The 55,644-nt window shown below is 68.7% G+C and carries 58 protein-coding genes (1 of these 58 cut by a window edge); 36 read left to right on the top strand and 22 right to left on the bottom strand.

Annotation, left to right across the window (positions count from 1 at the left end; translation table 11 throughout):
- Positions 1-18: 18 nt before the first annotated feature.
- From LEL84_RS18170 to LEL84_RS18155, 4 genes are all read right to left on the bottom strand, one after another.
- Positions 19-540 (bottom strand): DUF6764 family protein, encoded by a 522-nt coding sequence (locus LEL84_RS18170; protein WP_058251300.1) that lies wholly within the window; start codon positions 538-540, stop codon positions 19-21.
- A 109-nt stretch (positions 541-649) separates the two neighbouring features.
- The gene (locus LEL84_RS18165) at positions 650-1,090 is read right to left on the bottom strand and encodes an SRPBCC family protein (RefSeq protein ID WP_226512379.1); all 441 of its coding nucleotides are present in this window, start codon (positions 1,088-1,090) and stop codon (positions 650-652) included.
- Between the two features lie 114 nt (positions 1,091-1,204).
- A complete protein-coding gene (locus LEL84_RS18160; RefSeq protein WP_058251302.1) occupies positions 1,205-1,882 on the bottom strand; it encodes a DUF4166 domain-containing protein in 678 nt (225 codons plus the stop codon).
- Positions 1,883-2,020: 138 nt separating this feature from the next.
- On the bottom strand, positions 2,021-2,629 hold the full coding sequence (locus tag LEL84_RS18155; RefSeq protein ID WP_058251303.1) for a TetR/AcrR family transcriptional regulator: 609 nt from the start codon (positions 2,627-2,629) through the stop codon (positions 2,021-2,023).
- Between the two features lie 123 nt (positions 2,630-2,752).
- Here LEL84_RS18155 and LEL84_RS18150 point away from each other — a divergent pair, with 123 nt between their 5' ends.
- Positions 2,753-3,235: a PaaI family thioesterase gene (locus tag LEL84_RS18150; RefSeq protein WP_058251304.1), complete on the top strand. Its 483-nt coding sequence runs from the start codon at positions 2,753-2,755 to the stop codon at positions 3,233-3,235.
- Between the two features lie 5 nt (positions 3,236-3,240).
- Here the strand turns inward: LEL84_RS18150 and LEL84_RS18145 are convergent, their stop codons facing one another.
- From LEL84_RS18145 to LEL84_RS18115, 7 genes are all read right to left on the bottom strand, one after another.
- Positions 3,241-5,439, bottom strand: coding sequence for a glycoside hydrolase family 3 C-terminal domain-containing protein (locus LEL84_RS18145; protein ID WP_226512378.1), 2,199 nt, complete (start codon positions 5,437-5,439; stop codon positions 3,241-3,243).
- Positions 5,440-5,469: 30 nt separating this feature from the next.
- Complete coding sequence (locus LEL84_RS18140; RefSeq protein WP_226512377.1) at positions 5,470-5,991, bottom strand: hypothetical protein; 522 nt, start codon at positions 5,989-5,991, stop codon at positions 5,470-5,472.
- A 151-nt stretch (positions 5,992-6,142) separates the two neighbouring features.
- On the bottom strand, positions 6,143-6,946 hold the full coding sequence (locus LEL84_RS18135; protein ID WP_226512376.1) for a tyrosine-protein phosphatase: 804 nt from the start codon (positions 6,944-6,946) through the stop codon (positions 6,143-6,145).
- Between the two features lie 28 nt (positions 6,947-6,974).
- Positions 6,975-8,000 (bottom strand): alpha/beta hydrolase, encoded by a 1,026-nt coding sequence (locus tag LEL84_RS18130; RefSeq protein ID WP_226512375.1) that lies wholly within the window; start codon positions 7,998-8,000, stop codon positions 6,975-6,977.
- 362 nt (positions 8,001-8,362) lie between these two features.
- Entirely contained in the window at positions 8,363-9,289 is a 927-nt protein-coding gene (locus tag LEL84_RS18125; RefSeq protein ID WP_226512374.1) for an MSMEG_6728 family protein, read from the bottom strand.
- 518 nt (positions 9,290-9,807) lie between these two features.
- On the bottom strand, positions 9,808-10,467 hold the full coding sequence (locus LEL84_RS18120) for a DsbA family protein (protein WP_159370020.1): 660 nt from the start codon (positions 10,465-10,467) through the stop codon (positions 9,808-9,810).
- A 44-nt stretch (positions 10,468-10,511) separates the two neighbouring features.
- Positions 10,512-10,910 (bottom strand): winged helix-turn-helix transcriptional regulator, encoded by a 399-nt coding sequence (locus tag LEL84_RS18115; protein WP_159370019.1) that lies wholly within the window; start codon positions 10,908-10,910, stop codon positions 10,512-10,514.
- A 26-nt stretch (positions 10,911-10,936) separates the two neighbouring features.
- Between LEL84_RS18115 and LEL84_RS18110 the strand changes: the two genes are divergently transcribed.
- Positions 10,937-11,320, top strand: a complete 384-nt coding sequence (locus tag LEL84_RS18110) for a VOC family protein (protein ID WP_159370018.1) — start codon at positions 10,937-10,939, stop codon at positions 11,318-11,320.
- A 51-nt stretch (positions 11,321-11,371) separates the two neighbouring features.
- Here the strand turns inward: LEL84_RS18110 and groL are convergent, their stop codons facing one another.
- Positions 11,372-12,997: a chaperonin GroEL gene (gene groL / locus LEL84_RS18105; protein WP_058251318.1), complete on the bottom strand. Its 1,626-nt coding sequence runs from the start codon at positions 12,995-12,997 to the stop codon at positions 11,372-11,374.
- A gap of 232 nt (positions 12,998-13,229) precedes the next feature.
- Between groL and LEL84_RS18100 the strand changes: the two genes are divergently transcribed.
- The 13 genes from LEL84_RS18100 to LEL84_RS18040 all read left to right on the top strand — a co-directional run bounded on the left by LEL84_RS18100 (position 13,230) and on the right by LEL84_RS18040 (position 24,792).
- On the top strand, positions 13,230-14,135 hold the full coding sequence (locus tag LEL84_RS18100; RefSeq protein ID WP_159370016.1) for a TIGR03621 family F420-dependent LLM class oxidoreductase: 906 nt from the start codon (positions 13,230-13,232) through the stop codon (positions 14,133-14,135).
- A 70-nt stretch (positions 14,136-14,205) separates the two neighbouring features.
- Complete coding sequence (locus LEL84_RS18095) at positions 14,206-14,841, top strand: DUF4178 domain-containing protein (RefSeq protein ID WP_068970516.1); 636 nt, start codon at positions 14,206-14,208, stop codon at positions 14,839-14,841.
- A 59-nt stretch (positions 14,842-14,900) separates the two neighbouring features.
- The gene (locus tag LEL84_RS18090) at positions 14,901-15,449 is read left to right on the top strand and encodes a DUF2617 family protein (protein WP_226512373.1); all 549 of its coding nucleotides are present in this window, start codon (positions 14,901-14,903) and stop codon (positions 15,447-15,449) included.
- Positions 15,446-15,979, top strand: a complete 534-nt coding sequence (locus LEL84_RS18085; protein WP_065630125.1) for a DUF4247 domain-containing protein — start codon at positions 15,446-15,448, stop codon at positions 15,977-15,979. The genes LEL84_RS18090 and LEL84_RS18085 overlap by 4 nt, the downstream gene beginning before the upstream one ends.
- Before the next feature lie 57 nt (positions 15,980-16,036).
- Positions 16,037-16,462: a DUF350 domain-containing protein gene (locus LEL84_RS18080; RefSeq protein WP_226512372.1), complete on the top strand. Its 426-nt coding sequence runs from the start codon at positions 16,037-16,039 to the stop codon at positions 16,460-16,462.
- A 67-nt stretch (positions 16,463-16,529) separates the two neighbouring features.
- On the top strand, positions 16,530-18,092 hold the full coding sequence (locus tag LEL84_RS18075; RefSeq protein ID WP_226514349.1) for a polyamine aminopropyltransferase: 1,563 nt from the start codon (positions 16,530-16,532) through the stop codon (positions 18,090-18,092).
- A 40-nt stretch (positions 18,093-18,132) separates the two neighbouring features.
- Complete coding sequence (locus tag LEL84_RS18070; protein WP_165630638.1) at positions 18,133-18,270, top strand: hypothetical protein; 138 nt, start codon at positions 18,133-18,135, stop codon at positions 18,268-18,270.
- Between the two features lie 103 nt (positions 18,271-18,373).
- Positions 18,374-19,564 (top strand): sensor histidine kinase, encoded by a 1,191-nt coding sequence (locus LEL84_RS18065; RefSeq protein WP_226512371.1) that lies wholly within the window; start codon positions 18,374-18,376, stop codon positions 19,562-19,564.
- Positions 19,565-19,643: 79 nt separating this feature from the next.
- Entirely contained in the window at positions 19,644-20,459 is an 816-nt protein-coding gene (locus LEL84_RS18060; RefSeq protein WP_068970519.1) for a LytR/AlgR family response regulator transcription factor, read from the top strand.
- A complete protein-coding gene (locus LEL84_RS18055; protein WP_226512370.1) occupies positions 20,452-20,850 on the top strand; it encodes a hypothetical protein in 399 nt (132 codons plus the stop codon). Before LEL84_RS18060 ends, LEL84_RS18055 begins: the two co-directional genes overlap by 8 nt.
- Entirely contained in the window at positions 20,847-22,610 is a 1,764-nt protein-coding gene (locus LEL84_RS18050) for a cation acetate symporter (RefSeq protein WP_226512369.1), read from the top strand. The genes LEL84_RS18055 and LEL84_RS18050 overlap by 4 nt, the downstream gene beginning before the upstream one ends.
- A gap of 173 nt (positions 22,611-22,783) precedes the next feature.
- A complete protein-coding gene (locus tag LEL84_RS18045; protein ID WP_058251329.1) occupies positions 22,784-23,140 on the top strand; it encodes a DUF485 domain-containing protein in 357 nt (118 codons plus the stop codon).
- A gap of 26 nt (positions 23,141-23,166) precedes the next feature.
- The gene (locus tag LEL84_RS18040) at positions 23,167-24,792 is read left to right on the top strand and encodes a cation acetate symporter (RefSeq protein WP_065630162.1); all 1,626 of its coding nucleotides are present in this window, start codon (positions 23,167-23,169) and stop codon (positions 24,790-24,792) included.
- Positions 24,793-24,948: 156 nt separating this feature from the next.
- Here LEL84_RS18040 and LEL84_RS18035 read toward each other — a convergent pair whose 3' ends face one another.
- Together LEL84_RS18035 and LEL84_RS18030 are read right to left on the bottom strand one after the other, a co-directional pair.
- Complete coding sequence (locus tag LEL84_RS18035) at positions 24,949-26,361, bottom strand: amidase (protein WP_226512368.1); 1,413 nt, start codon at positions 26,359-26,361, stop codon at positions 24,949-24,951.
- Between the two features lie 23 nt (positions 26,362-26,384).
- A complete protein-coding gene (locus tag LEL84_RS18030) occupies positions 26,385-26,999 on the bottom strand; it encodes a TetR/AcrR family transcriptional regulator (RefSeq protein ID WP_226512367.1) in 615 nt (204 codons plus the stop codon).
- 87 nt (positions 27,000-27,086) lie between these two features.
- Between LEL84_RS18030 and LEL84_RS18025 the strand changes: the two genes are divergently transcribed.
- Positions 27,087-28,340, top strand: coding sequence for an MFS transporter (locus LEL84_RS18025; RefSeq protein WP_226512366.1), 1,254 nt, complete (start codon positions 27,087-27,089; stop codon positions 28,338-28,340).
- Between the two features lies 1 nt (position 28,341).
- Here LEL84_RS18025 and LEL84_RS18020 read toward each other — a convergent pair whose 3' ends face one another.
- A complete protein-coding gene (locus LEL84_RS18020) occupies positions 28,342-28,968 on the bottom strand; it encodes a TetR/AcrR family transcriptional regulator (protein ID WP_226512365.1) in 627 nt (208 codons plus the stop codon).
- A gap of 209 nt (positions 28,969-29,177) precedes the next feature.
- Here LEL84_RS18020 and LEL84_RS18015 point away from each other — a divergent pair, with 209 nt between their 5' ends.
- The 4 genes from LEL84_RS18015 (at position 29,178) to LEL84_RS18000 (ending at position 32,684) form a co-directional block, all read left to right on the top strand.
- The gene (locus LEL84_RS18015; protein ID WP_058251335.1) at positions 29,178-30,371 is read left to right on the top strand and encodes an acyl-CoA dehydrogenase family protein; all 1,194 of its coding nucleotides are present in this window, start codon (positions 29,178-29,180) and stop codon (positions 30,369-30,371) included.
- 41 nt (positions 30,372-30,412) lie between these two features.
- The gene (locus LEL84_RS18010) at positions 30,413-31,525 is read left to right on the top strand and encodes an acyl-CoA dehydrogenase family protein (protein ID WP_137808576.1); all 1,113 of its coding nucleotides are present in this window, start codon (positions 30,413-30,415) and stop codon (positions 31,523-31,525) included.
- A gap of 113 nt (positions 31,526-31,638) precedes the next feature.
- Entirely contained in the window at positions 31,639-32,124 is a 486-nt protein-coding gene (locus LEL84_RS18005; RefSeq protein ID WP_226512364.1) for a DUF350 domain-containing protein, read from the top strand.
- Positions 32,125-32,225: 101 nt separating this feature from the next.
- Positions 32,226-32,684: an SRPBCC family protein gene (locus tag LEL84_RS18000; protein ID WP_058251338.1), complete on the top strand. Its 459-nt coding sequence runs from the start codon at positions 32,226-32,228 to the stop codon at positions 32,682-32,684.
- Between the two features lie 309 nt (positions 32,685-32,993).
- Here LEL84_RS18000 and LEL84_RS17995 read toward each other — a convergent pair whose 3' ends face one another.
- On the bottom strand, positions 32,994-33,794 hold the full coding sequence (locus LEL84_RS17995; RefSeq protein WP_159371807.1) for an HAD-IIA family hydrolase: 801 nt from the start codon (positions 33,792-33,794) through the stop codon (positions 32,994-32,996).
- Between the two features lie 99 nt (positions 33,795-33,893).
- Here LEL84_RS17995 and glp point away from each other — a divergent pair, with 99 nt between their 5' ends.
- The 6 genes from glp (at position 33,894) to LEL84_RS17965 (ending at position 42,056) form a co-directional block, all read left to right on the top strand.
- Positions 33,894-35,135: a gephyrin-like molybdotransferase Glp gene (gene glp, locus LEL84_RS17990; RefSeq protein WP_226512363.1), complete on the top strand. Its 1,242-nt coding sequence runs from the start codon at positions 33,894-33,896 to the stop codon at positions 35,133-35,135.
- 104 nt (positions 35,136-35,239) lie between these two features.
- Positions 35,240-35,971 (top strand): phosphatidylserine decarboxylase, encoded by a 732-nt coding sequence (locus LEL84_RS17985; RefSeq protein ID WP_065630112.1) that lies wholly within the window; start codon positions 35,240-35,242, stop codon positions 35,969-35,971.
- Between the two features lie 26 nt (positions 35,972-35,997).
- Positions 35,998-37,044, top strand: a complete 1,047-nt coding sequence (locus tag LEL84_RS17980; protein ID WP_226512362.1) for a CDP-alcohol phosphatidyltransferase family protein — start codon at positions 35,998-36,000, stop codon at positions 37,042-37,044.
- Entirely contained in the window at positions 37,041-39,335 is a 2,295-nt protein-coding gene (locus LEL84_RS17975) for an AAA family ATPase (RefSeq protein ID WP_226512361.1), read from the top strand. The genes LEL84_RS17980 and LEL84_RS17975 overlap by 4 nt, the downstream gene beginning before the upstream one ends.
- Positions 39,336-39,528: 193 nt before the next feature.
- The gene (locus LEL84_RS17970; RefSeq protein WP_159370001.1) at positions 39,529-41,208 is read left to right on the top strand and encodes an MDR family MFS transporter; all 1,680 of its coding nucleotides are present in this window, start codon (positions 39,529-39,531) and stop codon (positions 41,206-41,208) included.
- Positions 41,205-42,056 carry a universal stress protein gene (locus LEL84_RS17965; RefSeq protein WP_226512360.1) on the top strand — a complete coding sequence of 284 codons (852 nt, stop codon included), beginning with the start codon at positions 41,205-41,207 and terminating at the stop codon, positions 42,054-42,056. Before LEL84_RS17970 ends, LEL84_RS17965 begins: the two co-directional genes overlap by 4 nt.
- 170 nt (positions 42,057-42,226) lie before the next feature.
- On the opposite strand, the gene LEL84_RS17960 is transcribed toward LEL84_RS17965, so the two are convergent.
- Complete coding sequence (locus LEL84_RS17960; RefSeq protein ID WP_226512359.1) at positions 42,227-42,655, bottom strand: hypothetical protein; 429 nt, start codon at positions 42,653-42,655, stop codon at positions 42,227-42,229.
- Positions 42,656-42,728: 73 nt separating this feature from the next.
- Here LEL84_RS17960 and LEL84_RS17955 point away from each other — a divergent pair, with 73 nt between their 5' ends.
- From LEL84_RS17955 to mnhG, 6 genes are read left to right on the top strand one after another with little or no spacing between them, the layout of a single operon-like run.
- A complete protein-coding gene (locus LEL84_RS17955; RefSeq protein WP_226512358.1) occupies positions 42,729-45,683 on the top strand; it encodes a Na+/H+ antiporter subunit A in 2,955 nt (984 codons plus the stop codon).
- On the top strand, positions 45,680-46,474 hold the full coding sequence (locus tag LEL84_RS17950; protein ID WP_226512357.1) for a Na(+)/H(+) antiporter subunit C: 795 nt from the start codon (positions 45,680-45,682) through the stop codon (positions 46,472-46,474). The genes LEL84_RS17955 and LEL84_RS17950 overlap by 4 nt, the downstream gene beginning before the upstream one ends.
- The gene (locus tag LEL84_RS17945) at positions 46,471-48,087 is read left to right on the top strand and encodes a Na+/H+ antiporter subunit D (protein WP_058251348.1); all 1,617 of its coding nucleotides are present in this window, start codon (positions 46,471-46,473) and stop codon (positions 48,085-48,087) included. The genes LEL84_RS17950 and LEL84_RS17945 overlap by 4 nt, the downstream gene beginning before the upstream one ends.
- Positions 48,084-48,941, top strand: coding sequence for a Na+/H+ antiporter subunit E (locus tag LEL84_RS17940; protein ID WP_226512356.1), 858 nt, complete (start codon positions 48,084-48,086; stop codon positions 48,939-48,941). The genes LEL84_RS17945 and LEL84_RS17940 overlap by 4 nt, the downstream gene beginning before the upstream one ends.
- A complete protein-coding gene (locus tag LEL84_RS17935; RefSeq protein WP_058251350.1) occupies positions 48,938-49,201 on the top strand; it encodes a monovalent cation/H+ antiporter complex subunit F in 264 nt (87 codons plus the stop codon). The genes LEL84_RS17940 and LEL84_RS17935 overlap by 4 nt, the downstream gene beginning before the upstream one ends.
- Positions 49,198-49,530 (top strand): monovalent cation/H(+) antiporter subunit G, encoded by a 333-nt coding sequence (mnhG, locus tag LEL84_RS17930; RefSeq protein WP_226512355.1) that lies wholly within the window; start codon positions 49,198-49,200, stop codon positions 49,528-49,530. The genes LEL84_RS17935 and mnhG overlap by 4 nt, the downstream gene beginning before the upstream one ends.
- Here mnhG and LEL84_RS17925 read toward each other — a convergent pair.
- Positions 49,490-50,134, bottom strand: a complete 645-nt coding sequence (locus LEL84_RS17925) for a TetR/AcrR family transcriptional regulator (protein ID WP_226512354.1) — start codon at positions 50,132-50,134, stop codon at positions 49,490-49,492. The two genes, mnhG and LEL84_RS17925, sit on opposite strands and share 41 nt — an antisense overlap.
- A gap of 96 nt (positions 50,135-50,230) precedes the next feature.
- Between LEL84_RS17925 and LEL84_RS17920 the strand changes: the two genes are divergently transcribed.
- Positions 50,231-50,620, top strand: coding sequence for a DUF1304 domain-containing protein (locus tag LEL84_RS17920; RefSeq protein WP_137808591.1), 390 nt, complete (start codon positions 50,231-50,233; stop codon positions 50,618-50,620).
- Positions 50,621-50,658: 38 nt separating this feature from the next.
- Here LEL84_RS17920 and LEL84_RS17915 read toward each other — a convergent pair whose 3' ends face one another.
- The 4 genes from LEL84_RS17915 to LEL84_RS17900 form a co-directional block, all read right to left on the bottom strand.
- On the bottom strand, positions 50,659-51,786 hold the full coding sequence (locus LEL84_RS17915; protein WP_058251353.1) for a glutamate--cysteine ligase: 1,128 nt from the start codon (positions 51,784-51,786) through the stop codon (positions 50,659-50,661).
- 33 nt (positions 51,787-51,819) lie between these two features.
- The gene (locus LEL84_RS17910) at positions 51,820-52,500 is read right to left on the bottom strand and encodes a superoxide dismutase family protein (RefSeq protein WP_058251354.1); all 681 of its coding nucleotides are present in this window, start codon (positions 52,498-52,500) and stop codon (positions 51,820-51,822) included.
- Between the two features lie 85 nt (positions 52,501-52,585).
- Positions 52,586-53,071, bottom strand: coding sequence for a LytR C-terminal domain-containing protein (locus LEL84_RS17905; protein ID WP_065630470.1), 486 nt, complete (start codon positions 53,069-53,071; stop codon positions 52,586-52,588).
- 47 nt (positions 53,072-53,118) lie between these two features.
- Entirely contained in the window at positions 53,119-53,484 is a 366-nt protein-coding gene (locus tag LEL84_RS17900; RefSeq protein WP_137808592.1) for a DUF3263 domain-containing protein, read from the bottom strand.
- A gap of 274 nt (positions 53,485-53,758) precedes the next feature.
- On the opposite strand from LEL84_RS17900, the gene LEL84_RS17895 reads away from it, so the two are divergent.
- The 3 genes in view from LEL84_RS17895 to LEL84_RS17885 are tightly spaced (at most 24 nt apart) and all read left to right on the top strand, a layout consistent with a single transcriptional unit that may run on beyond the window.
- Positions 53,759-54,604 (top strand): esterase/lipase family protein, encoded by an 846-nt coding sequence (locus LEL84_RS17895; RefSeq protein WP_226512353.1) that lies wholly within the window; start codon positions 53,759-53,761, stop codon positions 54,602-54,604.
- 20 nt (positions 54,605-54,624) lie between these two features.
- Positions 54,625-55,227 carry a peptide deformylase gene (locus tag LEL84_RS17890; RefSeq protein ID WP_159369990.1) on the top strand — a complete coding sequence of 201 codons (603 nt, stop codon included), beginning with the start codon at positions 54,625-54,627 and terminating at the stop codon, positions 55,225-55,227.
- A 24-nt stretch (positions 55,228-55,251) separates the two neighbouring features.
- Positions 55,252-55,644 carry the 5' end (the start) of a GNAT family N-acetyltransferase gene (locus LEL84_RS17885; RefSeq protein ID WP_226512352.1) on the top strand. Its footprint extends 591 nt past the window's final position, so 393 of the gene's 984 nt are visible here — the first part of the coding sequence; its start codon is at positions 55,252-55,254; its stop codon lies off the right edge, out of view.

The following is a 55,644-nucleotide window of genomic DNA, read 5'->3' as shown; positions in this document are numbered from 1 at the left end:
GTCGTGAGGTGGAGCCGCTCAGTTCCGCAGGTCGATCGAACCGGCGTGCAGACATGCCTTACCCGTGCTGGTGTCGAACGCGGTCGCGAAACCGCCACTGCAGCGGGCACCTTCGGGACCGGCGTAGGCCTCGCCGCCCCAGCCGCCGATCGCCACCGTCGTACCACCGCGACGCGCCTGGGCGACGGACAGTGCGCTCGGGCCGGTCGTGACCGAGTAGGCGTTGCCCCGGCTGTTGGCGCCGGCGAGCGCCGTCGAACCGGGCTGCAGGTTGTAGGCCGCGGCGTTGCCGCCGTTGTCCGAGACCGAGACCGCGGTGCCGCGACCGCTGTATTCATCGGCACTCGCGCGACTGCCGACTCCGGCCTTGGCGCCGCAACCGCTGCGCCCCTCGACACGCTCGACCTGATGACCGTTCGACACCGAGCAACGCGTGTCCGCCGCGGCGACCCCTTCGCCCGACAACCCGGCGAAACCAACACATCCGGCGAGCCCCGCCGCCAGGACCAGGCCGCGAACGGCAAACTTCTTGATTCTCAACTGCTTTGGCCTCCATAGCTCGGGCGCCCGGTAAGGAACGCCCTCAGCGTACAGGGGCCGGCGCCGTGGAGGAGACGATCGACTCGTCACGTCCCGGTCACGATCGTCCTCAGTCCGCCGCGCGCTTCTCCACTTCCGCGGTGAGTCCCTTGCGCGCGGTGTCCACGGCCATCTTCTGGGCGCGTTTCACGATGAGTCCGGGCAGCTTGATCTTCAGCTCGACGGCCAGGTCGAAGCGGACATGGGCACCCTTGTCGGATTCGGTGACGGTGTACTTGCCGTGCTGCTCGCTCAACTGATTCGACTCGATGAGGTGCCATTCGCACGAGTTCTCGGTCCAGTCATAGGTGCAGGTCTGCTCGTCGGAGATACCCGCGGCGGTGACGACCATCCGCACCTTCTGCGGCGTGCCGTCGTCGTAACTGGACAGGATCTCGGCTTCCTTGTGCGGTCCCGACCAGTCCGGTAGGGACTCGATGTCCATGAGCACTTCCATCACCACCGAGACGGGGGCGGCGACGTCGAATTCGATGTTCGCTGAGACAGCCATGCGTTGAACCTACCGCGCGCCCTGGCCGCCGATGCAACGAACTGTCGAGGCTGTGTCGAGCCGCGACGGAGTCGCCCTGGATTGCCGCGACGGAGTCGCCCTGGATCGAACCGTTCAGCTCTCTCGGTCGACCAGGTTGACCGGCCACGCCTCGTCCGGGATGTCACGCAACGAGCACGCCTGGTCGACGGCGGTGAACCAGCCGCGGAAGTGCATGATCTCGCCGATGACCGGGTTACGGACGGTCGCGTCGCAGCGGAATCGATCCCGTTTCTCGTCCCACCCCTCGATGTACTTCATCTGAGCGGTGAACAGCCCCTTCATCCCGACCTTGGGTCCGCGTCCGAGCCAGCGCATCGGTCCGCTCTCGAGCAGCAGTTCGCCGGATCGCGTCACCGACGGTTCGATCGGATACAGGAACTCGGGGCCGTCGCCGAAATAGTCGACCAGACCCGTGCGCCCGGCCACCAGCAGGGAATTCAGCTTGCGCGGGCCGGTCGTGTACTGGAAGTTCCGCAGCACCGCGAGCGACTCGCGCCCCAGCTCGTCGGAGTAGCAGTAGTAACCCTGGGTGAACGGAACCATGCGACTGGTCTTCGAGGGCAGCGCATTGCGCTTGGCGTAATGCCACAGGGCGGGCGGCGGCAGCGCCGACGACACGTAGACCGACTCGTAGATCCCGCTACAGACCTGCGCGACACCGGAAGTCGAGTCGATGCCGTAGCGCCATGCGACGTTGGGATGCAGACGGTCGAAGTCCGAACCCAGCGCATGCCGGAAGACCGGCGTCATGGCGCAACCTCCCCGAGCTCACCCACCGATTCGAGCCCGCCCCGACGATGAACGGATGCAGGCCAGACGCCACCACGGCGGTGACGACATGGTGAACCTACTAACGGAGCACACCTGTGTCCAACGTCTCGCCCCGGATCAGACCCGATCGACGGCCGCGTCGCAGAGGCTCGCCAGTTCGGCGATGACGCGATCGAGGGGTTCGACGCTGCGCCGCGTCTGGCACAGTCCGACCGCTCCCTCGACCGCCGCGATGATGAGGTTGGCCAGTGAGTCGGCACGGTCGCTGTCGACGCCGTCGACCACCAGCCGCGCGGTGACCAGGTCGGCCCAGCGCTGCAGGATCTCGGCGGATGCGTCCGCCACCGCGGGTTCGCTGCGGCGGGCGAGTCCGCCGGCCAGCACGGGGCAGCCAAACTGGAAGTCGGTGTTGACCAGTAGTCGCCGCCACACCCCGCCGATCTCGCGCACCGTGTCCGCCGGGGTCATCGTGGTCGGACGCCCGATGCGTTCGGCGATGAACTCACCGGCGTACCGGACGGCTTCGGTCATCAGTTGGGTCTTACCGCCCGGAAAATGGTGGTAGATCGATCCCCGTGGTGCGGAACTCGCCGAGATCACGTCGCCGATGGAGGTGGCGGCGACCCCGTCGCGGCCGATCAGATCGGCCGCGTGCACGACCATGCGTTCGCGGGGGCCGCGGTCGTCCGCGCCGGTGATCACGGACTCGGCGGGATGTGACGCCATGCAGCAACAACTCCTATGCCGACCCTCATACAACCGATTGTGGCCAGCATACATAGCATCGGCCGAGGTCATCCCGTACGCGAGGCCGCGCCGATATGCAGACCTTCATAATCGCGGCGGAGTATGCAACCATGCATAGTCATGACTACCACGACCGACGCACCCACCGACCCCACCGCCATGTCCGGACTCGAACTGCTGCGAGCCTGGCAGGCGGGCGGCGCCGGCTCCGACCGCCCGAGCATCGGCCGCCTCCTGGGCATGGTGCCCAAGCAGATCGACGAGGGCGCGGTCACCTTCGCCGTGACTCCGCAGCCCGACTTCGCCAACCCTCTCGGCACCGTTCACGGCGGCATCTGCGCCACGCTGCTGGACTCGGTGATGGGGTGCGCCGTCCACACCACCCTGCCCGCCGGGGTCGGCTACACGACGCTGGAGCTGAAGGTGAACTACATCCGCTCGGTCGCCGTGGACGCCGGGGAGCTGACCGGCGTGGGTACCGTCATCCACGCCGGCCGCACCACCGCGACCGCCGAGGGCAAGGTGTTCTCCGCCGACGGCAAGCTCGTCGCCCACGGGACCACCACCTGCATCGTGTTCCGGTAGCGCGATCAGTCCGTGCGTGCCGCCGCGATGATCGCGGCGATGTCCTCGTCGCGCATCCCGAACCCGGCGAGGCGTCCGAGCGGTATAGACGCCATCATCCGTGCCATGTCGACGCCCAGGGCGTCGTCGGAGCTCGTCAGCGGGTTGTCCTCGAACCGGGACGCGAGCGCTTGCGCCGCAGCAGGATTCGCCAGGACCTCGCCGAGGGTCGAGTTCTCGTCGATCGCGAGGCGAACCTCGTCGCCCGCGATCTCGACGGTGGTGGTCAGCCGGATGTCCCGGCTCGACGCGCCGACCTCGACGCCGTACTCACCCGGTTCGACGATCCAGCGGTCGACGCGGATGTCCCAGTAGGCGAGATCGCTCCGGTCGATTGCGATCGAGATAGTCTGCGACTCACCGGGTTCGAGGTCTCGGGTGGTCGCGAAGCCCGTCAGCTCGCGCGGCGGTCGTCCGACTCGGGAGTCCGACTTCGACGTGTAGACCTGGACGATGTCACGCCCGGTCCGAGAACCGGTGTTGGTCACCGTCAATCCGACGACCACACCGGTGACGCCCGGATCATCCGATGCGACGGACAGATCCGAGTACTCGAAAGTCGTGTAGGACAATCCGTGTCCGAAAGGATAGGCGACCTCGATGTCGCGGGCGTCGTACCAGCGGTAGCCGACGAAGATGCCCTCGCCGTAGCGGATGTGCGAGTTCTCGTTCGGGAAATTCAGGTATGCCGGGGTGTCCTGCAACCTGACCGGCACGGTCTCGGTGAGCCGACCCGACGGGTTGACGACCCCGAAGAGCACGTCGGCGACGGCACCACCCCCGGCCTGGCCGAGGAGCGCGCCGTCGAGGATTGCCGGGGCCGCGGCGATCGACCCGAGGCGCAGGACGCCTCCGTGAGCGAGCACGACCACCGTTCGCGGTTGCACCGCCAGGATCGCGGTCAGCAACTCGACCTGGTCCGCCGGCAGTTCGATGTCGTCGCGGTCGAAGCCCTCCGACTCCTGCGCGGCCGCCAGTCCCAGGAACAGCACGGCGGCCTCGGCGTCCGTCGCCGCGGCGATCGCGCCCGCCGTATCCGCCCGCGAGCCGTCGGTGCTGAAACCCGGGGCGTAGGTCACCGTGCCGCCGGCTGCCCGGATCTCGTCCACCGGTACGTCGAGGCGCGTCGGGTTCACGTGCGAACTGCCGCCGCCCTGATAGCGGGGGTCGTGCGCGAACGAGCCGATGACCGCGACGGAGCGTCCGGGGCTCAACGGGAGGAGATCGCCGTCGTTCTTGAGCAGGACGATGGACCGTGATGCGGCCTCGCGCGCGAGGCGATGGTGGAGATCGAAGTCGACGACGGTCCGGTTCGTCCGGCCCGCAGCGGCCCGCTCCGCGAGTTCCCGGACCGCCCGGGCCGACCGGTCCAGCGCCGCCTCGTCGAGGGTTCCGTTCCGGACCGCGTCCACGACCTGCGCGTCGGTGCGGTCCCCCGGGCCGGGCATCTCGAAATCCAGGCCGGCGGCGACCGCCCGAACGCGGTCGGCGACCGCACCCCAGTCGGAGACCACCACGCCGTCGTAGCCCCACTCGCCCCGCAACAAGTCGGTGAGGAGCCACCGGTTCTCCGCCGCGTACGTGCCGTTGATGCGGTTGTAGGAGCACATCACGGTCCACGGGTTCGCCGTGCGGATGATATGCGCGAAGGCGCGGAGGTAGATCTCCCGCATCGGGCGCGGGTCGACGTCCGAACTCGACCGCATCCGGTCGTCCTCGGCGTTGTTCAGCGCGAAGTGTTTGAGCGACGTGCCGACCCCGATGCTCTGTACGCCGCTCACCCACGCCGCGCCGAGCCGGCCCGTGACGAACGGATCCTCGGAGAAGTACTCGAAGTTGCGGCCGCACCGGGGATCTCGCTTGATGTTCACGCCCGGGCCGAGCAGTACGTCGACGTCGAGACCGCGTGCCTCGCGGCCGAGCGCTTCGCCGACACGACGGATCAGCTCGGTGTCCCAACTCTGGCCGAGTCCGACCGCGGGCGGGAAGCAGGTGGCGGGTTCGCTGCCGGCGAGGCCGAGGTGGTCGGTGGCGCCGGTCTGTTTCCGGACCCCGTGCGGACCGTCGGTGAGTGTCAGCGCGGGAACGGAACCAACCGATTTGGTGGTCCAGAAATCGGCACCGCTGCCCAACGCGGCCTTCTCGGTCAAGCTGAATTCACTCACTCCAAGACACTACCGACGATCGTCAGGCGATCAGCTGGCCCCGGGGCAGTACACGGTGTAGTCCCACTCCGTGTTCCGGTCCGGCCCGGTCACGCGCACCACGACCGAGGTGTCGCCACCGGCCGGCACCGTGATCCGGACACTGCCGGTTCCCTGGTTGATGTCGTCTCCGACGTAACCGGTGTTGTAGATCTGCCGGCCACCGTAGAACACCCGGATCTCGTCCGGGATGTCGTAGGTGTCGTAGCTCAGCGTGAAGCTCGTCGGGCCTCGTAGGCCGAGGATGTGCCGGGTCTCGGTGACTCCGTAGCCGCCGGACTTGGTCTCGGAGTTGCACCGCTGGGTCGACGGCGGAGCCTGATTGCCCCCGAGACTGCCGAAGTAGTCGAGGCCGCCCAGACCGTATTCCTCGAGACTGCCCCCGTCGATGCTTCCGCCGTCGAGGCTCCCGGACTCGAGTGGCGCGGCATCGGCGATCGCGGCCGGGACGACCGCAGCGGTCGACGTCGCGGCCAGGATGAGGGCAGCTCGAACGAAAGTGGTTGTGCGCATTAGGTTCTCCGAGTGTCGAGTCGTTTCGGGGGTGGTTCCGACGCTAATGCGACCTGCCAACCGCGGATATCCCCTCATCGGGTAAGAGCACGACGACCAGATGACACCCGTGCGGGTGACACCTCGCTGCCACAGCGTCTCGGGCGGCGCCCTACGTCAGATACCGGTCCCGGAGCGCCTTCTGGTCGGCGGCACCCAGACCCAGCGCCTCGTCGAAGTAACCCTCGATTCCGCCGTACCGCTTGTCCACCTCGTCGAACGCGGCGTCGAGATAGCCGGAGTCGACGCCCAGCACGCCGACGAGGAGCTCGGGATCGCCCCCGGCGGCGGCGAACCCGTCGAAGATGGGTTTGAGCGACGGGATCAGACGTTCATTGGTGAGCAGGTAGTCGCGATAGACGTCGTCCTTCGGCACCCCGAGCAGTGTCAGCAGAGATGCTGCGGCCCAACCTGTTCGGTCCTTGCCGGTGGTGCAGTGCATGAGGGCCGGTGTCGAGCCGTCGATCAGTCCACGAAACAGCTGCGTGTACGACGCCGTCGCACTGGGCAGGGTGATCATCTCGCGATAGGTCCCGCAGATCATCTCGCGCGCCTTGCCGCCGGACAGCATCTCGTCGGCCTGCGCGACGACGGCGGGATCGGCGAGGACAGCACCGATGTTGGCGGGAATCGACATCTGCGCATCGGCGAGGACATCGAGTGCGATGTTCGACGCGCCGGGCAGGACGGGGTCGGGGATGGCCTCGCTCTCGTGCGCCGATCTCAGGTCGTAGACGGTCTTCAGGCCGAGCGACTCGAGCGCGGAGACGTCGGCGGCGTCGAGCGCGGAGAAATCCGTGGACCGGTACAGCACGCCGGATCGAACCGTCTGCCCGTCCCCGGTCCGCCAGCCGCCGAGATCGCGGAGGTTGGGCATGCTGGAGATGGGGCTGGGCGCGCCGGGGGTCGCAGTCACGGTCACATCGTGACAGATTGTGCGGCGGTCAGTCGGTGAGCGCGCTTTCGAGCATCGGCCACGACTTCACGAGCTGGTCCTGCCAGTAGGGCCAGGCGTGCGTCCCCGGTGCATAGTCGACGGTCGCGGGAATGCCGAGTTGCTTGAGTCGACGATCGAGATTGAGCGTGCACTGGTGGGTGGCGGCCTCGATGGCGCCGCCGACCGCGATCTGGTCGATGTAGATCGTGGTCTTCCCGTCGATTCCCTGGCCCTGCAACCGGTCGTGCGGTCCGGGGACCCCCGTGCCGGTGCTGATGTAGATCGCCTTGCCGCGCAGCTTGTAGGCGTTGACGACCGGGTCGTGCGCCCGCCACCCCGGGGAGCCGACCGGGCCCCAGATGTTGGCGATGTCGCCACCGCCGCGTCCTTCGACGACCGCGCGGATGGCGAGTCGGCCGAGATTCGTGCTTGTCTCGGCACAACCGCTGTAGGAGGCGACCGCGCGGTAGAGCTGAGGTGCGGCTTCGGCAAGACTCAACGACGACGTTCCCGCCATGGAGATCCCCGCGATCGCGTTCACGCCGGTGGTGTTCAGCTTCCGATCGATGAGCGGCGGTAATTCGCTGGTCAGAAACGTTGTCCATTTGTTTCGCCCCAGCACCGGGTCGACTTTCACCCAGTCGGTGTAATAGCTGTACGCGCCGCGCATCGGCACGACAACATTCACATTCTTGTCGGCGACGAAATCGACGATGTCGGTTTGCTCGAACCAGTGTCCGGTGCCCTCTCCGCCACCCGCGCCATTCAGCAGATACAGCGTCGGTCGGGGCATCGAGCGGTCGGCGGGCACGAGAACCCGGACCGGTACGTGACGTTTCATCGACGGCGAATACACCGACAGCTCCAAGACCCGGCCATCGGCGACAGCGCGGGCCAGCGCCTTCGCCCGGGACGACGAATCTCCCGAGTCGGCGCCGGCGAACGACGGAACCGCAAGCGCGACAACGAGTACAACGATCGAGACCGTTGTGGCGACCAGGCGTCGGCGGAACTGACCACCCACTGCGGACATCACAGTCCCTTCACATCACTACATGCTCACATCACTACCGCGCCGCCGTCTCGACAACGGAATTCACACACGCAGATATCGATCCGAATACGTTTCACCATACGCACCGGAGACGGCCCCGTCCGGATTACCACGGCCGGGGCCATCGCTGTTCACCTCGCGATTGCGCACACCATGGTCATTATTGGAGGCGATTTCACGATGACTAATCCTGGCCGGTCGAGACGTCGTGCTCCTGAGCAGCTGATCTCGTGCGAGTGCGCCGGCCGTGATCGTCTCTGCCGTCGAAAAACGACCGGCCACTTCGAAAGGCGCAGGGAACGCTTTCACCGACCACCCGGTGCCAGATTCGGCCGATCGGACTACAACCGGACCGCCTCTGATCGCACCGACACCGGAAACAGCATTCGTGGATTCTGGAGCAGCGCCGGCGGGGCGACGGCCGACCGCTCGAGCGTGCCGGTCCAGCGGACCCGACGCCGATGCGGGGTGAGCACCCTGCCTCGACGGGAGAACTCGTACTCGCCGATCAACGTCCCCAGTGGCAGCACGTTCGGGTCGGTGGGGTCGACGACGGCGACCTCGTCCCCCACCCGCAGATCGGAGACGAACGACGCGAGCACGCGGAGGTCCTTGCCCGGCCGCCGCCCGGGACTTCGCTCCTTCAGCAACACGCGCAGGCCGGTCTCGGTGCCCACCGAGGCGTCGGTGTCGATGCCGGATTCGACGCCCAATCCGACGATTTGCCGGCGTCGGAACTGAGCGAACTGTTCGTCGGATCCGGCCCGGATGATCCACACGGTGCGGGTCGGTTCGTCCAGATCGTGCGCGTCGGTGGCCGGCGGATCCGGCCAGAAGTACGGCATCTCGTCGTCGAGGTCGACGTCGTCGAACACGGAGCCGTAGAAGTCCGGCGCCTTGCGGAGCAGCGCCGAACGGTGACTGCGATGGAGTCGGTCGTCGCCGAGCCACGCGGGCATCAGACCCTGCGCGGTCAGCTCGGCTTGGGACGCACCCACCACCCCGGGCGCGAACTCGGCGATCATCGGAGCAGTGGTGTCCGCACGACCGCCGCCGGTCCACACGTCGACGAAAGCGAGCCCGTAGGCGACCAACGCCGGGGTGTGCCCGCGCCACATCGTGACCGCGGGATGGCTGGCCCAGCCGTAATCGAAGAGTTCGAGCGCCCGCAGGATCTGCAACGTCTCCACGCGCTGCTTACCGAGGCGCGCGGGGTCCAGGACCTCGGCAGAGCGTCGGAAGTCCGGGTAGGGCAGGAACGTCTGCATGGCGCTCGCATACCCACTTCGGACGGGCGCTCACACCCGGCGGAGCTCCGCGCGGCGTCGAACACAGAGTTGTCAGCTGCTACCGAAGATCGGCGATCCCGGCCCCGGCGTCACACCAGGACCGGCTCAACCAGCGGCGGGTGCGATCTACTGCCGCACAACGTGGACCCAGGTCACCTCAGTGGCTTCGACTCGGCTCCTCGCTTCGCTCGTCACCGGCTCAACCAGCGGTGGGTGCGATCCACTGCCGCACAACGTGGACCCAGGTCACCTCAGTGGCTTCGACTCGGCTCCTCGCTTCGCTCGTCACCGGCTCAACCAGCGGCGGGTGCGACCTACTGCCGCGCAGCGTCAGCCGAAGCCCGCGATGGCCTCGAAGAAATGATCGACGCTCGGACATCGGGGCTCAGTCGGATGCGGAGTCCGACGCGTCGGTCCCGACCTCCGGCACCGCACACACGCCGTCGACGCAGACCGCCGCGTCGTCGTCGCCGATCATCTCGAAGGGCACCACCGGGTCAGACACGATCGGGCTCCTCGGCGCGGACCTTGTCGAGGGCCTGCGCGAAGGTTTCCGGCGCCTGGGCTCCGGAGATGCCGTACTTGCCGTTGATCACGAAGAAGGGAACCCCGCTGATCCCGTATGCACGGGCTTGGTCGATGTCGGCTTCGACGGCCGCGGCGTACTCGCCCGACTCGAGCGCGGCCAGCACGGCGTCGCGATCGAGACCGACATCGGCCGCCAGATCGGCGAGTTCGTCGGCGCGGCCGACGTGGCGCCCCTGCTCGAAGTACGCCTGGAACAGACGCTCGGCCAGATCCGCCTGTCGGCCATGCGCTTTCGCGAAGTGCAGGGCCTCATGCGCTTTCAGGGTCTTGGTGTGCTGCAGCCGGTCGAAGTCGTAGTCGAGACCGACCTCGGCGGCGATCCCGCGGACCTGGTCGAGCATCCTCCGGACCTGATCGGCCGGCATGCCCTTGTGCCGGACGAGGAAGTCGACCTCTGAACCGTCGAAGTCGACCGGCGTATCCGGTGCGAGCTCGAAGCTGTGGTAGGTCACTTCGACGTCGTCGCGTCCGTCGAACTCGGCGAGGCCCGCCTCGAACTTGCGTTTGCCGATGTAGCACCAGGGGCAGGCGATGTCGGACCAGATGTCGACGGTGATGGGAGCGCTCATTGCCCTCTCAACACCTCGCGGATCGAGAACGTTCCCGGAGTGCGTCACACCCGATCAGCCGCCCCAGGCGCGTCGAGCAGGTCGTCGAGATGCGTTCGCGACCAGTCGCACAGGCCGTGGACCGTCGAGACGAGGTCGCGGCCGGCGTCCGTCAGGGTGTAGTCCACCCGCGGATTCGCGCTGCGATGGTCGTGCCGATGGATCAGGCCGTGCGCCTCGAGATCGCGCAGCGTCTGGGTGAGCACCTTGTCGCTGATCGTCCCGATCGATCGCTTCAACTCACGAAACCGGCGGGGTCGCTGCCGGATCTCCTCGAGGACGGTCAGACCCCATTTCGTCGACACGACGGTGAACACCGACCGCGCGAGGTGCCGGGCGCGCTCTTCGGCCTCGGACGACGGCGCGGCGTCCCCGCTCACATCGAAGTGCGTACTGCCGCTCATCCGCCTGCGCTCCTAGTGGTGTGTCGATGCGAGTGCTGAAGACCTACGCCAGGATATTCGTCGCCGACCTCGACGAGTCGCTTCCGCTGTACGAGACGATCGTCGGTGCATCGGCCGATCTCCGATTCGCTTTCGAGAGGGCCGAACTCGCCGCCGTCGGCGACTTCCTCCTCATCGCGGGAGCCGACGACGACGTCGAGGCCTACCGGTCGACCGTCGGACCGGTCATCGTCGACGATCTCGACGCCTTGATCTCGCAGGTCAGCGGCGGAGCCGGATCCGAGAGCGCGACTGGACGATTCGCCTACCTTCGCCATCCCGACGGTGCGGTCCTCGAGTATGTCCAGTGGTCGCGGGAAGTCGCCGAAGCCGTGCTCGGAACGCCGAAGGCCGGCCACCCGCTTGGGTGACCGGCCTTCGGTTGGTGCTGCGTGAGTGGACGCAGGGATCTGATCAGGAGATCAGAAGCCCATCCCGCCCATCTCGTCGCCACCCGGCATGGCCGGTGCGGCGTTCTTCTCGGGCTTGTCGGCGACGACGGCCTCGGTGGTGAGGAACAGAGCCGCGATCGAGGCTGCGTTCTGCAGCGCCGAGCGGGTGACCTTCACCGGGTCGTTGATGCCGGCCTTGAGCAGGTCCTCGTACACACCGGTGGCGGCGTTGAGGCCGGTGCCGGTGGGCGAGTTGAGGACCTTGTCGGCGACGACGCCCGGCTCGAGGCCGGCGTTGATCGCGATCTGCTTGGCCGGAGCCGACAGGGCGACCTTGACGATGTTGGCGCCGGTGGCCTCGTCACCCTCGAGCGAGAGTGCGTCGATGGCCGGCTCCGACTGCAGCAGGGCCACGCCACCGCCGGCGACGATGCCCTCTTCGACGGCAGCCTTCGCGTTGCGGACGGCGTCCTCGATGCGGTGCTTGCGCTCCTTGAGCTCGACCTCGGTGGCCGCGCCCGCCTTGATGACCGCAACACCGCCGGCCAGCTTGGCCAGACGCTCCTGCAGCTTCTCGCGGTCGTAGTCGGAGTCGCTGTTCTCGATCTCGCCGCGGATCTGGGCGACACGACCGGCGATGGCGTCGGGATCGCCCGCGCCCTCGACGATGGTGGTCTCGTCCTTGGTCACGACGACCTTGCGAGCGGTACCGAGCAGCTCGATGCCCGCGCCCTCGAGCGAGAGGCCGACCTCTTCGCTGATGACCTCGCCACCGGTGAGGATGGCGATGTCGGCCAGCATGGCCTTGCGGCGGTCACCGAAGCCCGGGGCCTTGACGGCGACGGACTTGAAGGTGCCCTTGAGCTTGTTGACGACGAGGGTCGAGAGAGCTTCGCCCTCGACGTCCTCGGCGATGATCAGCAGCGGCTTGCCGGCCTGGATGACCTTCTCCAGCAGCGGCAGCAGGTCCTTGATGGTCGAGACCTTGCCCGAGACCAGCAGGATGTACGGGTCGTCGAGGACGGCTTCCTGGCGGTCGGCGTCGGTGACGAAGTAACCCGAGATGTAGCCCTTGTCGAAGCGCATGCCCTCGGTGAGCTCGAGCTGCAGGCCGAAGGTGTTGGACTCCTCGACCGTGATGACGCCTTCCTTGCCGACCTTGTCCATCGCCTCGGCGATGAGCTCGCCGATCGAGGCGTCGCCGGCCGAGATACCGGCGGTGGCAGCGATCTGCTCCTTGGTCTCGACCTCCTTGGCGCTCTTCAGCAACGACTCGGTGACGGCCTCGACGGCCTTCTCGATGCCGCGCTTCAGACCCAGCGGGTTGGCGCCGGCAGCGACGTTGCGCAGACCCTCACGGACGAGAGCCTGGGCGAGAACGGTGGCGGTGGTGGTGCCGTCGCCCGCGACGTCGTCGGTCTTCTTGGCGACTTCCTTGACCAGCTCGGCGCCGATCTTCTCGTACGGGTCCTCCAGCTCGATCTCCTTGGCGATGGACACACCATCGTTGGTGATCGTGGGGGCGCCCCACTTCTTCTCCAGGACGACGTTGCGACCCTTGGGTCCCAACGTCACCTTGACGGCGTCGGCAAGGCTGTTGAGGCCCCGCTCGAGGCCGCGACGGGCCTCTTCGTCGAACGCAATTTGCTTGGCCATGGGTAAGTGATCCTCCGAAGGGGGTGACACTAGGTTCGTATGGCCGGAACTCGGTGCCCGCGACGGACGACCGGTGTGTCATTCGGTACCGGCCTCACCGTCCCGACCTGGCACTCACAGCTCGCGAGTGCCAACCTCGTTTTTAGCACTCGACCAGTGCGAGTGCAAGGCTGGATCAGGTGTCCCGGTCGGCTGCGTGGTCGGCCGCCGCGACGCTGACTACGTTGAGGACATGTCACTCGCCTTCAGGGAGTTCAGGTTCGGGGTCAACATGCTCGCGGCCGACACCGCGTCGTCGTGGCAGACGCGTGCCCGATCGGTCGAGGAACTCGGCTACGACGTCCTGCTCGTCCCCGACCACTTGGGCATCCCGAGCCCGTGGCCGGCACTGGCCGTCGCGGCCACCGCGACGCAGCGCCTGCGCGTCGGCCCGTTCGTCCTCAACGCCGCGTTCACCAACCCCGCGCTGCTCGCCCGGGACGCCGCCACCGTCGACCGGTTGTCCGACGGCCGCGTGGAACTCGGACTGGGCACCGGCTACGCCCGGGAGGAGTTCGACGCAGCGGGGATCGAATACCGGTCCGCGGGCCGGCGCGTCGATCACCTGTCGGCGACCGCCGCCCGCGTGACAGAGCTGCTCGCCGACGAGGATCATCAGCCCCGACCCGTGCAGCCGAGGATTCCGCTCCTGCTCGCCGGCAACGGCGACCGCGTGCTGACGATGGCCGCCGAACACGCCGACATCGTCGGGTTCACCGCGGCCCGAACGGGACCCGACGGCGATCTGGAACCGCTGTCCGCCGGCGATTTCGACGAACGGGTGGGCTTCGCACGCGCCGCCGCCGGGGACCGCGCCGTCGAGGTGGAGTGGAACCTCCTGCTACAGATCGTCACCGTGACCGATGATCCGACGGCGGTGGCCGACGAGCTTCTCGCGAAGCACGAACTGTCGATGAGCGCTCAGGAGTTCCTGGGCCTGCCGTCGGTGCTCATCGGATCGGTCTCCGACATCGCCGCCCGCCTCGTCGACCTCCGGGAGCGGACCGGGATCAGCTATCTCACCGTGCTCGAACCCGCGCTCGAGGTGTTCGCCCCGGTGATCGCGGAGCTGCACGCCGTCGACGCCGGAGGGCGGTGAGGCGGTCACGGTCATTCGCACCCCCGACGACCGACGTCCCGCAAGCTGCCGGTCGACTAGGGTCTGAACCGTGGAATTCCTGCTGATCATCATCGTGGCGCTGCTGGCGATCATCGCGGTGGTCGTCATCTTCAACTTCCTGGGCAATCGGCGGGCCCGGCAGGCCGAGCAGGACGCCCTGCGTGAGCGGACCTATCGCCCCGGCGATCCGTTCTCGTCGGCCGACGACGATTCCGTCTACGGCGACCCCCGCGATCTCAAACCCGGCGACCTCGTCGAACTGCGCGGTCAGACCTACGCGGTCCGGGGCACCCTGCGCCTGACGCAGGACGGCTACACCTGGACCGAGAACTTCCTCGACACCGGTGTCGGGTCCAAGGCCTGGATATCGGTCGAGGACGATCCCGACCTCGAGGTCGTGCTGTGGCACGAGGTACCCGGTGCCGCCGTCACCCCCGGCCCCGACACCGTGGAGCTCGAGGGGCGTCGATACCAGTCGGAGGAGGCGGGCTCGGCGCGTTTCACCTCCGCGGGGACCACCGGCGTCGCGACCTCGGGCCGGATGGCCTATCACGATTATCAGGCCGGCGACGACCGCCTGTCCTTCGAGGACTACGGCAGCGGCTGGGAATGCGCCCGCGGCGAACTGTTGTCCCGCGCGGACTACCGCATCTACCCCACCAACCCGGCTCCGGAAACACCCTGACGGCGGCCCCGACGCCCGCCCATCCACACGACGCCCTGAGCACGGAGATCGCAGCACGCATGACCGAGAACACCGGACACCCCGGCGACCCCGCCGCACAACTCGCGGTGGCCTACGCCGACACCAGCGCGAGCCAGCTCGGCTTCTCGCTGAGCGCACCCTTGCAGGAGCCCCTGGCACAAGAGGATCGCGAGATCGACGGCATCACGGTGTCGGTGCGGCTGCTCGGCGCGAGCCATCAGGTACTCGTCGAAGACGGGGTGCAGCGGATCTGCGAGACCGTCGCCTGCCTGCCGGAGGTGACCTCGGCACTGCCGGAGAGTTTCCAGGAGAGCGGTTACTACTTCAGTTCCCGTGTGGAACAGGTCAATCCCGACCAGCTCGCCGCACTCGTCGAACAGCTGAGCGTTCGCGTCACCGAACAGCTGGCCACCGGACATCCGTGCGTGATGGGTCGCTTCCCGGGGGAGCCGCACGCCGTCACCGCGATCGTGTCGGAGTCCACCGATGACTCCATCAGCTGGCACACCTGGCACACCTATCCCAAGGCCGCCGAGGTCGTGATCACCTCCAGCAGGATCGACCGCGGTCCGGTGGCCCGCCCATGACCGGGCAACCACCGCCCGGCGGCCCACCGGACCCGCGCCGCCGTCTGAACAAGACCCGCAACATCATCATCGGCGTGATCGTCGTGCTCACCATCTTCGCGCTGATCGGTGCATGCACCGCGCGAGTTGCCCGTGGCGGCGGCATCGGGGGGTCGGCGCGCGACTACATCACGCAGAACTACGAGCGCGACACCTCCCTCGACGAGGGCGACGTCGACGCCTATGTCGCCGACGGGACCCCGGAGCAGGTGGCGGCCGAGATCCGCGACGCCGAACGTCCGAGCGACCAGCGGAGCGGCGCCACCGGCACGGGCAACATCGCCGGCACGCAGTTCCTCCAATACCCCGACTACCTGGTGGGCCTCTTCCCGCTGGCGGCCGGCGCCACCCGGGTGATGCTCAGCCGGGATTATCGGTCGGGGTACCACCACTACCACCCCTACGTCGGCGCGTTCTGGGTCCCGACCCCCCGCTACGCGGGTAGCGGCAGCGGAAACCGCGGCGGCGGGAGCGGTGGTGGCGGTAAATGATCGTCGTCCGTCCGGCACGTGCCATCGAATTCGTCCGACCAACCAACGGAGAAGACCATGCTCGCTGATATCGCTGAGAACGCCTACGCTGCAGGCGCTTACGCCGGTGTCGGCGTGATCCTGATGATCATCTCGTTCGGCATCCTCGACCTGCTCACGCCCGGGAAGCTCCGTTCGCAGCTGTGGACGGACCGCAACCGCAACGCCGGCATTCTGGTGGGTTCCAACATGCTCGCCGTCGCCGTGATCGTCACCGCCGCCATCGTCGCGAGCGAGGGACGACTGCTCGAGGGGCTCACCTACACCGCGGTGTACTCGGCGATCGGCCTCATCGTGATGGCGGTGACCTTCCTCGTCATCGACCTGCTGACCCCCGGCAATCTCGGCGAGTTGCTGGTCCACCCGGAGAGCCACCCGGCGGTGTGGGTGCAGGGCGTCGCGCACATCGGGGTGTCGATCATCGTGGCCGCCTCCATCCTGTGACCGGGTTCCCGCACTCCCCCGTTTGTCCGTGACCGGTCACGACTCCGCTGCCGCCGACGCCGAACCGGTGACGACCGAACCCGTTCCGGACGCGCTGGCGATACGACCGCGATTCGCCCGCGCCGGACTGCTGGCCGTCGTCTTCGTCTGCGCCGCCTGCGGGTTGGTGTACGAGCTCGCGCTGGTCTCGCTCGGCTCGTTCCTGATCGGCAACACCGCGACGCAGGCGTCGATCGTCCTCGCGGTCATGGTCTTCGCGATGGGCATCGGGTCACTCGCCGCGAAACCGCTCCAGCCACAATCGGTCACGGCCTTCGCGGTCATCGAACTGCTGCTCGCCCTCATCGGCGGACTGTCGGTGATGGCGCTCTACGCGGCGTTCGCCTACCTGGAGTTGTACACGCCCGCCCTCGTCCTGGTGGCCTTCGTGCTCGGCATCCTGATCGGTGCCGAGATCCCGCTGCTGATGGTTCTGCTGCAACGGATTCGACGCCAGGAGGCGGGTTCGGCTGTCGCCGACATGTTCGCGGTCGACTACATCGGCGCCCTCATCGGCGGCCTGTGCTTCCCGTTCCTGTTGCTGCCGTTCTTCGGCCAGTTGCGCGGCGCCCTCGTGGTCGGGCTGGTCAACGCCGCGGCCGGCTGCTTCCTCGTCTTCGTCATCTTCCGCAAGTCGATGTCGCGCACCCAGATGGGTGTCCTCTCCGCGTCGGCCGTCGCCGTCGTCGCCGTCCTGATCGCCGGCCTGATGCTGTCCGGCCGCTTCGAGATCACCGCGCGCCAAGCGCTGTACCGCGATCGCATCGTCGCCGCCGAACGTAGTGCGTACCAGGACATCGTCATCACCGAGAACCGTTTCGGCGCAACGGCCGACACCCGCCTGTACCTGAACGGCGACCTGCAGTTCTCCTCGGTCGACGAACATCGCTACCACGAGACGCTGGTGCATCCGGCGATGTCCGGGAACCACGACTCCGTGCTGATCCTCGGCGGCGGTGACGGACTCGCGCTCCGCGAGGTGCTCACCTACCCCGACGCCCGCGACGTCACGCTCGTCGAACTCGACCCGGAAATGATCCGACTCGCCCGGACCGACGAGCGTCTCACCACGTTGAACCGGGGATCGATGACCGACCCCCGAGCCGAGGTGATCGCCGCCGACGCCTTCTCCTGGCTGCGCGGCACCGACCGCCGGTTCGACGTCATCATCGTCGACATGCCCGACCCCGACGACTCGGCCACCGCGAAGCTGTACTCCACCGAGTTCTACGCGATGGTCCGGGCGCATCTCGCCGAGGCGGGCCGCACCGTGGTCCAGGCCGGGTCCCCGTACTTCGCGCCGAAGTCGTTCTGGTGCGTGGCCTCGACCATGCGCGCGGCCGGACTGGACCCGACCCCGTACCACGTCGACGTGCCGGCCTTCGGCGACTGGGGATTCCACCTGGCCGGCGCCGAGGGCAGGGTGACCCCGACCGTGGCGGCGCCCGGACCCCTCCGGTTCCTCAGTCCCGAACAGTTGGCAGCAGCAACGGTTTTCCCACTGGATCGGCAGCGACTGGATCTGCCGCCGTCGACCCTCATGGACCCGCGGATTCTCCGGTACGCACAGGGCGAGTGGGCGACCTACTGACGTCGGCAGATCGCCGGAGGCAGGTCAGAGTGCGGCCGCGGTGTCCGGCGACAATGCGATCAACATCTTCCCGCTGGCGCTCGTGCGGTCGGCGGCGGTCGCCGTCGCCGTCGCCGGGGAGTGGGAGCAGATCACGGCACTGTGCCGGGCCACGCGCGGCCTGCGAACCGCCGACTGATCGAACCGCCCGGGAGTTGTACGCCTCCGTCCCGACCCGGGCGTCGACCGATCGCGTGGCGTTCGCGTCCACCGATGCGGGAGGATGGGCCGCGGGAGGTGCGATGTCTGCTGAGCTGGCCGTGGTGTTCGGGATACTGGTCGTCACCGTCGTCTGGGCACTCACCGTCCTGGTGCGCACCCGGCGACGAGTGGCCACCCCTGCCGAGCGGGCGGTTCATCTGGCCCTGCACACCGCGTCGCTCGCCGCCCGCTCACTGCGCACCGGACTGTCGGCGGAGTCGGCTCGCGAAGCACTGCCGCACCTGCACTCCCTGACCGGCGCCGAAGCGGTCGCACTGTACGACGGCGAACCGAGCCGCCTCGCCCACGAGCCGGACGGTGAGGCCATCTGGGACGACGAGATGCTCGGTCACGCCGACCGTGCGGCGTCGTCCGCGCTGGGTGACCTCCGACGCGTGCTGCTCACCGACCCCAGCGGCGCCGAGTCGCCCGTGCGCGCGCTGGTAGCCCAGCCGCTCCTCGCCGACGATGTCGGGGTCGGGGTCCTCGTGGTCGCCACCACGCGACGGCCCGGCCCCGGAATGCTCGGCGCCATCGCCGAAGTCGCGCGGTACGCGTCGAGCCAGATCGAACTCGCCGACCTCGACGCATCCCGCGCACGGCTCAACCGCGCCGAGGTCCTCGCCCTGCGCGCGCAGATCAGTCCGCACTTCATCTACAACGCGCTCAACACCATCGCCTCGTTCGTGCGGACCGACCCCGACCGGGCGCGCGATCTCGTCCTCGACTTCGCCGACTTCACCCGATACTCCTTCCGGGCCGCCGGCGAATACACCGTGCTGGCCGACGAGCTGCGGAACATCGACCGCTACCTCACCCTCGAACGAGCCCGCTTCGGCAATGCCCTGGACGTCAAACTGCATGTCGCACCGGAGGTCCTGAACGTCGTGGTGCCGTTCCTCGCCTTGCAGCCGCTCGTCGAGAACGCCGTCCGGCACGGTCTTGCGTCAAAGGGCGGCGGCACGATCACCATCGTCGCGGCCGACGAGGGCACCGACTGTGTCATCACGGTCGAGGACGACGGCGTGGGCATGGAACCGGAGCTCCTGCGCAGCGGCGCTCTCGACGCCCTCGACCACAGCGAGGGTGCCCACGTGGGCCTGACCAACGTCGACCACCGGCTCCGCGCCGCGTTCGGCAACGACTACGGCCTCGTCGTCGAGACGGCTGTCGGCGCCGGCACCAAGGTGGGGATGCGTGTCCCGAAGTTCCGTGCGGGCATCCGGGCATGAAACGCAACGCCCGAGTTCCGGCGGTGCCCGAACTCCAGGGCGGTAAACTGCGGGCTGTCGTCGAGGCGGGAGGTGTTCCATGACCGCACTGGTGGTACTCGCTGTCGACGACGAACCACCCGCTCTCGACGAGCTCGGCTACCTGTTGAACCGGCAGGACGACGTCGCCGAGGTCCGCTCCGCGTCCGACGCCACCGGCGCCCTCCGCGAACTCAACGAGCACCGCATCGACGCGATCTTCCTCGACATCAACATGCCCGGCCTGTCGGGACTCGAACTCGCCGGCGTCCTCGCGAAATACGCCTCGCCCCCGGCGATCGTGTTCGTCACCGCCCACGACGACCGGGCCGTCGACGCCTTCGAGGTCGGAGCGGTCGACTACCTGCTCAAACCCCTACGCGAACAACGCCTCACCCAGGCGGTCGACCGGGTCCGCGCGAGCCTCGACAGTCGGGAGCGTGCACCCGAGCCCGCGCAACCGACCGTTCGACCGGAGCGTCGCGCCACATCGGACGAGGTCATCCCGGTGGAGATGAGCGGCGTGACCTCGCTCGTCCGGCGCGATTCGATCTCCTGGGTCGAGGCCGTCGGCGACTACGCCCGACTGCACGCCGACTCGGGCGCACATCTCGTCCGCATCCCGTTGTCGACGCTCGAATCCCGCTGGCAGGAGACCGGATTCGCCCGGGTACACCGGTCCTACCTCGTCGCGCTGCCGATGGTCACCGGATTGCGGACGGTCGGCGGCGGCACGGTGGTGTGCGTCCGCGCGAACGGCGCGTCCGAGGCCGTCGAGCTGCCCGTGAGCCGCCGACAGGTCCGCGAACTCAAGGACCGCCTCATCCGGGACCCGCTGCGCCAGTACCGTTCCCCCACCGCACGGGACGATGGCTGAGCACCCGCCCCAGCGCGAACGGGTGGTGCTCGCCTCCCGCCGCGGGGCGCGAATGGTCCGTACCCGCGTCGAGGTCCAGGAACAGACCGAGGTCGGCGACGCGCTCGTCCGCGGCCTCATGCGCGCCCAACTCGGTCTCGGCCTGCGGCTCGGAGGCGCCCTGCTCGCCGTTGCTGCCGCCATACCCGTTGCCGCCTGGATGTTTCCGGGGATCGCCGACGCCGGCGTCTTCGGGATTCGACTCATCTGGCTGATGCTGGGAGTACTCGCCTTCCCACTCCTGTATCTGACCGGACGGCTCTACGTCCACCTCGCCGAGCAGGCCGAACGCGACTTCATGGGCCTCGTGGATGACGATCTGTCCGACGCACCCGAACCGGGCCCGCCGTGACGACCGACGTCCACGCCCTCACCGCGATCGGCCTGTTCGCCGCTGCCATCGCCACGATCGCGGTCGGCGCGTGGGGCGGGCGTTTCTCACGGACCACGTCGGACTTCCTGGTGGCGTCGCGGAGCGTCGGCTCACGCTGGAACGCCGCCGCGGTCTCCGGTGAATACCTGTCGGCAGCATCGTTTCTCGGCGTAGCGGGCCTCATTGCGAAGTACGGTGCGGACGCACTCTGGTACCCCGTCGGGTTCACCGCCGGCTACCTGGGCCTGTTGCTGTTCGTCGCCGCGCCCCTGCGTCGTTCCGGGGCCTACACGGTGCCCGACTTCGCCGAGTTCCGCCTCGCCTCGCCGGCGGCACGGAAGACCGCGATGCTCGTCGTGGTCGTCGTCTGCGTGCTGTACCTCATCCCGCAGTTCCAGGGCGCGGGACTCACCCTCAACATCCTTCTCGGCGCACCGGTGTGGGCCGGCGTGGTCGGCGTCGGACTGATCGTGATCGTGAACGTGGTGGGCGGCGGCATGCGATCGATCACCTTCGTGCAGGCCTTCCAGTACTGGCTCAAGCTGACCGCGATCGCGGTCCCCGCGCTCGTCCTGATCGGCGTCTTCGCCCAGGACCCCACTCGCGTCGGCGAACCCGCGCCGCCGCGCATCACCACCGCGACGACCGTCGACGTGACCACCGACGTCTCGGTCACCGTCGCCGAGACCACCGGCGTGCGGGTCACCGGGACGCTCGACGGGGTCGTCGTCGACGACGCGCCGGTGGACACCACCGGACCCCACGTCATCTCCGCGGGCTCGACGATCTTCCTCGACGCCGGTGCGGCCACTCCGGTCGTCGCGGGCGCGCCGGCACAGAACGCGGACTGGATCGCCCCCGGCGGGGGCTTCGGCGGCAGTCACCCGCTGTACCAGGTGCTGTCGCTCATCATCGCGATGTTCCTCGGCGTGATGGGTCTGCCCCACGTGCTGGTGCGCTTCTACACCAACCCCGACGGGCGATCGGCGCGGCGAACCGCGCTGGCCGTCATCGCACTGCTCTCGTTGTTCTACCTGTTCCCCATCCTGCTGGGGGTGTTCGCACGGCTCTATGTCCCCGAACTGCTGATCACCGGCACCGCTGACGCCGCGGTCCTGTTGCTGCCGAGCGCGGCGGTCGGCGGGATCGCCGGTCAGATCCTGGCCGCGCTCGTCGCCGCCGGGGCGATCGCCGCCTTCCTCGCCACGTCGTCGGGACTGCTGGTGTCGGTCGCCGGGGCGCTCGCCACCGACCTGCTGCGCGGCCGGGTGCGCGACTTCCGGGTGGCCGCGGTCATCGGCGGACTGATCCCGATCGGCTTGTCGCTGGCCGCCGCGTCCCTGGAACTGTCCCGGACCGTCGGGTTGGTGTTCGCCGTCGCCGCGTCGACGCTGTGCCCGCTGCTGGTCCTCGGGATCTGGTGGCGCGGACTCACGGCCGTCGGCGCGATCGCCGGACTCGTCGTCGGCGGCGCGTCGTCGGGGTCGGCGACGATGCTGGCGATCGCCGGGGTCGTCGACGACGACGTGCTGGGCGGGTGGCTTGCGGTCGTGATCGGCTACCCGGCCGCTGTGACGGTCCCACTCGCGTTCGGCACGATGGTGCTGGTCAGCAAGGCAACCCGGGGACGGGTACCCGTCGACCTCGCACGGACCTTTGCCCGGATGCACGTCCCGGAACGCGTCGGGATGGGGCTCGATCGCACCCCGGGACGGGCCCCGGACGAGCGGGCGACCTGACCGTTCGGACAGGTGACCGTTCGCCGCTCGTCGGATCTCACCGACCGTCCGGCGCACGGACCGCGGGTTTCGGCGTGTGACCCAGGCCACCCGATTGCCTGTGATCTGCACCTCATTCAGGCTGACTTCCGTAGAGCCATCACACATGTGGCCACGTCACCCTGGGAGGAAACGTGTCGACCGTCGACCAACCACCACCGGCGCCACACGCGCCGACCGGCGAAGAGTTCATCGAGATGCAGGCCAGTCCGGAGTTCCAGGAGCTGCGGCGGACGCTGCGGAAGTTCGTCTTCCCGCTGACCGCGTTCTTCCTGATCTGGTACGCCCTCTACGTGCTGCTCGGCGCCTTCGCGCATGACTTCATGGCGACCCAGGTCTGGGGCAACATCAACCTCGGCCTGATCCTCGGTCTGTTGCAGTTCGTCAGCACCTTCGTCATCACCGGCATGTACGTACGCTTCGCCAATCGCAATCTCGACCCGAAGGCCGAGGCGATCCGCAACGAGATGGAAGGCGGGCCCGCACTGTGAACACCACTGCCGTACCCACCACCGACGTGACCGTCCTCGCGGCGACCGTCGGCAGCCCGGCCGCCAACATCGCCATCTTCGCCGCGTTCGTCGCGGTCACGATGTTCGTGGTCATCAAGGCCAGCAAGAACAACAACACCGCCGCCGACTTCTTCACCGGCGGTCGCGGCTTCTCCGGACCGCAGAACGGCGTCGCCATCGCCGGCGACTACCTGTCGGCGGCCAGCTTCCTCGGCATCGCGGGCGCCATCGCGGTCTACGGCTACGACGGCTTCCTCTACTCCATCGGGTTCCTCGTCGCGTGGCTGGTCGCGCTGCTGCTCGTGGCGGAACTGCTGCGCAACACCGGCAAGTTCACGATGGCGGACGTCCTCAGCTTCCGCCTCAAGCAACGCCCGGTGCGTCTGGCCGCGGCGATCTCCACCCTCGCGGTGTCGCTGTTCTACCTGCTCGCCCAGATGGCCGGCGCCGGCGGCCTGGTCGCGTTGCTCCTCGACATCGAGGGGCGCCTCGGCCAGTCCATCGTCATCGCCGTCGTCGGTGCGCTGATGATCGTCTACGTGCTCATCGGCGGCATGAAGGGCACCACCTGGGTGCAGATCATCAAGGCCGTCCTGCTCATCGCGGGTGCCGGCATCATGACCGTCATCGTGCTGGCCAAGTTCGGCATGAACCTGTCGTCGATCCTCGGTGCGGCACAGGACGCGGTGACCGACTCGACCAGCGAAAAGGTCGCCGCGCGTGACGTTCTCGCTCCCGGTGCCCAGTATGGCGGGTCCCTGACGAGCCAGATCAACTTCATCTCGCTCGCCATCGCGCTCGTCCTCGGCACCGCGGGCCTCCCGCACGTGCTGATGCGGTTCTACACCGTGCCGACCGCGAAAGAGGCTCGCAAGTCGGTGGTCTGGGCCATCGCCCTCATCGGCGCCTTCTACCTGTTCACCCTGGTTCTCGGTTACGGAGCGGCCGCCCTGGTCGGACCGGACAAGATCCTCGACGCCGCCGGCGGACAGAACTCGGCCGCACCGTTGCTCGCGTTCGAACTCGGTGGCGTGGTCCTGCTGGGCATCATCTCGGCGGTCGCCTTCGCGACGATCCTCGCCGTGGTCGCCGGCCTCGCCATCACCGCGTCGGCGTCGTTCGCCCACGACATCTACGCCTCGGTGATCAAGCGCAACAAGGCAAGTGAGGACGACCAGGTCCGCGTCTCGCGATACACCGTCGTGGTCCTCGGCATCGTCAGCATCGTCCTCGGCATCCTCGCCAACGGCCAGAACATCGCCTTCCTGGTGGCGCTGGCCTTCGCGATCGCCGCGGCCGCGAACCTGCCGACGATCGTCTACTCGCTCTACTGGAAGCGGTTCAACACCCGCGGCGCCCTGTGGAGCATGTACGGCGGCCTGATCTCCACGATCGTCCTGATCGTCTTCTCCCCCGCCGTCTCCGGGTCGTCGACCGCCATGATCTCCGGCGCCGACTTCGCCTGGTTCCCGCTGGCCAACCCGGGCATCATCTCGATCCCGCTGGCCTTCGTCCTCGGCATCGTCGGCACGCTGACCAGCCCGTCGGACAACGGCACCCCGGAACGCAACGCCGAGATGGAGGTTCGCTCCCTCACCGGCATCGGCGCCGAGAAGGCCGTGCAGCACTAGCCAACTCGCGCTCGACCCGCAACGACAGACGCACCACCGATCTTCGGTGGTGCGTCTGTCGTCGGTGTGGGATTCCTCCCGCGGCGCAGTTTCCGTCGTGCTTATAGGATCCAATAAGCGGAACGGAAACGGCACCGCGGGAACGAATTACGTATCTCAGGCGTCCTGAATCCGCGCAAACGGTCGAGCCGCCTCGAGTTCGAAGGCCAACTCGAGGAGGGTGCGCTCCTGGCCGAGGTCGGCGGCGAAGTGGATGCCCACCGGCATACCCGACTCCGTCTGTCCGAGTGGCAAACTGATCGCCGGTGTGCCCGCTGTGTTGTTGGCCGGGGTGAACGCGATGAACTTCGTCAGCCGGTCCATCGCCTCGTCGAAGTCGAGTGCGGGATCGAGGTACCCGATCTCCGGGGTCGCGTGGACGACGGTCGGGTTGAGGACCACGTCGAAGGTGTCGTGCAGTCCGCGGATCGCGGCCGTGGACTTCCGCAGCCCGCGGACCGCCCCGGGCAGCCGGTAGAAGTGCCGGAGGGCGCTGCGCGAGAGCCCGCGGGTGAACGAGTCCACCTGGGAACGGTCGAAGCCCTTGTCGACCACCCGTTTTCCGAATCGGTCCAGCGCCAGAGCGAGCAGTGACCAGTAGTCGATGAAGTCCCGGACGTAGTCCCGGTCCACCGGCAGCGGCACCATCTCGGTGCGATGTCCGAGGGACTCGACCAGCTCGGCGGCCTCGGTGACACACCGTTGTGTGTCCCGGTCGAGCAGCGAGCCGGTCAGCGGCTCGGTGATCAGCGCGATCTTGAGCCGTTTGGTCCCCGGCCCCTCGACCAGCCCGACCGGCGGCATCCCGGGCGCGGGCCGGAAACCCTGTGTGTCGGCGAGGAATCGGGCGGTGTCGCGCACCGAACGGCTGACGATCCCGTTCGACACGAGGTCGATCGGCGCGTCCCGGGTCTCTTTCGACGCCTCGACGCGCCCGCGACTCGGCTTCAGTCCGACCAACCCACAGATGGCGGCGGGGATGCGGATCGACCCGCCACCGTCGTTGGCGTGGGCGATCGGCAGTGCACCGGCCGCTACGAGCGCCGCGGAACCACCGGACGAGCCGCCCGACGAGTAGTCGGTGTCCCACGGGTTGCGGGTCGGCTCGCGGTCGACGAACTCCGTCGTCGAGGTCAGCCCGAAGGCGGGCATCGTCGACGCGCCGACCACATTGACGCCGCTCGCGAGGAACTGATTGGTGAAGGCCTCGTTGGCCTGTGCCGGGCGCTGGGGCACCGCAGCCGAACCGTGACAGGTCGGCAGCCCCGCGAAGTCGGTGTTGTTCTTGATGATCGACGGCACCCCGATGAACGATCCCAGCGGGAAGTCGTTGTCGACCGCGCGTTTGCGCGCACGCTCGCGATCGTCGAAGGCGATGGCGTTGAGGTGCGGGTTGACGGCATCGATCCGCGCGATCGCGGCCTCGACCGCCTCTGCGGCGGAGATCTCGCCGGATGCGATGGCCTGGGCGACGCCGACCGCGTCGTGCTCGCCGAGTGCGTCGTCGGTGAACGCGTGAACGTGTTTCATTCCCGGGACCTTATCGTCTCGGCCTACCTTCTCGGCGCAGCTCCGATCATCGACAAGACGTCATCGACCAGGCCGGCGGCGTGGTCGGCGTCGAGCTCGAGTCCGAAGACCGCATGGTGATACAGCGGGGCGATCACGTGGTCGAGCACCTGTCGGACCGACGGTGTGGCCTCGCCGCGGTCCCGCGCCCGCGCGATCATCTGCTCGGCGTGCTCGCGCCGGATCTCCCAGCAGGGACAGACCTCGACGATGCCCTCGCGCGCGGCGACCATGGCCCGGAGGTAGGCCCGGCGCTTCGGGCGCGCGATGTCGGCCGCGATGATCTGGGCCCACTCCACCAGGTCGTCGGCGAGAGTGCCCGTGTCGGGCAGCGGCTCACCCTGGGTCAGGGCGGCCACGGCCACCTCGCCGAGCAACGCGTCGATCGATCCCCAGCGTCGATAGATGCTGGTCGGGTTGACCCCCGCGAGGTCGGCGACCTCGGGGATCGTCATCGTCTCGCGGCGCCCGGCGCCCACCAGCTGCCCCACCGCCGTGTAGACGGCGGACTGCACGCGGGCGCTGCGACCACCTGGACGACGGGTCGGCGAGGCGGGAGCACCAGAAATCGGGCTGTCGGGGGTGCGGGCCGTCGTCATGGAAGCCATTATTGCAAAGCTGATTGCTTTTGGAACGCAGTCCGGGCTAGTTTCTGAATGCAAACCTGTTTGCTTTAAGGAGACCTCGTGGCGCCACTGCACCCACATCGCGCGTTCTGGCTGATCGCGGCGACGTACATGATGGTCCTGTTCGCGTCCGCGGCACCGTCGCCGCTGTACCCCGTGTATCAGGAACTGTGGGGATTCTCCGCGCTCACATTGACGCTCGTGTTCGCGGTGTACGTGGTGACCATGCTGGTGAGCCTCCTGACGGTCGGGTCTCTGTCCGATCATGTCGGCCGGCGGCCTGTCCTCGCCGTCGCGCTCGTCCTGCTCATCGCGAGCATGGTGCTGTTCGTCGTAGCCGAGGACGTCGGCACCCTGCTCGCCGCGCGCGCCCTGCAAGGCCTGGCCACCGGCGCGGCGATGGGCACCTTGACCGCGACGACCGTCGATCTGCAGCCCTCGGCCCGTGCCGGATCGACGATCGTCGGCGCGGCCCCGGCCATCGGCCTGGCGAGCGGCGTCGCCGTGGCCGGGGTGCTGGTCGAGTACGCACCCGCACCCCGCGTCCTGATCTACGAGATCATCCTCGGCCTGTTCGCCGCACTGCTGATCGCCCTTCTCGTCGTCCCGGAGACCCGCGAGCGAATCGGCTTCGATTCTCGACGGCACCTGGCCGGCACGCTCGCGCCGCAGGTGCGCGTGCCTCGCGAGGTCCGCACGGTGTTCCTGGCGTCAGTTCCCGCGCTCGTCGCCACCTGGTCCCTCGGCGGCCTGTATCTCTCGCTCGGGTCGTCGGTGGTCTCCCGTGTGTTCGGTGTGGGCAACCACGGCGCGGCGGGCGCGATCCTGTTCGTCTTCTTCGCCTGCGCGGCCGTCACGTCCCTGTTCATCACCGATCGCTCGTCGACGATCAAGGCTGCGTACGGATTCCCCGCACTCGCCGCCGGCGTGGTGATCTCACTCACCGGGGTCCTCATCGAATCCCTGCCCTTCTACATCGTCGGTTCGATCGTGGCCGGCTCGGGCTGGGCCGCCACCTTCCTCTCCGCGATGGACAACATCACCGCCGCGACACCTCCCACGAAGCGCGGTCAGGTCTTCTCGTCGGTGTTCGTGGCGAGCTACCTCGCATTCAGCGTCCCGGCCGTGATCGCCGGGATCGTCGTCTCGCACATCGGTTTGCGCGACACCATCATCGGCTACGTCGGCTACGTTCTCGCGATGGTGATGATCGCGGCAGCATTCGCGGTGACAGTGCGCCGCCGGGCAGCATCCGCAGCCCGGAACGCAGTCGAAGTCTCTCCGTCGCAACCGGAACCGGCATGCAGGGGCTGAGTCACCCGCCGACGGGCGGTCGCCATCCCACCATCCGCGTGGCCAGCTCCGCGTAGAAGCCCCCCATCTCCTCGGGCGAGAGTGACCCCCCGTCGCGATACCAGCGCGCGACATCGATCCCCATGGACAGCATCGCGTTGGTGGTGGCGAGCGAGTCGGCGACATCGAAGTCGCCGCGTGCGATCCCGGCTTCGATGATCTCGCGCACCCGTCTGGTGATCTCGCGACGCATGGCCATCACCGTGTCCAGATGGTCGGGCGCGAGGGCGTTGAGTTCGTAGTTCACCACCCGGCCCCCCACGTGCTCGCGCGCGTGGTGCTCGGTGAAGGCGTGGAAGATCGCCCGCAGCCGGTCGCCGGGGGACGCCGACGGATCATCGGCGTCGTCGATCGCCGCGAGAATCGCGCGATGACCGGCGTCGGAGATCTCGAACAGCAACTCCTCCTTGGAGCGGAAGTGCACGTAGACCGCCGCCGAACTCATCTGCGCGCCGTTGGCGATGTCCCTCGTGGTCGTCCCGTTGAACCCCTTGGCCGCGAACGCCTCGACGGCGGCGCGCAGGAGCCGGGCCCGGGCGGCCACGGGCCGGACTTCGAACGTCGGATCGGCAGACGGGCCCACGGTCACCTTCTCGGAACGGTCGGACTGGTCATCGCGACGAGCCCGTGATTGACAGCATCCGGCCCGCGCGGCATAGTGCAACCTATCACTAAGCAAGCGCTTAGTCATTCGTGGCTCGGTTGGGTTTCCCCAGCCTGGGTGCACACGGCAGAGGTCCCCAGTTCGACCACACCGCCCGGGGTACGGACACCCTCGACAGGAGTAGAGAAGAACCCATGCAGCTGAAATTCAGTCCTGAAGAAGAGGCCTTCCGCGAGGAGTTGCGCAGCATCTTCGCCAAGGTCCCCGAAGACGTCCGCAAGCGGTGCGAAGAGGGCAAGCTCCAGTACCCCGAGGACCTCGTCACCACGACGCGCATCCTCAACGAGCACGGTGTGGCCACCCCCAGCTGGCCGGTGGAGCACGGCGGCAAGGACTGGACCCCGATCCAGCATCACATCTACCGCGAGGAGATGAGCCTCGCGTTCGTCCCCGACATGCTGCCGTTCAACGTCGGCATGATCGGCCCGGTCATCGCCCAGTTCGGTTCCGACGAGATGAAGGAACGCTTCCTGGCCAAGACCGCCAACCTCGACATCTGGTGGTGCCAGGGCTTCTCCGAGCCCGAGGCCGGCTCCGACCTCGCCTCGCTGAAGACCCGCGCGGTCCGCGACGGCGACGACTACGTGATCAACGGCCAGAAGACCTGGACCACGCTCGGCCAGTTCGCGGACTGGATCTTCTGCCTCGCGCGCACCAACCCCGATGTCAAGAAGCAGGCCGGCATCAGCATGTTCCTGTTCCCGATGGACACGCCGGGCGTCGAGATCCGCCCGATCCAGCTCATCGACGGCAGCTACGAGGTCAACGAGGTCTTCTTCAACGACGTCCGCGTGCCCGCCGAGAACATGGTCGGCGAGGAGAACAGCGGCTGGACCCAGGCGAAGTTCCTGCTCGGCAACGAGCGCAACGGCATCGCCCGCGTCGGCTACACCAAGGCCAAGCTCGCCCGCGCCAAGGAACTCGCCAAGCAGACCCGGACCGCCAAGGGCACCCTGCTCGACGATCCGCTGTTCGCCGCCCGCCTGGCCGAGGTCGAGAACGAGCTGCTCGCCCTCGAGCTCACCCAGCTGCGCGTCGCCGCCTCGTCGGCCGACGGCAAGCCGAACCCGGCATCGTCGCTGCTCAAGCTGACCGGCAGCCAGCTGCAGCAGGCCGCCATGGAGCTCCTCGCCGACATCGCGGGCCCCGACTCGCTCCCGGTCGCCCAGCTCGACGCCTCGGCTCCGAACGGCAGCGCCGAGGTGAGCGCCCCCGAATGGGCCCAGCTCGCCGCCCCGACCTATCTCAACTACCGCAAGGTCACGATCTACGGCGGGTCGTCGGAGGTCCAGCGCCAGATCATCGACAAGGCTGTCCTCGGCCTCTGAGCGCCGACCCCGCACCTTTCGACCTTTCACTAAGGAACACCATGGATTTCGAGCTTTCCGAAGAGCAGGGGATGCTGCGCGACACCGTTCGCGAGGTCCTCACCAAGACCTACGACGTCGAGACGCTGCGCAAGGTCACCGACACCGATCTCGGCTGGAGCGAGAAGGTGTGGAAGTCGCTGGCCGAGATAGGCATCCTCGGCCTCACCTTCCCGGAGGACGAGGGCGGCATGGACGCCGGCCCCGTCGAATTCACCAGTGTCATGACCGAACTCGGCCGCGCACTGGCACCTGAGCCCTACCTCGACTCGGTCCTCGTCCCCGGCTCGCTCCTCGGCCTCGCCGACGACGCGACCCGCGCCGAGCTGCGGACCGCACTGGCGTCGGGCGAACTGCTGATGGCCTTCGCCCACACCGAGCCGGGCGACCGCTGGCCGGAGGCGCGGGTGGAAACCACCGCGTCGGCCGACGGCGTCCTCAACGGCACCAAGAGCCTTGTCGGACACGGCGATTGCGCTGCGAAGCTGATCGTGTCGGCGCGCGACGACAACGGCGTCGGCCTCTACCTGGTCGACGCGGACGCCGACGGCATCACCCGGACCCCGTACCGGACGCACGATCGCCGCCGCGGCGCACAGATCGAGTTCCGCGACGTCAAGGCCACCCGCCTGGGCAGCGGCGACGCGTCGCAGACCATCGCCGACGCCGAGGTCGGCATCCAGACCGCACTGTGCGCCGAGGCCGTCGGCGCGATGGAGCGGAGCCTGGACCTGACCGTCGAATACCTCAAGTCGCGCAAGCAGTTCGGCGTCACGCTGTCGGCCTTCCAGGCCCTCACCCACCGGGCCGCCGACATGTACGTCCAGCTCGAACTCGCCCGCAGCCTGAGCCTCTACGCGACGTCGGCGCTGGCGGACGGGATCGCCGATCCGATCATCGCGTCGCGGGCCAAGCTGCAGATCTGCCGGTCGGCGCGCCTGATCGGTCAGGAAGCGATCCAGATGCACGGCGGCATCGGTATGACCGCCGAGTACCCGATCGCCCATTACGTGAGCCGTCTGACGGCGATCAGCCACACCCTGGGCGACGCGTCGGACCATGTGACCCGCCTGGCGGAGAACATCGACACCTACGACATGCTCAGCGTCGGCTGATACCGGCTACTGTCCTTCAGCGAAGGCCCTGCGCGTTCTCGCGCGCAGGCCTTCGCTGACGTCGTTGTCGGGCGGCAGCCCGCTGATGCCGATGCGAGGCGAGAGGGAGCCGGATGGAACTGCTGCGGGACAACCTGGCCGCGGGGGCATCGTTCAGCCTGGTGGGGATCGCCGTGCTCGTCCTCGGCTTCGCCGCCCTCGACCTGGTGACACCGGGCCGGCTGCGGCAGCTGGTGTGGATCGAGCACAACCGCAACGCGGTACTGCTGACCACATCGATGGTCATCGGCCTCGCGATCGTGCTGGTCTGTTCGGTCATCGACACCGAACTCCTGGAACTGTGGCGCGCGTTGCTCTACACCGTCGCATACACGGTCTTGGCGATCGCGGTGATGATGTGGTCGTTCGTGCTGATCGACTGGCTCACACCCGGGAAGCTCGGCACGCTGCTCTTCGACGGCGCGCCGCGCAGTGACGAGACCCCCGACGACGCCGTGACCACCGGCCGCCGGGCCGCCGACGAACACCCCGCCGGGTGGATCACCGCCGCCGTCTTCGTGGCCATCGGTGCCGTCATCGGGATCACCCTGCTGGTCTGAGTTCGGAGCGACATCGCTGGTCCAGGCGTTTTCCGGGGTTGACTCGGGCGCCCGAACATGCTTATTGACCCTCGGCCAACAAGCCCATAGGGTGAGCGACCATGACCGCAGCACTCATCGAGGAATCCATCGACATCGACGCCACGCCCGAGCAGGTGTGGTCGGTGATCTCCGATCTGAAGCGCATGGGCGAGTGGAGCCCCCAGTGCAAGAAGATGATCATCCGCGGCGGCACCGTCGGGTTGGGGACCAAGACCATCAACATCAACCGCCGGGGCCCGCTGGTGTGGCCGACCACCTCCAAGGTCGTCCGGTTCACCCCGAACCAGGAACTCGGCTTCCGGGTCGCGGAGAACCACACCATCTGGAGCTACACCATCACCCCGAAGGACGCCGGGGTCACGGTCACCGAGCGGCGCGAGGTCAACGGGTCGACCACCAAGGTGTCGTCGGTACTCGTCGACAAGCTCTTCGGCGGCGCCGAGTCGTTCGAAGAGGAGCTCAAGCTCGGGATGGCCGAGACGCTGGGCAAGATCAAGCGCGCCGCCGAGTCCAACTGACCCTTCGAGACGCTCGCAAGCTCGCTCCTCAGGGAGCGGGGAGACGCTCGCAAGCTCGCTCCTCAGGGAGCGGGGAGACGCTCGCAAGCTCGCTCCTCAGGGAGCGGGGAGACGCTCGCAAGCTCGCTCCTCAGGGAGCGGAGAGACGCTCGCCCCTCTGCTCCCTGAGGTGCGAGGAGCGCAAGCGACGAGCCACGAAGGGCCTGGTGAGGCAGCTTGCGAGCCCGTTCGTGGCTCGCTTCGCTCGCACCTCAGGGAGCAGAGTTGTGGACGCTCAGGTCCCGCTGAGCTTGCCGATGAGCTCGGCGATCAGGTTCCGCTGAGCTTGCCGATGAGCTCGGGGAGGTCGGCGACCGAGTCGATGATGTGGTCGGGGTAGGGCCCGAACTCGTCACGCTGCAACGCATGCAGCGCCTCCTCGCGGAACTTGCCGGTGCGGACCAGCACCCCGATCAGCGCCGCGGCCTGGGCGCCGAGAACGTCGTTGTGCATGTCGTCGCCGACCATCACCACCTGGGTCGGCTCCAGACCGAGGACCTCGGTGGCCGCCCGGAAACCGACCGGCGAGGGCTTGCCGATCGCCTTGATCTTTGCGCCCGAAGCCTTTTCGAGGCCCTCGAGGTAGACCCCGGTGTCGATGCTCAAGCCGTCCGCCGTCGACCAGGTCATGGACCGGTGCATCGCGATCACCGGAATCCCGTCGAGCATCATCTCCAGGACCTTGGACAGCGTGGCGTGCGTGAAGACCGAACCGGCACCGCCGAGTACCACCACCTCGGCCGACGCGGGATCGTCGGTCAACTCTACGCCGGTCATGTCCTCGGCGATCGGGCCCTGGTTGAGCACCCACACGCGCTTGCCCGGATAGGTGGCGGCGACGTGTTCGGCGGTCAGCTTGGCGGCCGACAGGATCTCGTCCGGCTTCACCTCGAAACCGCATTCGTTGAGCGCCTCGGCGATCTCGCCACGCGAGCGGGACGTCGTGTTGGTCAAGAACATCCGCGGGATGCCCTGGTCGGCGAGATCGGCGATCGCCTCGACCGCGCCGGGCAGCGCCTGCCACGAGGTGACCATCACCCCGTCGATGTCGAACAGCAGACCCAGCGCCATGCGCACGAATGTAGTCCTCGCCCAGCGGCGTCGCAGGACGGCCCGGTCACCTGCCGGGACGACGCCATGGTCTCCGTCGACACCTGGCATGCTGAGCGGATGCGTACCGTCGTAGAGCATCAGCGCATCGTCGCGGCGTTGTTCGGCCCCGCCGAACCGTCGGAGGTCGCCGTGCCGGAATCGCTCGGCTTCGCCACGTTCACCGACGTGGACGCCCCGCTGTCGCTGCCCGGCTTCGACAACTCCGCGATGGACGGATTCGCGGTCCGCGCCGACGATCTCGCGGACGCGAGCGCCGACGACCCGGTCACCCTGCCGGTCGCCGCGGACATCCCCGCCGGCCGCACCGACGACCTCACTCTCGAGCCGGGCACCGCGCACCGCATCATGACCGGCGCCCCGATGCCCGCGGGCGCCGACGCGGTGGTCCCGGTCGAACTGACCGACGCCGTGGTGGGCCCGGTGGCCGCGGCACCGACCGTCACCTTCACCGCCGCACCCGAGCGCGGCAGGCACATCCGGCGCGGCGGCTCCGACATCGAGGCCGGCACCCGGGCGCTGCCCGCCGGCTCGGTGATCGGCGCCCCCCAGATCGGTCTGCTCGCCGCACTGGGCCTCGCCGAGATCACCGTCGCCCGGCGGCTGCGGGTCGTCGTGCTGTCCACCGGTTCCGAACTCGTCGAACCCGGAAAACCGTTGCGCCACGGACAGATCTACGAGTCCAACGGCGCGATGCTGACCGCCGCGGTCATCGAGGCCGGCGCGGCCGGTCGTCACCTGCACTTCGTGCCCGACAACACCGCGGACTTCGCCGCGCGGCTCGACGAGGTCGCCGACGACGCCGATCTGATCATCACCTCGGGCGGTGTCAGCGCCGGCGCCTTCGAGGTGGTGAAGGACGCACTGTCGGCGACCGGGGCCGTCGAGTTCGTGAAGGTGGCGATGCAGCCCGGTATGCCCCAGGGTTGCGGCCACTTCCCCTCCTCCCGCGGCCGGCGCGTGCCGATCATCACGCTGCCGGGCAACCCCGTCAGTGCACTCGTGTCCTTCGAGGTCTTCATCCGGCCCGCGCTGCGGGCCGCGATGGCACTGCCCGCCGACCGGGAACGGATCCGAGCGCGTCTCGGTGCCGACATCCGCTCACCCCGCGGCAAACGACAGTTCCTGCGCGGCGTACTCGACGCCGGACCTCGCAACGGGGTGGTCGGGGTGGATCCGATCGGCCCGCCGGCGTCCCATCACCTGCGCTACCTCGCCGAGGCCGACGCGCTCATCGACGTCCCCGCCGACATCGAGGCGGTCGAGGCGGGCACCCTGGTGGACGTGCTGGTCCTGCGCTGACGACGAGGTCTCCGGGCGCGGCGCTCTAGAGTGGACGCCGATGCACCCGGCGATGCGGTGCGCACCATTTATCCGGCCTGGACACAGGCCAGAGGAGGTTGATCGTGGCCCGACGTCCGCGTCCGGACGGCTCCGGTGACACCGGCCGTGTCGCCCATTTTCTCGATCTGGCCCGAGAGACCATCCCTCCGATCCACCCGGCGGGTGTGCCGTTCGTCGCCGCGCCCGCCGCCGTCGCGCTCCTCGGTCGTCGACACCGCTGGATCGCCCGGCCGGCCGCGCTGACCGCCGGCGCGTGCGCTGCATTCTTCCGGCATCCGAAGCGGGTCACCCCCACCGAACCCGGCGTGGTCGTCGCCCCCGCGGACGGGACCATCGCCCTGGTCGACGAGGCCGTCCCGCCCGCCGAGTCCGGCCTCGGGACGCAGCCGCTGCCCCGGGTCTCGACCTTCCTGTCGATCTTCGACGTCCACGTGCAGCGCGTGCCGATCGCGGGCACGGTGACCACCGTGACCCACACGCCCGGCGCGTTCGTCTCCGCCGACCTCCCCGAGGCCAGCCGCGACAACGAGCGCACCACGATGACCATCCGCACCACCGCCGAAGGCGGCACGCCCGGGCCCGAGCTGGCCGTCGTGCAGATCGCCGGTCTCGTCGCCCGTCGGATCGTGTGCGAGCCGTCGGTCGGGGACTCGCTGACGATCGGCGAGACCTACGGGCTTATCCGATTCGGATCGCGCGTAGACGTCTACTTCCCGGCCGGCACCCGGCCCCGCGTCTCGGTCGGCCAGCGCGCGGTCGGCGGCGAGACCCCGTTCGCGTACCTGGATCAGTGAACTCCGGCCCGGTGAACCCGACCGACATGACCTCACCCGGCACGAACCCCGGCCGGCGACGCCCCGGCTCGCGCACTGCGCGCAACCCGACCGCGCGCTCGGCCAGCCGGCACGCACAGACACATCCGGTTCCGCGGGAGCCGGAGCGCCGGCGTCTGCGGCGCCAGGCACAGGCCAGCCGCATCGTCATCCCGTCGTCGCTGACGATCCTCGCGATCTGCGCGGGCCTGACGGCCATGCGGTCGGCGATCAACGGCGACGTCGACACCGCGATGGCTCTTCTGGTCGCGGCCGCGTTCCTCGACGGCATCGACGGTCGGGTCGCACGCCTGATGGGAGCCACGAGCCGGATCGGCGCCGAGATCGACTCACTGGCCGACGCGATCAACTTCGGTGTGGTCCCGGCGATGATCGTCTACTTCCACTTCATCGACGGGCATGACCTCGGCTGGGTGCTCGCACTGATCTACTGCTGCGCCATCGTCCTGCGCCTCGCCAGGTTCAACACCCTGCTCGACGACGACGAGGCACCCGCGTACACCAAGGATTTCTTCGTCGGTGTCCCCGCGCCCGCCGCGGCGATCTGCGCGCTTCTGCCCATCGGGCTGGAGCAACAGTTCGGCGACGGGTGGTGGACCTCGTTGCCGGCCGTCGGCGGGTGGCTGATCTTCGTCGCCTTCCTGGCCGTCAGTCGCGTCCCGACGTCCTCGCTGAAGACCGCGTCGATCCCGGCACGCGCGGTGGCCGGCCTACTGGTGCTGGTCGCCGCGGCCGCGGCACTGCTGGTGACCTTCCCGTACGTGCTGATGATGATCGCCATCGCCGGATACGTCCTGCACATCCCGTATGCGTGGCGCGCGCGCCGCTGGGTCGCCTCCCGGCCCGAGCACTGGGACGACAAGCCGGCCGAACGTCGGGCACAGCGTCGGGCCCTGCGTGCCACGTCGCCCGGAGGTCGACGCCGTCGGCCGGTCATCAACTCCCTCGGCCGTATGGGCCTGAACCGTCCCACCGGCCCCGGCCGGTCCGTGGTCGGCGCGCCCGGCGAGACGACCGAAAGCGAGCCCGAATGAGCACACCGGCCTCCCTCACGCTGACCGCGCGGCACAATCCCTCGGCGGCCGAGGCGCGGCGCGGCATCATCCGCGTGCATCCCGAGGTGTTGACGGCCCTCTCGCTGCGGGAATGGGACGCGGTGTCGATCACCGGCGCACGGGTCACGGCGGCCGTGGTGGCCGCGACCGAGGCCTCCGCGCCGACCGGCGTCGCCCTCCTCGACGAGATCGCCTTCTCCAACGCCGGTGTCCGCGAGAACTCGACGGTCGTGCTGGCGCCCGTTGAGGTGCAGGGCGCGAGCCGGGTGGTGGTGAGCGGTTCGGCGCTGGCCACCCAGTCGATCACCGAGTCGACGCTGCGCCGCGCGCTGCTGGGGAAGGTCTTGTCCGTCGGTGACGCCGTCTCGCTGCTCCCCCGCGACCTCGGCCCCGAACTCGCCGCGACCGAGGCCACGCGCGCCCTGGCCCGGTCGGTCGGGATCACCTGGACCACCGAGCTGCTGACCGTCACCGCCACCGAGCCCGGGCCACCCGCGGGCGGTCCGGCGTCGACGCCGGTGAGCGTGCAGACCAACACCGCTGTGCTGTGGTCGACGACCGCGGGCGAGGTGCCGCCCCTCGTCGACCGGACCGGTCCGGGGTCACCTCGGATCCCCGGCGCCCTCGGCATGGTGTCGGAGTCCGACTCCCGCCCGCGGCCGGTCGCCGCGCCCAGCCCGGTCCGCGAGCCCGCCCGTGAGCCCGAGATCCCGGTCCGGCCGGTGTCGGAGCTGGTCGGCGTGGACTCCCAGATCACCAAGCTCACCGAGTGGCTCACCATCACCCTCGACGAGCCGGAGGTGCTGCGCACCCTCGGTGCGACACCGCGTCTCGGCGTCCTGGTCACCGGCCCGGCCGGCGGCGGCAAGGCGACCTTCGTGCGTTCGGTGTGCGCGTCGCGCACGCTGGTGACCATCGACGGCCCGACGGTCGGCGCGACGGAGGCCAACACCCGCCTGCGGACGGTCGCCGACGCGGTGGCCCGCACCCGGGCGGCCGCCGGTGTCCTGCTGATCACCGACGTCGACGCGCTGTTACCCGCCGAACCCGAGCCCGTCGCCGCACTGATCCTCGACGAACTGCGTTCCGGCATCGCCGACGGCCGCATCGCACTCATCGCGACCACCGCCGAACCGTTACGCCTCGACGCCCGGTTGCGCGACCCGTCGCTCTGCGACCGGGAACTGGTCATCGGCCTCCCCGACGCCGCGACCCGGGCGCGGTTGCTCTCGGCGATCCTGTCGAACGTCCCGACCGACGGCGATCTCGACCTCACGTCGGTCGCCTCGCGCACCCCCGGTTTCGTCGCCGGGGATCTCGCCGCGCTGGCCCGCGAGGCCGCGCTGCGCGCCGCGACGCGCGCGAGTGCCGAGAAGTCCGCGCCGTCGCTGCGCACCGAGGATCTCGTCGGCGCCCTCGACGTCATCCGGCCGGTGTCCCGCTCGGATTCCCCCGAAGTCGCGCTGGGCTCGATCACCCTCGCCGACGTCGGCGACATGGTCGAGACGAAACAGGCTCTGACCGAAGCGGTCCTGTGGCCGCTGCAACACCCCGACACCTTCGCCCGGCTCGGCGTCGACCCGCCGCGTGGGGTGCTGCTGTTCGGCCCGCCGGGCTGCGGCAAGACCTTCGTCGTCCGCGCGCTCGCGGCGTCGGGTCAGCTGTCGGTGCACACGGTCAAGGGCGCCGAGCTGATGGACAAGTGGGTCGGGTCGTCGGAGAAGGCGGTGCGGGATCTGTTCGCCCGTGCCCGCGAGTCGGCGCCCTCGCTGATCTTCCTGGACGAGGTCGACGCGCTGGCCCCGCGCCGCGGTCAGTCCACCGACTCCGGTGTCGGCGACCGGGTGGTCGCCGCGCTGCTCACCGAACTCGACGGCGTCGAACCACTCCAGGACGTCGTGGTGCTCGGTGCGACGAACCGACCCGACCTCATCGACCCGGCGCTTCTGCGGCCCGGGCGACTGGAACGGCTCGTCTTCGTGCCGCCGCCGGACGCCGACGCCCGCGGCGACATCCTGCGCGCCACCGGGCGCGACGTCCCGCTCGACGGAGTCGACCTCGACGAGCTGGCCGGCGACCTCGAGGGCTACTCGGCGGCCGACTGTTCGGCCCTGCTGCGCGAGGCCGCCCTGTCGGCGATGCGCCGGGACATCGACGCCGCCGCGGTCACCGTGGCCGACGTCGAGGAGGCCCGCAAGCGGGTTCGGCCGTCGCTCGATCCCGCGCAGGTCGCCGACCTCAAGGCCTACGCCGAGCGTCGGCTCGACTGAGCACCGCCGAGCCTCCCTCGGCCACCGGGTGAGTCCCGGAACACACCCGGAATAACCTCCGATAGTTGTTGGTTGCAACCATCACGACTTATGGTTGCATCAATCAACCAATCGGGTGCGCCAACGCGCGCGCCGATTCGCCGCCCGCCCGTCTCCTCGTCGCGGGCAGCTCTCTTTCTCGGAGGTTTGCCATATGAGTGCACCCGCGTCCGCGATGGCGCCGGCCGAAGACGTGCCGATGACGCATCGTCAGAAGATCGAGGCCCTCATCGGCCTCCTGCTCGGCATGTTCGTCGCGTTCCTGTCGTCGACCGTGGTGTCCAACGCCCTGCCGACGATCATCACCGACCTGCACGGCACCCAGGACCAGTACACCTGGGTCATCACCGCGACCCTGCTCGCGTCCACCGCGACCACGCCCATCTGGGGCAAGTTCGCCGACCTGGTCAGCAAGAAGCTGCTGGTCCAGGGCGCGCTGTTCCTGTTCACCCTGGGTTCGGTCCTCGCCGGGCTCTCCACCTCGGTCGACATGCTGATCGGCTTCCGCGTCATCCAGGGCCTGGGCCTCGGCGGCCTGCAGGCGCTGGTCGTGATCGTCGTCGCGACGATGTTCAGCCCGCGCGAACGCGGCCGCTACCAGGGCCCGATGGCCGCGGTGATGTCCGTCGCGACCGTCGCCGGTCCGCTCATCGGCGGCGTCATCGTCGACACCAGCTGGCTCGGCTGGCGCTGGACGTTCTACGTCTGCGTCCCGCTCGCCGTCATCGCCCTACTCGTCATCCAGCGCACGCTGAACGTCCCGGTGGTCCGCAAGAAGGTCAGCATCGACTACCTCGGCGCCGCCCTCATCGCCTCGGGCGTCAGCACCCTGCTCATCTGGGTCACCTTGGCGGGCAAGAACTTCGACTGGGCGTCGATGACCTCGTACGGACTGGTGGCACTCGGAGTCGCGCTGCTCGCCGCAGCCGTCTTCGTCGAGTCCAGGGTGTCCAGCCCGATCATCCCGCTGCACATCTTCCGCGACCGCACCACGGCCCTGGCGACTGTCGCCAGCGTCGGCGTCGGTGTCGCCCTGTTCGGCGGCGCTGTGTTCCTCGGGCAGTACTTCCAGATCGCGCGCGGCTACTCGCCGACCGCGGCGGGCCTGCTGACGCTGCCGATGGTCATCGGCTCGATGCTCTCGGCGACCGTGTCGGGCAACCTGATCACCAGGTACGGGCGGTGGAAGCGATTCCTCGTGGCCGGTGCCGCGATGATGACGATCGGCTTCGGCCTGCTCGCGACGATCGACGCCCACACCGACATGGTCGTGGTCGGTGTATTCCTCTTCGTCCTGGGCTGCGGCATGGGTATGACGATGCAGAACCTGGTCCTCGCGGTGCAGAACAACGTCAGCCCCGACAACCTCGGCGCGGCGACCTCGACGGTCACCTTCTTCCGTTCCCTCGGTGGCGCGGCGGGTGTCTCGGTGCTCGGCGCGGTTCTGTCCAACCACGTCACCGACCTCATCGCGAAGGGGCTCGGCGCACTCGGCATCGGCGCCGGCGCATCCGGTGGCGGCAGTGCCGGCCTGGCCAATCTGAACGAGCTGCCGGCTCCGATCGCGGCCATCGTCCGCGGCGCCTACGGCGACGGGACCGCCCGGGTCTTCCTCGTCGCGGCCGTCATGGCGGCGCTGAGCTTCATCGCCATCGCGTTCATCAAGGAGGTTGCGCTGAAGACGATGAGCAGCGACGAGGAGCGCCGCGCGCAGGAGGCGGCGGTCGCCGACGTCGCCGTGCCCGCAGCTGTGGCACCGTCGACGGTCGGTCCCGTCGCGGACGACGCCATCGCCGGCGAGACGCGGACGGGCGACGCCACCCGCGCCCGATGAACACCATCGCCGTCGGGGTCGATCTGAGTCCCGAATCCGAGGCGGCCGCTCACTGGGCGGCCGCCTCGGCCCGCGACGGGGACCGCCTGCTACTGATTCACGGATTCGCGGCAGCCGTTGCGCTGCAACCACTCAGCGAGTTCGAACTCGACTTCGACGTCACCGCCACGCGGCAGGCAGCGGCCGCCCACCTGACCGCGGTGGCCGGCCGTCTCGGCACCCGACATCCGGGCCTGCGCATCAAGATCATCGTCGAACACGACTTCGCGATACCCCTGCTCACCAGGCTGTCGGGTCAGGTCGATCTGATGGTCCTCGGCCATCATCGACCCGGCCTCATCGAACGCCTCACCACCGGGAGCATCAGTTCCGCGCTCTCGGCCCGGTCGCGATGCCCGGTCGTGACGGTTCCGTACGGCAACCTCGCGACGGGCGGTCCGGTCGTCGCGGCCATCGATGCCGACGCCCCGTCCGATCTCGCGCTGTCGACCGCCTTCGAGTACGCCGATGCCACCGGCTGCCCCGTGGCGATCGTGTGCGCGATCCCCGACGACGCCCCGCCCACTCGGATCGAAGCGGTGTACGCGCGAGCCGACGCGCTGCTCGAACCCTGGCGCCGACGCTTCCCCGACCGCGACACGACGCTGCAACTGGTCAACGGCAACCCGTCGAGGGCCGTCGGCGAAGCGGTTCCGCAGGCGTCGCTGCTTGTCGTCACCCGGCCACGCGCGGGAAGCACCTTCGCGACCTGGGCGGGGTCGGTGGCGCGCGCCGCTCAGCACCACACGCGATGCCCGATCGCGATCGTCGGTCGGTCCGGTCACCTCGACCGCGGGTCGACGAGCTAGTGGTGTGTCTCGGAAATAGGTGGCCGGTATCCGGTGGAGCGATCGGTGTTCTGGCAAGGCGGAGGAGGGAGGGATAGCGGAGCTATCTCGACCGACGACAACGCAGCCAGGCGCCGATCGAGCGCCGGAGACCAGTCGCTTATTTCCGAGACACACCACTAGTGCGATGCCTATTCCACGTTGACCAGATAGAAGACCGACGACCCTCCGCCCGCGGCCTGCGGCGACGCGCCGATCTGGACCCAGTAGGTCGAACCCTCCTTGGTCGCCGACAGCACGACGACCGATTGTCCGCCCTCGGTCGAACGGTGCGATTCGACGTAACCGGCCTCGGTGAGGGTCTCGGTCGCGGCCTCGAGCTGATTGCCCGCGTTGGCCGGGCCCTGCACCGCGACCTCCCAGCCTTCCGAGCGACTGCCGCTCGCCGAGAGCACGTGACCGTCGATGAGCGGGACCTGCGCGGCCGGGAAATCCGACGGCAACGGGACGCCGTCGGGGCCGGCCTGCTCCTCGTCCGCACAACCCACGACGAGGCCGAACACCAGCAGGACAGCGGCGATGCTGACGGCGGTACGCCGGAGCCAGTCGAACCGGAACATACGGGCAACGGTAAAGTAGCCACCGCGGGTGTTCGCCCGTGACACCCCGCCGGGAGAAAGACGGAGTGCCCTTTTGATCTCTGTGTTGGCTGCGTTGGCAGTGTGCGCACTCGTCGCGCCCGCAGTCATCCACTGGATGGGTACCCGCGGTTTCTACGTTCTCGCACTGGCGCCCCTCGGCGCGCTGATCTGGGTCGTGCTCAACTGGCCGCCGGCCGATGCGGCTGCCGCCCGGGTCGAGACGGTCAGCTGGGTCCCATCACTCCAGATGGACATCGCCACCCGCTTCGACACCCTGACCGCGATCCTGTCGGTGCTGATCCTCGGGGTCGGTGCGCTCGTCCTCTGCTACTGCGCCCACTACTTCGACGACGCCCGTCCCCGCGTCGCCGTGTTCGGCGGGGAGATGGTCGCGTTCGCCGCGGCCATGTTCGGCCTCGTCATCTCCGACAACATGCTGGTGCTGTACGTGTTCTGGGAGCTCACGACCGTGCTCTCGTTCATGCTGGTCGGCTTCTACGGGGTGCGCGCGACGGCTCGGCGGTCCGCCACCCAGGCGCTGCTGGTCACCACGTTCGGCGGTCTGGCCATGCTCGTCGGCATCATCATGCTGGGCGAGCGGTCGGGCACCTACCTGCTGTCGGAGATCGTCTCGGCACCGCCGACCGGTGTGTACGTCGACATCGCGGTGGTCCTGCTGCTGATCGGCGCGCTCACCAAATCGGCCATCGTCCCGTTCCACTTCTGGCTGCCCGGCGCCATGGCCGCACCGACCCCGGTCAGCGCGTACCTGCACGCGGCCGCGATGGTCAAGGCCGGCATCTACCTCATCGCCCGTCTGGCCCCTGCTTTCTCGGTGACGATCAGTTGGCAGATCGCCGTGGTGGGGCTCGGCCTGGTGACGATGGTGCTCGGCGGATGGCGCTCGCTGCGCGAGCTCGACCTCAAACTCATCCTCGCGTTCGGCACGGTGTCCCAGCTCGGCTTCATGGCCGTGCTGGTCGGCATCGGTGACGCGAACGTCGCCATGGCGGGCATCGCGATGCTCGTCGCGCACGCGTTGTTCAAAGCGTCGCTGTTCATGGTCGTCGGCATCATCGACCACTCCACCGGTACCCGCGATGTCCGCAAACTCGCCCGGCTCGGCCATCGTCTCCCGGGGCTGGCGATCACCGCCGCGGTCGCCGGGGCGAGCATGGCCGGCATCCCCGTCACCCTCGGATTCGTCGGCAAGGAAACAGCTTTCGCCTCGGTGTGGGAGACCGGGGCGTTCGTCTCGTGGCAGGCCCACGCCGTCGACATCATCCTGCTGGTCGGCTCGATCATCACCTGTGCCTACACGCTCCGTTTCCTGTGGGGCGCGTTCGGCCGCAAGGTGCGCAGCACCCCGAGTCCGGCGGTCGCCAAGATGCACCCGCCGAAGTGGCCCTTCTACTTCTCGCCCGTGGCGCTCGCCGCGGCCGGTGTGGCGGCCGGCGTGTTCAGCCCGCAGCTAGGCGCTCTCTTCGAGCCGTACGCCGAGACCCTCGACGGGTACGGGCACGAACTCGAGCATCTCGCTCTGTGGCACGGGTTCGGCCTGCCCGTCGTGTTCTCGATCATCGTCATCGTCGGCGGCGCCCTGCTGTTCCTCGGTATCCGCCGGGTCCGCGACCGCGTCTTCGGCTTCCGCCCGCTGGTGAACGCCGACCGCATCTACGACGCGACGCTGCGCGGAGCCGACACCCTGTCGCTGCTGCTGACGCGCAACACCCAGCGCGGGTCACTGCCGGTGACGCAGGGCGTCATCCTGTGCACCGCGATCCTGCTGCCGACCATCGTGCTGTTCGCCGGCGCTCGCGACCGACTGAACATCGACTACGACGCCAAGCCGGTGCAGCTGGTGATCGGCGGGTGCATCATCGCCGCGTCGTTGGCCGCCGTGCTGCTCCGCAACCGCCTCGCGGCGACCCTCGTCGTCGGGATCACCGGTTACGGCTGCGCGATGCTGTTCGCGCTGTACGGCGCCCCCGACCTCGCGCTCACCCAGTTCCTCGTCGAGACGCTCACCCTGGTCATCTTCGTGCTGGTGCTGCGCAAGCTGCCCGCCGAACCGGAGAAGCGGCACGCCACCGGGTTCAAGCCGCTGCGCGCCCTCATCGGACTCGCCTTCGGCGCGATGCTGGTCCTGATCGGGTTGTTCGCGGCGTCCGCCCGCTCGACCGAACCGCTCCACGTCGACCTGCCCGAGGCCGCCTACGACTACGGTCACGGCGCCAACGCCGTCAACGTCCTGCTCGTCGACATCCGCGCCTGGGACACCCTCGGCGAGGTGTCGGTGCTCATCGCGGCCGCCACCGGCGTCGCGTCGATGGTCTTCCGCAACCGCCGCTTCGGGGCGGCACCACGCGTGGCCGACGCCGCCCGGTTGCAGGCCGGCGACAACGGGGACGACAGCGACGACGACGATCACGTCCCACCGGACCGCACCACGTGGCTCCTCGGTTCCGGACTGCGCGACCCGCGCCACCGGTCGATGGTTCTCGAGGCCACGACGCGTCTGCTGTTCCCGACGATGGTCGTGCTGTCGATCTACTTCTTCTACGCCGGCCACAATGCGCCGGGCGGTGGCTTCGCCGGCGGCCTGACGATGGGTCTCGCGCTCGTCCTCCGCTACCTGGCGGGCGGACGCTACGAACTCGGTGAGGCGCTGCCCATCGAGCCCGGCCGCATCCTGGGCGCCGGCCTGGCCGTCTCGGCGACCACGGCGATCGTCTCGATGTTCCTCGGCGCCCCCGCACTCTCGTCGGCGGTCTTCGAGGTCACCGTCCCGGTCCTCGGCGACATCAAGTTCGTGACCGCCCTGTTCTTCGACCTCGGCATCTACCTGATCGTCGTCGGGCTCGTCCTGGACGTGCTGCGAAGTCTCGGCGCGCGTCTCGATGTGGAGACCACGATCGCCCGCACCGCGGCGCGTATCGAGAACTCGCGTGGCGACACCAAGACGGACGACGCCGCGAGTACCACCGGCGAGCAGGTGAGCCGATGACCACGAATCTCTCGCTGATGCTGGTCGTCGGCGCGATGGCGGCGTGCGGCGTGTACCTGCTGATGGAACGCAGTCTGGTCCGGATGCTCTTCGGGCTCCTGCTCGTCGGCAATGCGCTCAACCTGATGATCATCGTCGTGTCGGGCGGCATGGGGAACCCGCCGATCATGGGCCGGTCGTCGGAGAACCGGGCGTCCGACGCCGATCCCCTCGCGCAGGGCATGGTCCTGACCGCGATCGTGATCATGATGGGCGTCGCCGCGTTCGTCCTGGCGCTGGTCTACCGGCTGTTCGTGATCAATCGGGACGACGACGACGTCGAGGACGACGAGGAGGACGTCAAGATCTTGAGCGGATCGCTGGGGACGGCACCCGACCGCGATCGCAGCGACGATCCACTGACCCACTCCGACACCCCGACCGGCGATCACTTCGACGACAAGGGGAATCCGCTCACCGCGGAGGAGGCCGCCGCCCGGCACGCCGCGCTCTACGAGACCGACATCATGCCGACGGACTCCGACGTCGTCGACGAGATCGGCGGCGCGGAGGAGGAGCCCGATCCCGAGACCTCGGCGCAGACCGCCGCCCGCGAGGACGGGCCGGACGTGTACGGGCCGGGCGAACTCGGTCCCGACGAGGTGGGTCCCAAGTCGGCCGTCGCACCTCCCGACGGGTCCGGCGAGGACGACGCCGACCCCGACGTCATCGACCAGCGCGAGATGCCGGACCGCGACGTGGTCGGGCCGGACAAGAAGAAGCACGGCGACGAGAACGGGGGTGACCGATGACCCCGCAGGAGTCATGGATCCCCGTCCTGATCACGCTGCCGACGCTGGTGCCGCTGGGCGCTGCCGCCGTCTCGCTGCTGCTCGGCCGCAGCCCCAAGATCCAGCGGGCGGTGTCGATCGTCGCCATCACCGTCGCGTTCGTCGCGTCGTGCCTGATGCTGTACCTGACCGACCGCCACGGGACCTTCGCGGTCGCGATCGGCGGCTGGGGAGACAAGGGCTACCCGAACGGACCGCTCGGGATCACGCTGGTCGTCGACCAGCTCGCGGCCCTGATGCTCGTCGTCTCGACGATCGTGCTGCTGTGCGTCGTCGTGTACGCGATCGGGCAGGGTATCCGTGACGGCACGGCCCAGCAGCCGACGTCGATCTTCCTGCCGACCTACCTCATCCTGACCGCGGGTGTCTGCAACGCGTTCCTCGCCGGCGACCTGTTCAACCTGTACGTCTCGTTCGAGATCCTGCTGACCGCGAGCTACGTGCTGCTGACCCTCGGGGCGAGCGCCGAACGTGTCCGCGCGGGCGCGTCGTACGTGATGGTGTCGATGGTGTCGTCGCTGATCTTCCTCGCGGGCATCGCGTTCGCGTACGCGACGACCGGCACCCTCAACCTCGCCGAGATGGCCGTGCGCCTCGACGACGTCCCCGACGGAACCCGCAACGCGCTGTTCGCGGTGCTGCTCGTGGCGTTCGGCATCAAGGCCGCGGTGTTCCCGCTGTCGACGTGGCTACCCGACTCCTACCCCACCGCGCCGGCACCCGTCACGGCCGTGTTCGCCGGCCTGCTCACCAAGGTCGGTGTGTACGCGATCGTGCGCGCCCACTCGCTGCTGTTTCCCGGCGGCACGATGGACGCGGTGCTGCTGGTCGCCGGCCTGTTGACGATGCTCGTGGGCATCTTCGGCGCGATCGCCCAGGCCGACATCAAGCGACTGCTGTCGTTCACCCTCGTCAGCCACATCGGCTACATGATCTTCGGCATCGCGCTGTCGTCGGACCTCGGGATGTCGGCGGCGATCTACTACGTCGCCCACCACATCCTCGTGCAGACGACGCTGTTCCTGGTCGTCGGCCTGATCGAACGTCAAGCCGGTTCGGCCTCGCTCCGCCGCCTGGGCGGGCTCATCGCCAGCCCCCTGCTGGCCGTCCTGTTCCTGGTGCCCGCGCTGAATCTCGGCGGCATCCCACCGTTCTCCGGTTTCATCGGCAAGGTCGCCCTCCTCGAGGCGGGCACCCAGGACGGGTCCGTGCTGGCCTGGATCCTCGTCGCCGGGTCGGTGGTCACCAGCCTGCTCACCCTCTATGTCATGGCCCGCATCTGGACCAAGGGATTCTGGCGACCGCGCGCCGACGCTCCCGAGGGCGATCTCGCCGACAAGGGCCCGTCCGCGCTGATCGACGAGAGCGCCGACGACGCCGCCTTCTCCGACCGTGAGGACGTCGGTCGGATGCCCGTGATGATGGTGCTGCCGACGATGGCGATGGTGGCCGCGGGACTCGTGCTCACCCTCTGGGCCGGGCCCATCTTCGACTTCACCGACCATGCGGCGACCGACGTCGTCGACCGCGCCGTCTACGTCGACGCCGTGCTGGGAGTGGGTGGTACCCGATGAGCGCGCAGGATCGAGCCGACGACCGCGCCCGCGGAGCATCCGCGGCGCCCAAACGGCGGCCGCCGGTCGTCTCGACCAAGGGACCGGTCATGTCCCTGGTCATCAACGTCTGGCGCGTGTCGCTGCTGTTCGTCTTCTGGCACTTCGTCGGCGCGCTGGTGTGGTTGCGCACGCACACCCGCGTGCCGAGGTGGCTGGGCAGCGACGGCCGCGAGGTCGCGGTCCGGTTGTGGACCATCGCGTGGCTGACATTCGTCTGGGTCCTGTTGTGGGGCACGCTGTCCTGGGCCAATGTGATCGCAGGGATCGTGCTGGCGATGCTCGTGCTGACCGTGCTGCCGTTGCCGAGGGTCCCGGTCGAGGGCCGTATCCATCCCCTGTCGGTACTGCAGCTCGTCGGCCGTCTGATCGTCGACTTCTTCGTGTCGAGTGTGCAGATCGGCTGGATGGCCATCCGTCCCGGCCGGCCACCGCTGGGCGCCGTGGTACGGGTGCGCGTCGCGATCAAGTCCGACATGGTGCTGACCCTGGCCGTCGACTACCTCAACCTGGTGCCGGGCACCATGGTCCTGGAGATCGACCATCGACGCCGGATGCTCTACGTGCACGTCTTCGACGTCCGCTCGGAGAAGAAGGTGCGGGCCTTCTACAATCAGGTCGCCTATGTCGAGCGGATGTTCATCAAGGCGTTCGAGCGGGACAGCGAATGGCATCCGAGTCCGTTCCACGGCATCGACGAGGACTTCCACCACGTCCGCACGGTGGACCGGTCGGTCGACAACGCCCGGTCGATCGACGACACCGAACCGGAACGTCGACAGGGCGAGCCCGAGCGGGAACGAGGTGACTCATGAGCTACGTCTGGACGATCGCCGCCGCCATGCTGCTCGTCGCCGCGGTGCTGACGATGATCCGCATCCTGCGCGGCCCGACGACGCTCGACCGACTCGTCGCACTCGACGTGCTCATCGCGCTGTGCATGTGCGGCCTGGGGACCTGGGCGGCGTTCAGCCGTGATTCGACGGTGGTCCCGGCGATCGTGGCCCTGGCCCTCCTCAGCTTCGTCGGGTCGGTGTCCATCGCGCGGTTCCGAGTCCGGGACGACCAGACATGATCGTCGACGTCATCGGCGCGACGCTGCTGCTCCTCGGATGCCTGATGGCGGTCACCGCCGCCATCGGACTCGTCCGGTTCCCGGACACCCTGAGCCGGATGCACGCGGCCACCAAACCGCAGACCTTCGGCCTGCTCCTCATCCTGCTCGGCGCCGTGCTCCGGCTCGGCGACAACGTCGACAGCGGGATGCTGATTCTCGCCGGGCTCTTCGCCCTGATCACCGCGCCCGTCGTGGCGCATCGGATCGGCCGGCTCGCATACCAGGAGCAACGGGCCCGCGACGGGCTCATGGATCAGCGGGACATGGAGTCACCGGACCGGGACTGACTGCGGACCGATCGTCCGACGCCCCTCGCGCCTCACGGACCAGCGCGAGCGCGGTATCGAGGCCCCGGGCGGCTTCCCCGGGAACCACCCGTACGAGCGCGAGTGCGGCGATGACCAGGGCCGTCACGGCGTCGGCGAGGACTGCCTGTCGATCGTCATCAAGCGCGGGCGAGCTGGCCCGCACACCGGCCCCCACCGCCCCCCGCAGCTCGTCGCGATAGGCGGCGATGGTCCGGGCGACGGCAGCGTCGCGCCCGATGGGGGCACCGGCGGTGTTGATGAGCAGGCAGCCCGCGCGAGCCGGGGACGTGTCATCGGTCAGCGCCGATCGCAGCCCGTTCAGGTAGTTCTCGGCGGCATCAGCCGCGACGATGCCGGCGGTCAGTGGACGCAACCGCGGGCGGACCACCTCGTCGAGATAGCTCTGTACGGCCGCGTCGAAGAGACCTCGCTTCGATCCGAAGGCGTGATAAAGACTCGATCGCCCGATTCCGGTTGCCCGTTCCAGGTCGGGAAGCGACGCGCTCTCGTATCCCCGCTGCCAGAAGATCCCGCGGGCGGCCCGGACGACCTCGGTCGTGTCGAACTCCTGAATCCGTCCCATTCGTCGGCCGCCCACCTCTCTGTCGTCGCCCTCCGGTATTTTAGACCGGTCGGAACACTATTCTCTGACGGGCCCGTCGACAACGAGGAGTACGAAATGGTCATCGCAGGTCTGGTGCTCGCCGCGATCGCGGCGCTCGTCCACGTCTTCATCTTCTATCTGGAGTCCATCGCATGGACGAGCGCGCGCGCACGCGCGACGTTCGGCACCGGCACGGTGGAACAGGCGAGCGCACAAAAGGAACTGGCGTTCAACCAGGGGTTCTACAACCTGTTCCTCGCGATCGCCGTGTTCGTCGGGATCGCCTTTGCCATCGGCGGATCCATCGCGATCGGCGCAACACTCGTCATCACCGGCACGGCCTCGATGGCGGCCGCGGCACTTGTGCTGGCGCTGTCGAGCCCCGACAAGATCGCGGCCGCACTGAAGCAGGGTGTGGTTCCCGCTCTCGGAATCGTCGTGCTCGCCATCGGTCTGGCCATCTGAGCCCGGGCCCTGCCTCCCGGATCTCGCGCCGACTGAGATCAGGGAGCGTCCAGCTCGGCGACCACCGACGCGACCACCTCGCGTAGCGAACCGGTGCGACGATGCACGTCACGCTGCCGCTGATAGCTCGCGCCCTGGGCGATGATGCGCTCGACGCCGGCCAGCTCGTCGACGCAATCGAGCTCGCGCGCAATCGGTTCGAGACGTTCGAGCAGAGCGGTGAGGTCCTCGGTCACGAGTTTCTCGGTGCAGTCGGAGTCGAGGATGACGATGGCGTCGAGTCCGTAGCGGGCTGCCCGCCATTTGTTCTCCTGGACGAGCCAGGGCGCCATCGTCGGCAGCTTCTCACCCGCCGAGAACCGCCGGTCCAGGTCGACGACCAGGCAGTGGATGAGTGCCACGATCGCCGACAGCTCGCCGAGGTTGGTCATGCCGTCGCACACGCGGACCTCGATGGTCCCCAGATGCGGGGAAGGCCGGATGTCCCAGCGGATCTCGTTGAGATGGTCGATGATCCCGGTCGTCTTCTGGTCTGCGACGAAGGCCTCGAACTGCTCCCAGGTCTCGAACTGGAATGGCAGCCCGGCGGTCGGGAGTTGCTGGAACATCATGGCGCGATTGCTCGCGTATCCGGTGTCCTGACCGGCCCACATCGGCGACGACGAGGACAGCGCGAGCAGGTGCGGATAGTAGTTCAGGAGCGCGTCGAGAACGGGTAACACCTTGTCGCGGTGGCTGATCCCGACGTGGACGTGCACGCCCCAGATCAGCATCTGCCGCCCCCACCACTGGGTGCGCTCGATCAGCTCCGCGTATCGGTGACCCTCGGTGAGCAGTTGGGTCGAGTACTCCGCGAACGGATGCGTACCGGCGCCGTACAGATCGACGCCGAGGTCCTCGGTCAGCCCCCGCACCACGCCGAGCGTGCCCGTGAGGTCGGCGATCGCCTCGCCCGCGGTCCGGCAGATGCCGGTCACCAACTCGACGGTGTTGCGCAGCAGCTCCTTGTGGATTCTGCCCGCGAAGTCGGGATGGTGTTCGCCGACGGCGGCGAAGAGCGCCGCCGCCGAGTTCGACAGGTCGCCGGTTCCCTTGTCGGTCAGGGCGAACTCCCATTCGACCCCGAGGGTGGGGGTCGGTGACCCGTCGAACTCGATCGGTGTCATGTGCTCAGGTGGCGTCGGACGGCGCCAGAACCCCTAGCTCTCCTCCTCGATGACACCGCACGCGATGCGTGCGCCGGCGTCGCCGGTCCGCAGGGTGTCGGGGTTCGGTCCGCCCGGGTACTTGTCGGCCGGGATGTTCCCGAAGTTGTCGGGCTTCTCATGGATCATGATCGACTTGCCGATCAGCTGCTGGATCGTCACCGCATCGGTCGTGGTGACCGTCCGGCCGGTGTGGTCCTCGAGGATGTTGATCGAGATCAGATCTCCGCTCGAGGGATGGTCGGTGTTGCCGTCCACCTGCAGGTGTCCGCCCGCCGAGGTGAACGCCTGCGAGCCGCCGGCGCCCGCGTCACAGGTGCCGGTCTCGTGGATGTGCATGCCGTGGAACCCGGCCGGCAGCTCACCGGCGGTGACGCGCACGTTGATGGTGACCGGCTCGGAGGTCTCGGTGGCCGCGGAGATGTGGGCGTGGCCCACGACCTCGCCGGAGGTGTCCTTGATCTCGGCGACGGCGATCTGGCCGCTGGGCTCGCCGTCGACGTCGTCCTCGGCGCCCGGCGGGAGCGGCGCATCGCTGACGACGGGCGGCGTCGTGCCCGGGACGTCCGTGGGTTCCTGGTCGGGGCTGCACCCGGCCAGTGTCACGCCGATCAGTCCTGCGGAGAACAACGCGGCGAGAGCGCGGGGCGCGGCGAGTGTGGAACGTCCGGACATGTCACTCCTTGGTTGGCGGACAGTGGTTTTCGGTAATTCTCGGTTCAGCTGTTTCGTAATTCAGAGGTTCGCGGCTCGGCCCGGGTCATGCGCCGCTGACCGCGGTCACCACGACCACCGGGATGCCGCCGCGGCACCGGGTGAACGAGGCCGGCCGCTCCTCGACCGCGACCTGGCCGCCGAGTGCCTCGGCGACCTCGTCGGCCTGGGCCTTGTCCGTGTCGTCCTCATGGAAGACCGTGTTCTCGCTGAACCCGCCCGCGGTGTAGTTGCCGGGCTCCGCCATCTGGTAACCCCTGGCCTCCAGCAGATCGGTGACGTCCGAGGCGAGGCCCGCGACCTGGCCGGCGTTGATCACGCAGAGCCGCTTGTCGGTCGACGCCGCACTCGTGGACGCCGGCGTCGACGTGGGCGACGAACTCACGGTCGTCGCGGCTTCGGTCGTCGGGGCGTCGTTCCCGGCGGTCGCCGCGGAATGCCAGCCGAGGCCGATGAAGACCACGGCGACTGCGAAGAGCATCATCGCCCCCGCACGAAGCGGCAGGCGATTGGGCTCACGATCTGCATTCATCACCGACGACCTTAACGCACCGCGCGAGGGCGACCGGGTTCAGCGTCTCAGGTGATCTCGAAGCCCAGACGGCGCGCCGCACGGGCCTTCTGACGGGTCGCGCGCAGGCGCCGGAGCCGCTTGACGAGCATCGGATCGGCCGCGAGCGCCTCCGGCCGGTCGACCAGCGCGTTGAGCACCTGGTAGTACCGGGTCGCCGACAAACCGAACAGCTCTTTGATCGCTTCTTCCTTGGCGCCGGCGTACTTCCACCACTGGCGCTCGAACGCGAGGATGTCGTGTTCGCGGCGGGTCAGACCGTCCGCACCGACCTCGTGCGGATCGACCGGCCGGCCTGCCGCCCCGGCCTCTGCGTCCTGGCCGGGGGTGGGTTGATCGCCCTGTTTCTGGCTACGCGCAGCTGCGCCGTCCATCTCACTCCCTCAGATACCAGTCGACGACCTCACACCACCGCTGACGTGCACCTATTCGCGATGCGACGCGGGCGCGGACGTCTCCTCACGGAGACGAATGACAGCGGTGTGGTTCGCAGCCAATCTAACCACGGCGGGCCGGTCCGATCGCGGTGTGACTCGCCACGGCGCGCATCACGACCATTCCGTCGGACGGCGACCGCTGTTAGGCTGCCCTCACTCATCCCTGTCCGGGATGGGTCGAGGCGGGGGGACAGAGATGACGACGGTCGGGATGACGACAACCGGATCCGGGGTGGCGAGGACCCGGCGAGCAGTGATGGGAGCCATCGCGGCGCTGGCCTCCACGGCCGCCGTCGCGACCGCGGCACTCGCCGCGCCCGCTGCCGCCGCGCCCGCCGAGCGCGTCGTGGTCATCGTGCCCGGTCAGCAGCTCTACGCGGGCGACGCACAGAACGAGGAGACGTTCCGTCCGCTCGCCGACGCGATCCGCGCCGACGGGAACACCGTGGTGTACGCGCACGCCGGGGGTCGCGACGTCGCATCGGATGCGAAGCTCATCCAACGGACGGTCGAGCCCTTCGTCGGCAAGGCGTCGTCCATCGGCATCGTCGCCCACAGCGCAGGCGGGCTCGGCGCCCGGCACTACCTGAAGTTCCTCGGCGGGTCCGCCGTCGTCGACGAGTACGTGGCGATCGGCACGGCCCAGTACGGCTCACCCGGCGGGTGCGCTCAGCCGCGCGACGGCGGGTACGACACCTGCATGTACGCCGACGCGGTCACCGCCCTCAACCGTGGTCCCGACGCCCCCGGCCCCACTCGCTACTCGGTGGTGCAGAGCGACGGCGAATGGACCGACGGCCGCCTCGACGGAACCGCACAGTGCCGCGCATACTCCCCGGTCCCCCTGGCGAACACCGGGTACGACCACGTCATCGAGATGCGCGACCCGACGATCATCGCCAACGTGCGGACGTCGCTGCGCGGGTCGTGCGCGGACTCGGTGGTGACCGAGCCGGTCGACAGCTTCGACTGGCAGTCGACGCTGTTCCCCGGCATTCCCGGCCCTGCCGGTGACGCCATCCGCGACGCCGTACCCGGCGTCGTTCCTGCGCCCTGAGCAGCGCTAAGGTGATCGCCATGGCGATTCTCCCGATCTGCATCGTGGGCGAGCCGGTCCTGCACCAGCCGACCACTCCGGTCCCCCTCGACGCGGACGGCCGTCCGTCCGATGAGGTCGTCGGCCTCATCGACGACATGTACGAGACCATGGACGCCGCCCACGGTGTGGGCCTGGCCGCCAATCAGGTGGGCGTCGGGTCCCGGGTGTTCGTCTACGACTGCCCCGACGGCGACCGCTCGGCGGCCCGCCGCCGCGGCGAGGTCATCAACCCGGTCCTCGAGACCTCCGAGATCCCCGAGACCATGCCGGATCCCGACGACAACGACGAGGGATGCCTGTCGGTGCCGGGTGAGCAGTTCCCCACCGGCCGTGCCGACTGGGCCCGCGTCACCGGCACCGACCGGACCGGCGCCGAGGTCGTCATCGAGGGCGAGGGGTTCTTCGCCCGGATGCTCCAGCACGAGGTCGGCCACCTCGACGGCTTCCTCTACGTCGACGTGCTCGTGGGGCGCAACGCCCGGGCCGCGAAGAAGGCGATCAAACGCAACAAGTGGGGGGTCCCCGGTCTGACGTGGACGCCCGGCGAGGTCGCCGACCCGTTCGGGCACGACGACGACTGATCTCGCTTCCGCGTGGAGGTCTCATTGTCGGGTGCCGTCCCGGGCGACCGCGTCGTCGTTCGCTATCTGCTGGGCGATGCGACCCCCGCCGATTGGCGGGGAGATCCCGCGGCCGCCCGGTCGGACGTGACGGGCGTCCTGCTCGACGACTCCGACCCGCTGCGGATACGACGCGACGACGAGGAGTTGTCGATCCCGTTCGCGGCGATCACCTCGGTGCGTCTGTTGTCCGCGAAACCGGTGCGCAACAGCGAGATCCGCGCGCTCGAGCACGCCGCCGCCGTCGCCTGGCCCGGTGTCGAGACGGAGTGGGTCGACGGCTGGCTCCTGCGGGCCGGTAACGGATTCAGCAGACGCGCCAACTCAGCTGTGCCCCTTGAACGCCACGCACGTCCCGACGCCGCGACCCTGCGACAT

Source organism: Gordonia sp. WA4-43, assembly GCF_020520305.1.
In the GTDB taxonomy this organism is placed as follows: Bacteria; Actinomycetota; Actinomycetes; order Mycobacteriales; family Mycobacteriaceae; genus Gordonia; species Gordonia hongkongensis.
The sequence above is the reverse complement of the archived record's forward strand: the minus strand, read 5'-3'. Positions and strand labels throughout refer to the sequence as shown.

What these genes read in the sequence shown, in the direction of transcription:
- LEL84_RS17940 (WP_226512356.1), top strand. Translation starts at nt 48,084, where the DNA reads ATGAGCGCGCAGGATCGAGCCGACGACCGCGCCCGCGGAGCATCCGCG.
- LEL84_RS17970 (WP_159370001.1), top strand. Translation starts at nt 39,529, where the DNA reads ATGAGTGCACCCGCGTCCGCGATGGCGCCGGCCGAAGACGTGCCGATG.
- LEL84_RS18110 (WP_159370018.1), top strand. Translation starts at nt 10,937, where the DNA reads ATGCGAGTGCTGAAGACCTACGCCAGGATATTCGTCGCCGACCTCGAC.
- LEL84_RS17980 (WP_226512362.1), top strand. Translation starts at nt 35,998, where the DNA reads ATGACCTCACCCGGCACGAACCCCGGCCGGCGACGCCCCGGCTCGCGC.
- LEL84_RS18130 (WP_226512375.1), bottom strand. Translation starts at nt 8,000, where the DNA reads ATGTCCGCAGTGGGTGGTCAGTTCCGCCGACGCCTGGTCGCCACAACG.
- LEL84_RS17975 (WP_226512361.1), top strand. Translation starts at nt 37,041, where the DNA reads ATGAGCACACCGGCCTCCCTCACGCTGACCGCGCGGCACAATCCCTCG.
- groL (WP_058251318.1), bottom strand. Translation starts at nt 12,997, where the DNA reads ATGGCCAAGCAAATTGCGTTCGACGAAGAGGCCCGTCGCGGCCTCGAG.
- LEL84_RS18085 (WP_065630125.1), top strand. Translation starts at nt 15,446, where the DNA reads ATGACCGGGCAACCACCGCCCGGCGGCCCACCGGACCCGCGCCGCCGT.
- glp (WP_226512363.1), top strand. Translation starts at nt 33,894, where the DNA reads ATGCGTACCGTCGTAGAGCATCAGCGCATCGTCGCGGCGTTGTTCGGC.
- LEL84_RS18065 (WP_226512371.1), top strand. Translation starts at nt 18,374, where the DNA reads ATGTCTGCTGAGCTGGCCGTGGTGTTCGGGATACTGGTCGTCACCGTC.
- LEL84_RS18140 (WP_226512377.1), bottom strand. Translation starts at nt 5,991, where the DNA reads ATGCGCACAACCACTTTCGTTCGAGCTGCCCTCATCCTGGCCGCGACG.
- LEL84_RS18060 (WP_068970519.1), top strand. Translation starts at nt 19,644, where the DNA reads ATGACCGCACTGGTGGTACTCGCTGTCGACGACGAACCACCCGCTCTC.
- LEL84_RS18055 (WP_226512370.1), top strand. Translation starts at nt 20,452, where the DNA reads ATGGCTGAGCACCCGCCCCAGCGCGAACGGGTGGTGCTCGCCTCCCGC.
- LEL84_RS17890 (WP_159369990.1), top strand. Translation starts at nt 54,625, where the DNA reads ATGGCGATTCTCCCGATCTGCATCGTGGGCGAGCCGGTCCTGCACCAG.
- LEL84_RS17915 (WP_058251353.1), bottom strand. Translation starts at nt 51,786, where the DNA reads ATGACACCGATCGAGTTCGACGGGTCACCGACCCCCACCCTCGGGGTC.
- LEL84_RS18005 (WP_226512364.1), top strand. Translation starts at nt 31,639, where the DNA reads ATGGAACTGCTGCGGGACAACCTGGCCGCGGGGGCATCGTTCAGCCTG.
- LEL84_RS17900 (WP_137808592.1), bottom strand. Translation starts at nt 53,484, where the DNA reads ATGGACGGCGCAGCTGCGCGTAGCCAGAAACAGGGCGATCAACCCACC.
- LEL84_RS18120 (WP_159370020.1), bottom strand. Translation starts at nt 10,467, where the DNA reads ATGAGCGCTCCCATCACCGTCGACATCTGGTCCGACATCGCCTGCCCC.
- LEL84_RS18115 (WP_159370019.1), bottom strand. Translation starts at nt 10,910, where the DNA reads ATGAGCGGCAGTACGCACTTCGATGTGAGCGGGGACGCCGCGCCGTCG.
- LEL84_RS17905 (WP_065630470.1), bottom strand. Translation starts at nt 53,071, where the DNA reads ATGAATGCAGATCGTGAGCCCAATCGCCTGCCGCTTCGTGCGGGGGCG.
- LEL84_RS18010 (WP_137808576.1), top strand. Translation starts at nt 30,413, where the DNA reads ATGGATTTCGAGCTTTCCGAAGAGCAGGGGATGCTGCGCGACACCGTT.
- LEL84_RS18015 (WP_058251335.1), top strand. Translation starts at nt 29,178, where the DNA reads ATGCAGCTGAAATTCAGTCCTGAAGAAGAGGCCTTCCGCGAGGAGTTG.
- LEL84_RS17950 (WP_226512357.1), top strand. Translation starts at nt 45,680, where the DNA reads ATGACCACGAATCTCTCGCTGATGCTGGTCGTCGGCGCGATGGCGGCG.
- LEL84_RS18035 (WP_226512368.1), bottom strand. Translation starts at nt 26,361, where the DNA reads ATGAAACACGTTCACGCGTTCACCGACGACGCACTCGGCGAGCACGAC.
- LEL84_RS18080 (WP_226512372.1), top strand. Translation starts at nt 16,037, where the DNA reads ATGCTCGCTGATATCGCTGAGAACGCCTACGCTGCAGGCGCTTACGCC.
- LEL84_RS17995 (WP_159371807.1), bottom strand. Translation starts at nt 33,794, where the DNA reads ATGGCGCTGGGTCTGCTGTTCGACATCGACGGGGTGATGGTCACCTCG.
- LEL84_RS18000 (WP_058251338.1), top strand. Translation starts at nt 32,226, where the DNA reads ATGACCGCAGCACTCATCGAGGAATCCATCGACATCGACGCCACGCCC.
- LEL84_RS18160 (WP_058251302.1), bottom strand. Translation starts at nt 1,882, where the DNA reads ATGACGCCGGTCTTCCGGCATGCGCTGGGTTCGGACTTCGACCGTCTG.
- LEL84_RS18100 (WP_159370016.1), top strand. Translation starts at nt 13,230, where the DNA reads ATGTCACTCGCCTTCAGGGAGTTCAGGTTCGGGGTCAACATGCTCGCG.
- LEL84_RS18165 (WP_226512379.1), bottom strand. Translation starts at nt 1,090, where the DNA reads ATGGCTGTCTCAGCGAACATCGAATTCGACGTCGCCGCCCCCGTCTCG.
- LEL84_RS17935 (WP_058251350.1), top strand. Translation starts at nt 48,938, where the DNA reads ATGAGCTACGTCTGGACGATCGCCGCCGCCATGCTGCTCGTCGCCGCG.
- LEL84_RS18150 (WP_058251304.1), top strand. Translation starts at nt 2,753, where the DNA reads ATGCAACCATGCATAGTCATGACTACCACGACCGACGCACCCACCGAC.
- LEL84_RS17945 (WP_058251348.1), top strand. Translation starts at nt 46,471, where the DNA reads ATGACCCCGCAGGAGTCATGGATCCCCGTCCTGATCACGCTGCCGACG.
- LEL84_RS17925 (WP_226512354.1), bottom strand. Translation starts at nt 50,134, where the DNA reads ATGGGACGGATTCAGGAGTTCGACACGACCGAGGTCGTCCGGGCCGCC.
- LEL84_RS17910 (WP_058251354.1), bottom strand. Translation starts at nt 52,500, where the DNA reads ATGTCCGGACGTTCCACACTCGCCGCGCCCCGCGCTCTCGCCGCGTTG.
- LEL84_RS17920 (WP_137808591.1), top strand. Translation starts at nt 50,231, where the DNA reads ATGGTCATCGCAGGTCTGGTGCTCGCCGCGATCGCGGCGCTCGTCCAC.
- LEL84_RS18090 (WP_226512373.1), top strand. Translation starts at nt 14,901, where the DNA reads ATGACCGAGAACACCGGACACCCCGGCGACCCCGCCGCACAACTCGCG.
- LEL84_RS18030 (WP_226512367.1), bottom strand. Translation starts at nt 26,999, where the DNA reads ATGACGACGGCCCGCACCCCCGACAGCCCGATTTCTGGTGCTCCCGCC.
- LEL84_RS17895 (WP_226512353.1), top strand. Translation starts at nt 53,759, where the DNA reads ATGACGACAACCGGATCCGGGGTGGCGAGGACCCGGCGAGCAGTGATG.
- mnhG (WP_226512355.1), top strand. Translation starts at nt 49,198, where the DNA reads ATGATCGTCGACGTCATCGGCGCGACGCTGCTGCTCCTCGGATGCCTG.
- LEL84_RS17965 (WP_226512360.1), top strand. Translation starts at nt 41,205, where the DNA reads ATGAACACCATCGCCGTCGGGGTCGATCTGAGTCCCGAATCCGAGGCG.
- LEL84_RS18125 (WP_226512374.1), bottom strand. Translation starts at nt 9,289, where the DNA reads ATGCAGACGTTCCTGCCCTACCCGGACTTCCGACGCTCTGCCGAGGTC.
- LEL84_RS17960 (WP_226512359.1), bottom strand. Translation starts at nt 42,655, where the DNA reads ATGTTCCGGTTCGACTGGCTCCGGCGTACCGCCGTCAGCATCGCCGCT.
- LEL84_RS18155 (WP_058251303.1), bottom strand. Translation starts at nt 2,629, where the DNA reads ATGGCGTCACATCCCGCCGAGTCCGTGATCACCGGCGCGGACGACCGC.